The sequence below is a fragment of the Rummeliibacillus sp. TYF005 genome (genome assembly GCF_003844195.1).
Taxonomy (GTDB): Bacteria; Bacillota; Bacilli; order Bacillales_A; family Planococcaceae; genus Rummeliibacillus.
In genome coordinates this window covers 173,015-230,685 of the sequence record NZ_ML122542.1, presented here as the reverse complement: position 1 = coordinate 230,685, position 57,671 = coordinate 173,015, and the positions used below count along the sequence as shown (strand labels likewise).

59 protein-coding genes, 1 pseudogene and 1 riboswitch (2 of these 61 running past the window's edge) are annotated in these 57,671 nt (G+C 34.3%); of the genes and pseudogenes, 11 read left to right on the top strand and 49 right to left on the bottom strand.

Features of this window, described 5'->3' with window-relative positions:
• On the bottom strand, positions 1-617 hold the 5' portion of the coding sequence (locus CW357_RS03040) for a C40 family peptidase (protein ID WP_119416450.1). The gene continues 604 nt to the left of window position 1, outside the view; 617 of the gene's 1,221 nt are visible here — the first part of the coding sequence; it begins with the start codon at positions 615-617; its stop codon lies off the left edge, out of view.
• 261 nt (positions 618-878) lie between these two features.
• On the opposite strand from CW357_RS03040, the gene CW357_RS03035 reads away from it, so the two are divergent.
• Positions 879-1,454, top strand: coding sequence for a metallophosphoesterase family protein (locus CW357_RS03035; RefSeq protein WP_119416447.1), 576 nt, complete (start codon positions 879-881; stop codon positions 1,452-1,454).
• A gap of 111 nt (positions 1,455-1,565) precedes the next feature.
• The gene (locus CW357_RS03030) at positions 1,566-2,447 is read left to right on the top strand and encodes a LysR family transcriptional regulator (protein WP_119416446.1); all 882 of its coding nucleotides are present in this window, start codon (positions 1,566-1,568) and stop codon (positions 2,445-2,447) included.
• A 49-nt stretch (positions 2,448-2,496) separates the two neighbouring features.
• Here CW357_RS03030 and CW357_RS03025 read toward each other — a convergent pair whose 3' ends face one another.
• The 11 genes from CW357_RS03025 to CW357_RS02975 all read right to left on the bottom strand — a co-directional run bounded on the left by CW357_RS03025 (position 2,497) and on the right by CW357_RS02975 (position 13,603).
• The gene (locus CW357_RS03025; RefSeq protein WP_119416445.1) at positions 2,497-2,793 is read right to left on the bottom strand and encodes a hypothetical protein; all 297 of its coding nucleotides are present in this window, start codon (positions 2,791-2,793) and stop codon (positions 2,497-2,499) included.
• Between the two features lie 228 nt (positions 2,794-3,021).
• A complete protein-coding gene (locus CW357_RS03020; protein WP_119416444.1) occupies positions 3,022-3,606 on the bottom strand; it encodes an ECF transporter S component in 585 nt (194 codons plus the stop codon).
• Between the two features lie 162 nt (positions 3,607-3,768).
• Positions 3,769-3,906: riboswitch (FMN riboswitch) on the bottom strand.
• 189 nt (positions 3,907-4,095) lie between these two features.
• Complete coding sequence (locus tag CW357_RS03015) at positions 4,096-5,877, bottom strand: ATP-binding protein (RefSeq protein ID WP_119416443.1); 1,782 nt, start codon at positions 5,875-5,877, stop codon at positions 4,096-4,098.
• Positions 5,870-6,586, bottom strand: a complete 717-nt coding sequence (locus CW357_RS03010) for a response regulator transcription factor (RefSeq protein WP_124217292.1) — start codon at positions 6,584-6,586, stop codon at positions 5,870-5,872. The genes CW357_RS03015 and CW357_RS03010 overlap by 8 nt, the downstream gene beginning before the upstream one ends.
• 109 nt (positions 6,587-6,695) lie before the next feature.
• On the bottom strand, positions 6,696-7,883 hold the full coding sequence (gene ccsB / locus CW357_RS03005; protein ID WP_124217291.1) for a c-type cytochrome biogenesis protein CcsB: 1,188 nt from the start codon (positions 7,881-7,883) through the stop codon (positions 6,696-6,698).
• Positions 7,880-9,556, bottom strand: a complete 1,677-nt coding sequence (locus CW357_RS03000; RefSeq protein WP_119416440.1) for a cytochrome c biogenesis protein ResB — start codon at positions 9,554-9,556, stop codon at positions 7,880-7,882. Before CW357_RS03000 ends, ccsB begins: the two co-directional genes overlap by 4 nt.
• 17 nt (positions 9,557-9,573) lie before the next feature.
• Positions 9,574-10,104 (bottom strand): thiol-disulfide oxidoreductase ResA, encoded by a 531-nt coding sequence (gene resA, locus CW357_RS02995; protein ID WP_124217290.1) that lies wholly within the window; start codon positions 10,102-10,104, stop codon positions 9,574-9,576.
• Positions 10,105-10,274: 170 nt separating this feature from the next.
• Positions 10,275-11,006 (bottom strand): pseudouridine synthase, encoded by a 732-nt coding sequence (locus tag CW357_RS02990; RefSeq protein ID WP_119416438.1) that lies wholly within the window; start codon positions 11,004-11,006, stop codon positions 10,275-10,277.
• 228 nt (positions 11,007-11,234) lie between these two features.
• On the bottom strand, positions 11,235-12,233 hold the full coding sequence (locus CW357_RS02985; protein WP_233548103.1) for a D-alanyl-D-alanine carboxypeptidase family protein: 999 nt from the start codon (positions 12,231-12,233) through the stop codon (positions 11,235-11,237).
• 19 nt (positions 12,234-12,252) lie between these two features.
• Complete coding sequence (gene scpB / locus CW357_RS02980; protein ID WP_119416437.1) at positions 12,253-12,852, bottom strand: SMC-Scp complex subunit ScpB; 600 nt, start codon at positions 12,850-12,852, stop codon at positions 12,253-12,255.
• Complete coding sequence (locus CW357_RS02975; RefSeq protein ID WP_119416436.1) at positions 12,818-13,603, bottom strand: segregation/condensation protein A; 786 nt, start codon at positions 13,601-13,603, stop codon at positions 12,818-12,820. Before CW357_RS02975 ends, scpB begins: the two co-directional genes overlap by 35 nt.
• 56 nt (positions 13,604-13,659) lie before the next feature.
• Between CW357_RS02975 and CW357_RS02970 the strand changes: the two genes are divergently transcribed.
• Positions 13,660-14,160, top strand: coding sequence for a DUF309 domain-containing protein (locus tag CW357_RS02970; protein WP_119416435.1), 501 nt, complete (start codon positions 13,660-13,662; stop codon positions 14,158-14,160).
• On the opposite strand, the gene CW357_RS02965 is transcribed toward CW357_RS02970, so the two are convergent.
• The 6 genes from CW357_RS02965 to CW357_RS02940 form a co-directional block, all read right to left on the bottom strand.
• Entirely contained in the window at positions 14,157-14,528 is a 372-nt protein-coding gene (locus tag CW357_RS02965; RefSeq protein ID WP_119416434.1) for a GNAT family N-acetyltransferase, read from the bottom strand. The genes CW357_RS02970 and CW357_RS02965 overlap by 4 nt on opposite strands.
• Before the next feature lie 193 nt (positions 14,529-14,721).
• The gene (gene lysA, locus CW357_RS02960) at positions 14,722-16,038 is read right to left on the bottom strand and encodes a diaminopimelate decarboxylase (protein WP_119416433.1); all 1,317 of its coding nucleotides are present in this window, start codon (positions 16,036-16,038) and stop codon (positions 14,722-14,724) included.
• Between the two features lie 97 nt (positions 16,039-16,135).
• Positions 16,136-17,716, bottom strand: coding sequence for a spore germination protein (locus CW357_RS02955; RefSeq protein WP_241155033.1), 1,581 nt, complete (start codon positions 17,714-17,716; stop codon positions 16,136-16,138).
• Positions 17,709-18,500 carry a SigF/SigG family RNA polymerase sporulation sigma factor gene (locus tag CW357_RS02950; protein ID WP_119416432.1) on the bottom strand — a complete coding sequence of 264 codons (792 nt, stop codon included), beginning with the start codon at positions 18,498-18,500 and terminating at the stop codon, positions 17,709-17,711. The genes CW357_RS02955 and CW357_RS02950 overlap by 8 nt, the downstream gene beginning before the upstream one ends.
• Before the next feature lie 5 nt (positions 18,501-18,505).
• Positions 18,506-18,952, bottom strand: a complete 447-nt coding sequence (gene spoIIAB, locus CW357_RS02945) for an anti-sigma F factor (RefSeq protein ID WP_119416431.1) — start codon at positions 18,950-18,952, stop codon at positions 18,506-18,508.
• Positions 18,945-19,298 (bottom strand): STAS domain-containing protein, encoded by a 354-nt coding sequence (locus CW357_RS02940; protein WP_119416430.1) that lies wholly within the window; start codon positions 19,296-19,298, stop codon positions 18,945-18,947. The genes spoIIAB and CW357_RS02940 overlap by 8 nt, the downstream gene beginning before the upstream one ends.
• 307 nt (positions 19,299-19,605) lie before the next feature.
• On the opposite strand from CW357_RS02940, the gene CW357_RS02935 reads away from it, so the two are divergent.
• Positions 19,606-20,148 (top strand): ribonuclease FAU-1 family protein, encoded by a 543-nt coding sequence (locus tag CW357_RS02935; protein WP_119416429.1) that lies wholly within the window; start codon positions 19,606-19,608, stop codon positions 20,146-20,148.
• A 94-nt stretch (positions 20,149-20,242) separates the two neighbouring features.
• Here the strand turns inward: CW357_RS02935 and CW357_RS02930 are convergent, their stop codons facing one another.
• From CW357_RS02930 to CW357_RS02905, 6 genes are all read right to left on the bottom strand, one after another.
• Positions 20,243-21,547, bottom strand: coding sequence for a pyrimidine-nucleoside phosphorylase (locus CW357_RS02930; RefSeq protein ID WP_124217289.1), 1,305 nt, complete (start codon positions 21,545-21,547; stop codon positions 20,243-20,245).
• A 17-nt stretch (positions 21,548-21,564) separates the two neighbouring features.
• On the bottom strand, positions 21,565-22,767 hold the full coding sequence (gene deoB / locus CW357_RS02925; RefSeq protein ID WP_119416427.1) for a phosphopentomutase: 1,203 nt from the start codon (positions 22,765-22,767) through the stop codon (positions 21,565-21,567).
• 81 nt (positions 22,768-22,848) lie between these two features.
• Positions 22,849-23,742, bottom strand: a complete 894-nt coding sequence (gene xerD, locus CW357_RS02920; RefSeq protein ID WP_369973805.1) for a site-specific tyrosine recombinase XerD — start codon at positions 23,740-23,742, stop codon at positions 22,849-22,851.
• A 203-nt stretch (positions 23,743-23,945) separates the two neighbouring features.
• Positions 23,946-24,413: a ferric iron uptake transcriptional regulator gene (locus tag CW357_RS02915; RefSeq protein WP_119416425.1), complete on the bottom strand. Its 468-nt coding sequence runs from the start codon at positions 24,411-24,413 to the stop codon at positions 23,946-23,948.
• A 119-nt stretch (positions 24,414-24,532) separates the two neighbouring features.
• The gene (locus CW357_RS02910) at positions 24,533-25,042 is read right to left on the bottom strand and encodes a hypothetical protein (RefSeq protein ID WP_119416424.1); all 510 of its coding nucleotides are present in this window, start codon (positions 25,040-25,042) and stop codon (positions 24,533-24,535) included.
• A 54-nt stretch (positions 25,043-25,096) separates the two neighbouring features.
• Complete coding sequence (locus CW357_RS02905; protein WP_119416423.1) at positions 25,097-25,642, bottom strand: NUDIX domain-containing protein; 546 nt, start codon at positions 25,640-25,642, stop codon at positions 25,097-25,099.
• A gap of 69 nt (positions 25,643-25,711) precedes the next feature.
• Between CW357_RS02905 and CW357_RS02900 the strand changes: the two genes are divergently transcribed.
• Complete coding sequence (locus CW357_RS02900; protein WP_119416422.1) at positions 25,712-26,614, top strand: aldo/keto reductase; 903 nt, start codon at positions 25,712-25,714, stop codon at positions 26,612-26,614.
• A gap of 53 nt (positions 26,615-26,667) precedes the next feature.
• Here the strand turns inward: CW357_RS02900 and CW357_RS02895 are convergent, their stop codons facing one another.
• Positions 26,668-26,928: a YqkE family protein gene (locus CW357_RS02895; RefSeq protein ID WP_119416421.1), complete on the bottom strand. Its 261-nt coding sequence runs from the start codon at positions 26,926-26,928 to the stop codon at positions 26,668-26,670.
• A 193-nt stretch (positions 26,929-27,121) separates the two neighbouring features.
• Between CW357_RS02895 and CW357_RS02890 the strand changes: the two genes are divergently transcribed.
• Complete coding sequence (locus CW357_RS02890; protein WP_119416420.1) at positions 27,122-28,018, top strand: hydroxymethylglutaryl-CoA lyase; 897 nt, start codon at positions 27,122-27,124, stop codon at positions 28,016-28,018.
• A gap of 15 nt (positions 28,019-28,033) precedes the next feature.
• A complete protein-coding gene (locus CW357_RS02885; RefSeq protein ID WP_119416419.1) occupies positions 28,034-28,969 on the top strand; it encodes an alpha/beta hydrolase in 936 nt (311 codons plus the stop codon).
• A 22-nt stretch (positions 28,970-28,991) separates the two neighbouring features.
• Here the strand turns inward: CW357_RS02885 and CW357_RS02880 are convergent, their stop codons facing one another.
• From CW357_RS02880 to CW357_RS02860, 5 genes are all read right to left on the bottom strand, one after another.
• Entirely contained in the window at positions 28,992-29,213 is a 222-nt protein-coding gene (locus tag CW357_RS02880; RefSeq protein ID WP_119416418.1) for a YneF family protein, read from the bottom strand.
• A gap of 137 nt (positions 29,214-29,350) precedes the next feature.
• Complete coding sequence (gene sirA / locus CW357_RS02875) at positions 29,351-29,788, bottom strand: sporulation inhibitor of replication protein SirA (protein ID WP_119416417.1); 438 nt, start codon at positions 29,786-29,788, stop codon at positions 29,351-29,353.
• A gap of 245 nt (positions 29,789-30,033) precedes the next feature.
• Positions 30,034-32,037, bottom strand: a complete 2,004-nt coding sequence (gene tkt, locus CW357_RS02870) for a transketolase (protein WP_124217288.1) — start codon at positions 32,035-32,037, stop codon at positions 30,034-30,036.
• Positions 32,038-32,129: 92 nt separating this feature from the next.
• Positions 32,130-32,366, bottom strand: coding sequence for a DUF896 domain-containing protein (locus tag CW357_RS02865; RefSeq protein WP_119416415.1), 237 nt, complete (start codon positions 32,364-32,366; stop codon positions 32,130-32,132).
• Positions 32,367-32,494: 128 nt separating this feature from the next.
• Positions 32,495-33,100: a LysE/ArgO family amino acid transporter gene (locus tag CW357_RS02860; protein WP_119416414.1), complete on the bottom strand. Its 606-nt coding sequence runs from the start codon at positions 33,098-33,100 to the stop codon at positions 32,495-32,497.
• Between the two features lie 106 nt (positions 33,101-33,206).
• Between CW357_RS02860 and CW357_RS02855 the strand changes: the two genes are divergently transcribed.
• Positions 33,207-34,652 carry an aminotransferase-like domain-containing protein gene (locus CW357_RS02855; protein WP_119416413.1) on the top strand — a complete coding sequence of 482 codons (1,446 nt, stop codon included), beginning with the start codon at positions 33,207-33,209 and terminating at the stop codon, positions 34,650-34,652.
• A 24-nt stretch (positions 34,653-34,676) separates the two neighbouring features.
• On the opposite strand, the gene CW357_RS02850 is transcribed toward CW357_RS02855, so the two are convergent.
• Positions 34,677-35,339 (bottom strand): YneB family resolvase-like protein, encoded by a 663-nt coding sequence (locus CW357_RS02850; RefSeq protein WP_124217287.1) that lies wholly within the window; start codon positions 35,337-35,339, stop codon positions 34,677-34,679.
• On the bottom strand, positions 35,336-35,650 hold the full coding sequence (locus CW357_RS02845) for a cell division suppressor protein YneA (RefSeq protein ID WP_119416411.1): 315 nt from the start codon (positions 35,648-35,650) through the stop codon (positions 35,336-35,338). The genes CW357_RS02850 and CW357_RS02845 overlap by 4 nt, the downstream gene beginning before the upstream one ends.
• Before the next feature lie 166 nt (positions 35,651-35,816).
• Between CW357_RS02845 and lexA the strand changes: the two genes are divergently transcribed.
• Positions 35,817-36,431, top strand: a complete 615-nt coding sequence (gene lexA, locus CW357_RS02840; RefSeq protein WP_119416410.1) for a transcriptional repressor LexA — start codon at positions 35,817-35,819, stop codon at positions 36,429-36,431.
• Positions 36,432-36,668: 237 nt separating this feature from the next.
• On the opposite strand, the pseudogene CW357_RS18520 reads toward lexA, so the two are convergent.
• The 11 genes and pseudogenes from CW357_RS18520 to mutS all read right to left on the bottom strand — a co-directional run.
• Positions 36,669-36,765: pseudogene (locus tag CW357_RS18520) on the bottom strand (cold-shock protein); the annotation flags it as partial.
• A gap of 1 nt (position 36,766) precedes the next feature.
• Positions 36,767-36,923, bottom strand: a 157-nt coding sequence (locus CW357_RS18515; protein ID WP_241155039.1) for a cold-shock protein, incomplete at its 3' end; no start/stop codon positions are given.
• A 409-nt stretch (positions 36,924-37,332) separates the two neighbouring features.
• Positions 37,333-38,667, bottom strand: coding sequence for a type I glutamate--ammonia ligase (glnA, locus tag CW357_RS02830; RefSeq protein WP_124217285.1), 1,335 nt, complete (start codon positions 38,665-38,667; stop codon positions 37,333-37,335).
• A gap of 50 nt (positions 38,668-38,717) precedes the next feature.
• The gene (locus CW357_RS02825) at positions 38,718-39,098 is read right to left on the bottom strand and encodes a MerR family transcriptional regulator (protein ID WP_119417439.1); all 381 of its coding nucleotides are present in this window, start codon (positions 39,096-39,098) and stop codon (positions 38,718-38,720) included.
• A gap of 294 nt (positions 39,099-39,392) precedes the next feature.
• Positions 39,393-40,643, bottom strand: coding sequence for a methionine gamma-lyase family protein (locus tag CW357_RS02820; protein WP_119414370.1), 1,251 nt, complete (start codon positions 40,641-40,643; stop codon positions 39,393-39,395).
• Between the two features lie 219 nt (positions 40,644-40,862).
• Entirely contained in the window at positions 40,863-41,162 is a 300-nt protein-coding gene (locus CW357_RS02815; protein WP_119414369.1) for a rhodanese-like domain-containing protein, read from the bottom strand.
• Positions 41,163-41,438: 276 nt separating this feature from the next.
• Complete coding sequence (hfq, locus tag CW357_RS02810) at positions 41,439-41,669, bottom strand: RNA chaperone Hfq (protein ID WP_119414368.1); 231 nt, start codon at positions 41,667-41,669, stop codon at positions 41,439-41,441.
• A 59-nt stretch (positions 41,670-41,728) separates the two neighbouring features.
• Positions 41,729-42,646, bottom strand: a complete 918-nt coding sequence (miaA, locus tag CW357_RS02805) for a tRNA (adenosine(37)-N6)-dimethylallyltransferase MiaA (protein WP_369973725.1) — start codon at positions 42,644-42,646, stop codon at positions 41,729-41,731.
• Positions 42,647-42,689: 43 nt separating this feature from the next.
• Complete coding sequence (locus CW357_RS02800) at positions 42,690-44,336, bottom strand: glycerol-3-phosphate dehydrogenase/oxidase (protein WP_119414367.1); 1,647 nt, start codon at positions 44,334-44,336, stop codon at positions 42,690-42,692.
• Between the two features lie 27 nt (positions 44,337-44,363).
• Positions 44,364-46,271: a DNA mismatch repair endonuclease MutL gene (gene mutL, locus CW357_RS02795; RefSeq protein ID WP_124217284.1), complete on the bottom strand. Its 1,908-nt coding sequence runs from the start codon at positions 46,269-46,271 to the stop codon at positions 44,364-44,366.
• Between the two features lie 12 nt (positions 46,272-46,283).
• Positions 46,284-48,947: a DNA mismatch repair protein MutS gene (gene mutS, locus CW357_RS02790; protein WP_124217283.1), complete on the bottom strand. Its 2,664-nt coding sequence runs from the start codon at positions 48,945-48,947 to the stop codon at positions 46,284-46,286.
• Positions 48,948-49,259: 312 nt separating this feature from the next.
• Here mutS and gntK point away from each other — a divergent pair, with 312 nt between their 5' ends.
• Entirely contained in the window at positions 49,260-50,795 is a 1,536-nt protein-coding gene (gntK, locus tag CW357_RS02785; protein ID WP_124217364.1) for a gluconokinase, read from the top strand.
• A 222-nt stretch (positions 50,796-51,017) separates the two neighbouring features.
• On the opposite strand, the gene gnd is transcribed toward gntK, so the two are convergent.
• Positions 51,018-51,914, bottom strand: a complete 897-nt coding sequence (gnd, locus tag CW357_RS02780) for a phosphogluconate dehydrogenase (NAD(+)-dependent, decarboxylating) (RefSeq protein WP_119414364.1) — start codon at positions 51,912-51,914, stop codon at positions 51,018-51,020.
• Between the two features lie 144 nt (positions 51,915-52,058).
• On the opposite strand from gnd, the gene CW357_RS02775 reads away from it, so the two are divergent.
• Positions 52,059-52,904, top strand: a complete 846-nt coding sequence (locus CW357_RS02775) for a MurR/RpiR family transcriptional regulator (RefSeq protein WP_124217282.1) — start codon at positions 52,059-52,061, stop codon at positions 52,902-52,904.
• Positions 52,905-52,978: 74 nt separating this feature from the next.
• Here the strand turns inward: CW357_RS02775 and CW357_RS02770 are convergent, their stop codons facing one another.
• The 5 genes from CW357_RS02770 to CW357_RS02750 all read right to left on the bottom strand — a co-directional run.
• Positions 52,979-54,307, bottom strand: coding sequence for a GntP family permease (locus tag CW357_RS02770; RefSeq protein ID WP_124217281.1), 1,329 nt, complete (start codon positions 54,305-54,307; stop codon positions 52,979-52,981).
• A 295-nt stretch (positions 54,308-54,602) separates the two neighbouring features.
• Positions 54,603-55,205 carry an outer spore coat protein CotE gene (cotE, locus tag CW357_RS02765; RefSeq protein ID WP_124217363.1) on the bottom strand — a complete coding sequence of 201 codons (603 nt, stop codon included), beginning with the start codon at positions 55,203-55,205 and terminating at the stop codon, positions 54,603-54,605.
• A 197-nt stretch (positions 55,206-55,402) separates the two neighbouring features.
• Complete coding sequence (locus CW357_RS02760) at positions 55,403-55,840, bottom strand: YlbF/YmcA family competence regulator (RefSeq protein WP_119414361.1); 438 nt, start codon at positions 55,838-55,840, stop codon at positions 55,403-55,405.
• Positions 55,840-57,381: a tRNA (N6-isopentenyl adenosine(37)-C2)-methylthiotransferase MiaB gene (miaB, locus tag CW357_RS02755; RefSeq protein WP_124217280.1), complete on the bottom strand. Its 1,542-nt coding sequence runs from the start codon at positions 57,379-57,381 to the stop codon at positions 55,840-55,842. The genes CW357_RS02760 and miaB overlap by 1 nt, the downstream gene beginning before the upstream one ends.
• Before the next feature lie 251 nt (positions 57,382-57,632).
• On the bottom strand, positions 57,633-57,671 hold the 3' portion of the coding sequence (locus CW357_RS02750; protein WP_119414359.1) for a 2-oxoacid:ferredoxin oxidoreductase subunit beta. It continues 828 nt past the right edge of the window; the window shows 39 of its 867 coding nt (coding positions 829-867); its start codon lies off the right edge, out of view — the gene reads right to left on this strand; its stop codon occupies positions 57,633-57,635.

Here is a 57,671-nt window from a genome sequence, read left to right as displayed (position 1 = left end):
TGTTGTTTTTTTGTTGCAATTTGTTCTTTCAGTTTTAATGATTTCGCTTTATTCTCAGCTTTTTTCGTTTCTAATTTATTTTCTTGATCTTGCATTTCTTGGAATTGCTTTTGCAATTTCAATTGTTTTTCTTGTAATTCTTGTCTTTCTTTAGCTAATTTTGCTTTATCTTCTTTTTGATCGTCTAATAAGTTTTGATCTGCATCTAATATTGTCTTAACTGAAACAGTTCGACTAACTGCATCACCAATACTATCAGCACCAAGAATAGCTTCAATATATGGACTCATCGCACTATCTTGGTTTTGATATGCTTTTAAACGGTCGTCAATAATTGTCGAACGTTCTTTTATATTTTTTTCTGTTAGTTTAATATCTTTGTTTGTTTCGTCAATTTCTTTTACTGTTTTTTCATATTCTTCTTGTTTTTTATCAAGTTGTTTTTTTAAATGTTTTATTTCTCCATTTAATTTCTTAATCTTTTTATCTATTAAAGCTTTTTTCTGTATCATTTGCGCTGAAGTTTTTGCATTAACTTGCGCTGGTTCAGCGGTATACATAAAGCCGCAAGTTAGGGCAAGGGTAACAACTGCTGTGCGCCCCCATTTTGAACGCATATTCAATTAAATCAACTCTTTTCTTCCTTTTGTCAGTATGTATAATTTTTACTTTCTATTTAATAATAGCATGATTCATATTTTTGTATAGTCTTTTTCTCCTGTTTTAATCGAAGCGTAATCGCTGTTACATATTTGTCATATATTTTTATATTATTTCTCCTTTCGACATATTATCACTTTTTCTCAAACAAAATATTTTCAGAAAGTCAAATCTTATGATAAACTTTTTCATATATTTTTGGAAAGGACTGTTAATAGATGCAATATGCTATACTTGGTGATCTTCATAGTAGCGTTGAGGATACAAAAGCTGTACTTGATGACATTCGTTTAAATGCAAAAAATGCTGAAATCATTGGGTTAGGTGATTTATACGAATGTCGAATAGGAAAGAAAAAGGCAAAAGCTCTTAATAGCATTCCTTTTGAAGAGGCAGCTGAATATTCGGATGAGTTTAAACAACTTTTACAATTCCCATCTGTAAGAGGCAATCAAGAAGAACGGATTATGAAAGTAACTGGTTTAGATTTATTTTTGACATTACCAGAATATATCAAAATAGAAGGAGCTGAAATCATTCACGGGCATCAATTTAAATGGTCATCTGATTGGAAGCCCTTTTTGGAACAAATAGATGCATCAATTGTATTCTTCGGTCATAGTCATGATGCTGCACTATATAGAAAAGGAACAAAAAAAGCTTTTCAATATGGACAACCTATTTATTTAAAGAATAAAAAGTACGGAGTCAACGTTGGTGCAGTCATTGAAAATAGAGAATGGTGTTTATATGATTCAGATGATCGAACTGTTACATTTATGAAAGCACAATAAAAAGACACTGTTGACTATTTCACAGTGTCTTTTTATTGACTTCATTGATATTGTTTTTTATGATTATTAGCAATATGATGAAAAAATGCATGATTGAAGGAGCGAAAATAAATGGAATGGCAACAGCTAGAATACTTCGAAGTACTAGCGAAGATTCAACATATGACGAAAGCTGCAGAGCAACTATCCATTTCTCAACCAGCACTTAGTCGCTCAATAGCCAGATTAGAAGATGAACTAGGCGTTCCTTTATTTGAACGACAAGGACGTTCAATTTCTTTAAACCGCTACGGAGAAATATTCTTAAAACGTGTGCATAATATAATGAGAGAGTACCGGGATGGACTACATGAAATTCAAGAACTTGTCGATCCAAATCGCGGTGAAGTTTCACTTGGTTTTTTACATACATTAGGTACAAATATCGTACCAGATTTAATCATGCATTTTAGAAAACTACATCAAGATATACATTTTAATTTAAAACAAAACCACACGCATTTGCAGCTTAAACAATTACAATCAGGTGAGCTTGATCTTTGTTTAATAGCAGATATGGAAGTTGAAAAACCAATTCAATGGAAAGAGCTTTGGCGTGAAGAGTTGTTTGCAATTGTGCCTATTGGACATCCTTTTGCTAGTCGTAGTTCAATAACTTTAAAAGAATTAACAAACGAAACATTTGTATTATTAAAAAAAGGATATGCATTAAGAATTCAATTAGATAGTATTTTTAAAAAAGCCCACTTTACACCAACGATTACATTTGAAGGTGATGAAGTAGCAACAGTAGCTGGCTTTGTAGCTGCTGGACTAGGTGTTTCCATTCTCCCGGATGGTGAAGAGATTAATACAAAAAGAATAGCTAAAATACACATAAGCGATTTAAAACTTGAACGTGTTATTGGTATGGCTTGGTCAGAAGGCCGATACTTATCTCCTGCCACAAAACAATTCCAACAATTCATATTAGATTATTATAAAAAGGATTAAAGAAAAACTCTTTCAAATTTATGAAAGAGTTTTTCTTTAATTTTACTAATTATTCAATGGTGATTGTAATCTGTTCTCGATCAAAATTAGACAACCATTCAATACAATCAAATTCATCAACATCAAAATCATTGGTAAACTTATCGCCACCGTATCCATCTTTTCCTTCAAAGAAAAAAATCTCTGCTAAGCCAGAAACTTCTTTTTCTACTTTAGGTAATTTCATATGGACCTTCACTTGTTTACCATCAAATTGCAATAACTTCTTGGCTAGCGGCTCATCATCTATATAAAGTAAATTGGGTCCTTTCATAATTTGAAGCTGTAAAATACCTTGTAAAATCATTTTATTGTATCCTCTCTTGAAACTTACTTTACGATATCTATGTTGTAACACAAAATAGTATAAAAATTATATATTTAAGAATTAGTATTTGCAAACTAAATCTAATAGTTTCTAAAACTTATAATTTGATTAATAGATTAAGAGCAATATCTATTGTTTTCCCGGGAAATAAAAAGATTACCTAAATAATTATTTAATCATCTAGGTAATCTTTAAAATTTATATTAATTATGAGTTAATAAAATGTTTTCGTTGTTTGGCAATCCAATTCTTGGAGCTTGAAAATAACAATAACATAATTGCCGTAACTATAGCTCCCTTAATAATATTAAAAGGTAAAACAAACGTAACGATTGATTTTGTTAGAGCTGCTCCTGTTTCAGTAGGTACGTTTAAGAAATAATTGTACATTGGCATAAACAAGAAATAGTTAAGAACACTCATTCCAACTGCCATCGTAATAGTTCCTAAAACTAAACCAGTCGTTAAACCTTTTGCAGATGTTAAACGTTTAAAAATAAAATACACTGGCATGATAAATAATATACCTGTAGTAAAGTTCGCTATTTGTCCTACCGGAACACCTGTTGGACTTCCAACATAAAACCAATTCAATACATTTTTAATAAATTCAACAACAATTCCCGCAACTGGCCCCATTGTAATAGCTGCCATAAGAGCTGGAACATCACTAAAATCTACTTCTAAATAACTTGGAAAAGCTGGAAGTGGGAAATTAAAAATCATTAATACAAATGAGATTGCACTTAACATCCCGATTGAGACCATCTTTTGTAACTTTGTGTTTTTCATCTTATTCTCTCCTTTTGTCGATTCACTTCAAAAAGAGGAGAGGTCCGGCTCATGATATGCAATAAAAAACCCTTAAGCGTATAAGCTTAAGGGAGAACTAGGCATAGTCAAATAAACGTCACTACTATACTATAAAATAGTATAGTTAATAGACGACCGTACCTTCACCTTCTCCCATCCAGACTATACTGTCGGCCTTGGATTCTCACCATGTCCTGCCTTTACGGCTCGCGGGCTCAAGAGTCATTGTTAGTCTCTAATACCGCCGATCGGGAATTTCACCCTGCCCCGAAGATGAATCATATTATTTTGATTACAATGTAACTATATAAAAAAAAGAAGATTTTGTAAAGCTTTTATTCTCTAATTTTCAAAAATAAATAATTCCCACAGGAATAATATGATTTTTGTTTTTCATATTCGAAAAAGGCGAATAATTGCAACCCGAATTACTCGCCTTTTCATCTAAACACTATATTCTAATACGTATTAATTTATTTCAAGGGGTAAGAAGAAAATAAAGCTCGTTCCAACATCAACTTCACTTTCGACTGTAATACGTCCTTTATGGGCTTCAACTATATTTTTGGCAATTGCTAGCCCTAATCCCGTACCACCTTTGCCCCTAGTTCTTGCTTTATCCGCTTTATAAAAGCGTTCAAATACATAATCTAAATCTTCTTTAGGTATACCAGCACCATTATCCTTCACTTGGATACGAGCATAGGAAACTTGTTGGTCAACAATTACTTCTACGGTACCATTTTCTTGCGTATGACGTATTGCATTATCGATTAAGTTTGTTAAGACTTGTTCAATTCGATCTTCGTCTAAAGAAATTTGAATGTTGTCATCAAAAGTAGAAGAATATTTCAACTCTATTTTCTTTTCTTTAGCTGCCTGTACAAATTTTTGTGTTATTCTTTCAAATACAGGCGTAATAGGTACTATATCTTTGTATAAAGTTATATTACCCGATTCCATTCGAGCTAAATCTAATAAATCAGTAACCAATCTTCCCATTCGTTGTGATTCATCATAAATGATTTTAATCATTTCATTACGTTCTTCTTCACTTGAAACGACATCATCTATGATTGCTTCACTATATCCTTGTAACATAGCGATTGGTGTCCTCAATTCATGTGATACATTTGCGATAAAGTCTGAACGCAACTTATCTAAGCGATGTTCTTCCGTTTTATCACGTAATACCGCAACTGCTCCTCGGACCGAATCTCCACTATACAGTGGACTGATTGAAATCATAAAATACGTTCCATCTAATTCTAACTCTTCCTGAAGTTCTTCTTCCATATCTATAACATGGTCTAACATATGATATATCTCTTCTGGTATTGGACGTTCACTGTCAGATCCTTTATTGAAGAACCATTTTTGCAATAACAATTCTGCAGGGGGGTTGCTCAAAATCACAGAGCGATCACTATTAAAAGTTATAACTGCATCAGTCATTGATGTTAAAATACTAGATAATTGTTCTTTTTCTTGACTAATGACTTCCATATGATGTTTTAACTGACGTCCCATTTGGTTAAAGGCAGTTCCTAATTGGCCTATTTCATCGTTTTGTAATACAGGAACTTTTTTATCAAAATTACCTTTAGCTAGTTCAAAAGCAGCTTCACGCATTTTACGAAGAGGGGATGTTATACGTGTAGATAGGAAAAATGCAAAGAAAGTAGTTAAAACAAATGCAATCGTCGCAGATAGAAAGACGATTTTAGTTGTTTCCTTTGAAGTCCTATGAATTGCGTCAGGACTTTGATAGATATACACTACTCCATGATTCATCTTTTCCACGTTTAAAGGAAAAGCCATTACGATATAGGATTCAACATGATCCTTCTCAGTTGAAGATGGTAACATCATTTCTTTGACTACAGGATCATCTGAGACAAAAACTTTCTCAAAGGCCTTTTCACTTATGATATTGTTTTTAATCTTTTCTTGGTTTAACCCTTCTTGCAATGAATATGCAACTTTTCCAGGTGCATCCGCAATGACTGCGTTTGTTTCATCACTTAGAATATCATTAATAATAGACTTTGTTGCTGCGGTCGTTTCATGATCATCAACTACTCTAGCTATAGTTGTAGCTTCTTGACGAAGTAACGCTTCTGATTGTTGTGTATGGTATTTAGATAAGAACTCTAACATTAATACTGTAAAAACAAATAGCACAAATGAAACGAGAAGCAAAATGGTTACCCATAGCTTCCCGACAACACTGTTCGATATTCTAATCATTGACTACCTCAAATTTATAGCCAACGCCCCATACAGTTACAATCATTTTTGCTGCGTTTTCGGATACACGATTTAGTTTCTCACGTAAACGCTTAACATGAGTATCTACCGTACGTAAATCTCCAAAGAAATCATAATGCCATACTTCTTTCAAAAGTTGCTCACGATCAAATACTTTATCTGGTGCTTTCGCTAAGAAATACAATAATTCATATTCTTTAGGTGTTAAATTAACTTCTACCCCATCCGCAGAAACACGATGCGCATCATGATCAATTGTTAAATGAGGAAAAACCACTAAATCTTTTGAAGATGAAGCAACATTAATTGGGGAGAACGCAGCAGAACGGCGTAAAATTGCTTTAACGCGTAATACTACTTCTCTTGGGCTGAATGGTTTTACAATATAATCATCTGCCCCGATTTCAAAACCTTGCACTCTATTAGATTCTTCTCCTTTTGCAGTAAGTAAGATAATAGGTGTAGTCTTTTTATCACGTACTTCTTGGCAAACTTCTAAACCGTCCTTTTCAGGCATCATAATATCTAATAAGATACAATGATAATCATTTGTTAAAGCTTTTTCAACAGCTTCTTCGCCATTTTCCGCTTCATCAACTTCATAACCTTCACGTTCTAAATACATTTTCAATAAACGACGAATACGATCTTCATCGTCTACTACTAAAATTGAAATTTGTTCAGTCACAGTAATGCCTCCCAATTCTCTTTAATCCTATTGTACAATCATACTTATTAATTGAAAAGAAAAGCCTTTCCCTCATAGTTGGAAAAGGCTTTTAATAATTCAAAATAAGTTAACCTGCATATGAGTGTAAACCAGCAATGATTAAGTTAACAGCAACAAGGTTAAACATAATAATGACAAATCCTATTACTGCAAGCCAAGCAGATTTTTCACCTTGCCATCCTTTGGATAATCGTAAGTGAAGAAAAGCTGCATAGAACAACCAAGTAATTAATGCCCATACTTCTTTTGGATCCCAACCCCAGAATCTTGACCAAGCTTCTTGTGCCCAAATCATAGCAAAAATCAATGCTCCTAATGTAAATACTGGGAAACCAATTAAAACAGAACGGTAACCTATTTCATCTAATAATTGTAAATTTGCGCGATTAGCAAGCGGTTGTATAAATCTAGAAATAGATTTTCGTAATAATAGTCGAAGTAAAGCATATAAAATTGTACCTACTAGAACAGACCATACAACAGTAGTAAGTTTCTTCGCATTAACAATAGCTGGCATTTCAGCTAAAGGTTCCATCTTACCAGATGATTTTAGTTCATATTGGTGCATACCGAATAGTGCTGGTGTATTATAAGTGATTTCTTGTTGTGCACCATTTTTATCAACATAAGTGAAATCAGCCTCATATCCCATAATTCTAAATGTGGATGTTACAATTACGAAACCAATTACTAATACAGCTGCGTACATTACAACTTCTAACCAAATACTACTTTTAGTACGTTTTGATGTATCAATATTTTTTAGTAAATAGATTATTCCGGCAACAGCACTGATGGCTAAAATAGATTCACCAATTGCTGCTGTTATTACATGGATATATAACCAATAACTTTTTAATGCAGGGATTAATGGTGTTACTTCACGTGGGAACATACTTGCATAAGCAATGATTAATATTGCGATTGGCAATGCAAATAGCCCTAATGATGGTAATCTATAAATAAAGTAAATTAAAATAAATGCACCTACTACAAACATACCAAAAGCAGTAGTAAATTCAAACATATTACTAACTGGTGCATGTCCAGCATAAATCCAACGAGTTATAAAATATCCAAGATTAGCGATAAAACCTATAATAGTAATTGTAATCGCAATTTTGCCCCATTTTTTGTTGGATTTTGAAGCATCCTGTTTTGTACCTTTAATCGCGCCACCAAAGAATAATGTAGCGACTAAATATGCGATAAATGCGATAAATAATAAAGTACCACTTAAACCAATTAAACTCATAAGGTGTTGTCACCTTCCTTTTCCTTTTCTTGCTTTTTCTTAAGATCATCATCATCTTGCTGATCTACCCAGTTAGGTAGGTGTGCAAATTCAGTTACTGTATCTAAATCTTTTTTCATACTAAACCAGTTTTTGTTTGTATGCGCAGCCATCATTAAACGACCATCCACAGTTTTTTGTAACCATAAACGACGATGACTCCAATAAGAGCCCATAACGACACCTATCATAAAGATTATACCACCAAGTGCCAGAATAGGAAGAGTCTTGTCTTTTCTGATAGTTAGTCCTGATACATTTCTTGTTTCAATGTTAGCAAACTGCATCTTATACTTTGTTTCACCTAGAGGTTCTAATGTTTGTTTAATGGCAACAAAACTTGTTTCACCTTTTGGTGTTTCAGGTGTGTACATTTTAAATATAAATGCAGGATTATTTGGAACTGGAGATTCTGATTGAGGTTCTCCATCTTCAAATCCAGAGAATGTTGGATAGTATCCTTTTAATTCAACTTTTGTTTGTTTATCAAGATTATAAACTTTTTTAGGATCTGCTAAATTGATATTGACTTCACCTAATGATTTACCTGTTTTTTTATTTACCAAGTTAAAATTCATCGCTTTTAGTTCGTTCAAGCGGAAATCCATTTGATAAAGAGCAAACCCATCATACTTTAACGGTTCGTTTACTTTAATCGCATGGTGTAATACCTGTTTTAAATCAGTTGTGTCCCCTGCGACAGCATTATCTTTTGCTTTATACAAAACTACATCAGTTTGGTAGTTTTTAGCGACAGAGTTTACGGCAGCTTTGGATTGGTTAAACTCTTCTTTTTGTTCATCTTTTTTGTATGTTTCGAAAGTGAACTTATTACTATGTAGGTAATAACCTTCCATACCAGGAATAGACGCTGTTTCACCTTCTCGAATCCATAAATCTTCATCTACATAAAAACCTGGCATTAATCGTAACATAACACCAAATAAAAATATGATTAAGCCTAAATGATTGACATATGGACCTGAACGAGCAAAGCGACCTTTTTCAGCTAAAAGTACACCATCTTCTCTACGAACATTGTATTTTAGCTCTTTCATTTTCTTTTCAGTTAAATCTAATGTTTTATCAGCTTCAGCTGACGTCATTTCTCTTTCACCAAAAATACGTTGGCGTTTCATAAAGCTTTCATGTCGTCTTACACGTTGGTTTTTCAACGATTTATAAAGTGGAATCCCACGGTCTAAACTAGCCACGATAATTGATATCGCTAACATTCCTATTAAAGTTTGGAACCACCATGAGCTATAAATATCTGTTAGTCCTAAATTATAATAGATTTTCCCAAACGTACCATAGTTGTCGACATAAGCTTGTTTTATATCTTCACCCTCAGTTACATTAACGTAAATTACTTGGGGTAAAAACGTACCAATTGCTGCAGCAATCAATGTAATAACAATGATTGACACTCCAACTTTAACACTTGAAAAGAAGTTCCAAATCTTATCGATAATTGACTTATTATACGTTTTAGAACGAATGGCCCTTCCTTCGTATTTCATGTCGACTATTTTTTGCTTTTTATCTTCGTCAGTTAGAGGTCGTCCACATTTTTCACATAGATGCGTTCCTTCGGGATTAACATGGCCACATTCACAAGTTATACTTTTCATCCTTAAGAACTCCTTATCTAGGGTTTAATACTCTTTAGGTATTTTTCAATATCTGTTTCCGTCATTTCCCCTGTAATAATTTTCACAATCTTACCATCTTTATCGATCAATACAGTTGTTGGTAATATATCTACATTATATGCACGCATTACACTTTTGGTTTTATCAATTGCAATTGGAAACTCTACACCTAATTTATCAGCATAGCTTGAAACTTCTAAATTAGATTGTGCGATATTAATACCTAAGATTTGAACACCTTGATTTTTAAATTGCTTGTACTGATTGTTGATAGCAGGCATTTCTTTTTTACATGGCTTACACCAAGTTCCCCAAAAGTTTAATAGAACGCCTTGTCCTTTATAATCAGACAGTTTATGTGTTTCTCCATTTAAATCTACTAATGAGAAATCTGGGGCATTATCACCAATTTTCAACAATTGTACATCATCTTTATGGGCGGTATTATACACTGTATAAGCAATAGCAGCTACGAGAACAGCTAAAATGACAATACGTGTATATAATCTTTTTTGTTTTTTCTCCATTGTCGTAGTAAGCCTCCTTAAAAACGACAGAAACAATCCATTCTATTATAACAAAATATCACTTCAATGCTTTATAAGATATGGATGGTTTGTGAACCTTTTGTAACATATAGTAAAAGTTTTCACCTTCAACTTATTTGTTACTAAATGTAAAATCCACTAAAATTCTTTTAGCCAATCTTACCTGTTTCAGAGAGAACGCGAAGTTGTTTTACTTCATGAGCAGTTAGTTCACGAGATTCTCCAGCATTTAACCCATGTAAGCCTAAAAAGGCAAATTGTTCGCGTTTCAACTTTAAGACAGGACAGCCAATTGCCTCGAACATACGACGAACTTGTCTATTACGTCCTTCGTGAATAGTGATGGCAATAATAGATTTTCCTTGTTCTCGATCAGACGAAAGTACTTTTACTTTAGCCGGTGCTGTTTTACCATCTTCTAACATGATACCGCGCTCTAATTTTTTCAAATCTTCTCTTCTTGGTAATCCTTTTATTTTTGCAACATACGTTTTATCTATGTTGTAGCGTGGATGTGTTAATAAGTTTGAAAAATCTCCATCGTTTGTTAATAACAAAACACCTGAAGTTTCGTAATCTAATCGTCCAACAGGGAAAATTCTTTCTTCGACATGTGGAAATAGGTCAACAACTGTCTTCCGACCTCTATCATCTGAAACTGCTGAAATTACTCCTCTAGGTTTATATAGTAAAAAATAAACCTTCTTTTCTTTCTCAATTTTTATACCATTGACTTCAATTGAATCTGAAGCAGTAACTTTTGTACCAAGTTCTCGAATAACTTGACCATTAACTTTTACTTTACCTTCTATGATTAACTCTTCTGCTTTTCTTCTCGATGCAATACCAGCATGAGCAATTACTTTCTGTAGTCTTTCCATTTGGTCACCTCATTAAACTTAAGCTTATAGCCTTCAAAAATTATTGCATACTTTTTCTAATAATAAAAGTATAAGTAACTACAGCTTACTTTTTAAATTAAATTTTAAATTCTTCTTTAGATTGTATTTAATTCTATAGCGAGAATTGCTTTCGTTAATTTTTTAATCAAGCTCGCGAAATTCACCCTAACATTTTATGAGCAAAAAAAGACTGCATTTTGCAGTCTTTTATTTCCATATCATTTGTACCGGTTCCTCAATGATTGGCTTTCCGTCAAGATAAAATGTCCATATACCAATATCTCCATGTGCGATTCTTGGCATTTTAAGAATGGATTTCACTTTCTTTTGTTCATCTTTTGAAATCAGCGCATATACTGGGTGATTCAACTCGACTTGCAAATCGTCTCTCACTTGATATAACCCTTTTTTAGCTAATAACGTTTTATCATATTTTTGGAAAATATTTTCGGCAAAACCTGCATGTACTTGCCAATCATTTGACTCGTTTAGAGTAACAACAATAATACGCTTACCATCTTTTTCAAAGTAGGTAGCTAGTGTACGTCCAGCTACTTTTGTATAGCCCGTTTTACCAGCCTTTGCATATTCGTTATAATGAAGCAGTTTATGCTTGTTTTTCCAAACTGTCGGATTTTTCAAGTCGTTTTTATAATATTTTGTAGTAGCTATTTTTCGAAAATCTTTATTCTGCATCCCGATTCTTAGCATTTGAGCAGTATCATATGCAGAAGACAAATGATTGTCATTATGAAGGCCTGATGGATTTTCAAATCGAGTATTTGATAAACCATATATAACAGCGTAGTCATTCATTAATTTGACAAATCCCTCTTCAGACCCTCCTACTTCTTCCGCAATAGCGGTAGCTGCATCGTTACCTGAACGCAAAAGTAAACCATTTAATAAAGTCTTTAATGTTGTAGTTTCACCTTCAACTAGATAAATGGATGATCCTTCACTTAATGTAGCTTTTTTTGATATTGTCGTTTCTTTATCTAGCTTAGATTCTTTAACCGCTACAAATGCAGTCCACATTTTGGTAAGACTAGCAATCGGTAATTTTTCGTGTTCGTTCATACCAACCAATAATCTTCCGGTATCTGCATCGATTACTGCAAAAGAACTTGAAGCAGCTTCTGCTGTTTTTCCAAATGGCATTAAAGCAATTACACAACATAATATAACAACAATCCAACGACGCAAAATGTCACTCCTTTAGCGATCAGTCTGTTTGTGGTTCTTGAAAAGCTTCTTGGAATTTAGACATAAACAAATCTGGTTGCTCATCTATTTCGCTTGCACTTTCATCAGGAAGCTCTGGTAATTCGTTAATATTCTTCATCCCAAAATAATTCAAGAATTCTTTTGTTGTACCATATAATATGGCACGTCCAGTACCTTCAGCTCGCCCAACTTCATGTACTAAACCTCGTGCACTTAAAGTATGTAACGCTCTTTCACTTTTTACACCTCTTAAATCATCAATTTCAACTCTAGTAATTGGTTGTTTATAAGCAACAATCGCCAAAACTTCAAGTGCCGCCTGCGATAATGATTGACTCGGAGGATTTTCTACCAATTTTTGGATTGTGTCTGCATGTTCTGGTTTTGATATCAGCCGAAAAGTTCCTGCCAATTCTTTAATGGCAATACCTCGTTCTGATTGTTCTTCATAATTTTGTATCATTTGATGAATTGCTTCTGCAATTAGCTCTTCTTTTGCATCAGTCAACATTGAAAGCTGTTGAATGGTTAACCCATCTTCTCCTATTACGAAAAGAAGGCTCTCAATTTTGCTCATCAATCGATTCAAGTTGTTCATCTGTTATTTCTTCCTTCCGTAAAATCACCGTTAAGTTCGCGAAATTATTTTCTTGTTCAACAGCTACCACCTGTCGTTTCATCAATTCTAATAACGATATAAATGTAATAACAAGAGTTCCCTTATCTTCGTATGGAAATAAATCAAAGAAATCTGCACGTCCATGTGCAGCCTTGAGAACTCCAACTACAGCTCGCATTTGATTTTTGATTGAAATATCTTGCTTTGTTACCTTTGTCGTTAGCGGTGCTTTTAACCTTTTACGATTTAACATTTTTTGAAATGCCGCTACCATATCATAGACATTTACAGAAGTATCGAACAAAACTAATTGTTCATCCGGTAAATAAGCAGATAAATCTGCAGGAGGTCTTGTAAAATATTTAGTACGGGTTGCTTCCATCTCTTTTAAATTTACTGCTGCTTCTTTAAATTTTCTATATTCTATTAATCTTGCTACAAGTTCTTCACGAGGGTCAGGTTCGTCTATTTCAAATTCTTCATCTTCGAGTTCCCCTTCATGAATAGGCAGTAACATTTTACTTTTTATCGCTAGTAATGTAGCCGCCATTACTAAATATTCACTCGCTTCATTCAGCTCCAAAACTTGCATCGCTTGAATATGTTCCATATACTGAGCAGTAAGTTCTGCCATAGGAATATCATATATATCAATTTCCAAACGATGGATTAAATGTAATAATAAATCGAGAGGACCTTCAAAAGCCTCTAGTTTAACTTCATATGACATAATTTACCACCTGACAATTTATCTTCAAAATTTAGTATAGAGGAAAGGTGAGCAAAATGCATCCAATGCATCACCCTTTATTTGTCCAATTTCTTACGTATTTCAATGGCAATCAAGATTATTTTGAATGTCATGAAGTATTAGAGGAATATTGGAAAGTAGTCGCACCAAGAGACAAAAAGCATCCACTTACAGGATGGATTCAACTAGCTACAGGTCTTTATCACTGGCGAAGAGATAATTTTAAAGGAGCACATACCATTTTAAAAAAAGCTGAACGAACATTAAGTGCTTCTGTTTATAATCCGTTTTTAGAAGAGATTAATACACAAGATTTGTTACAAAAAATCCATCTCACTCAAGAACATGTATCGAATCATGAATTATTTAGTTGCTGGTACATTGAGATAACCTCTCAATCTTTAAAAGAAAAAGTTGAGCACTCTATATCTCTATTACCACCGAGTGATAACTATTTCATTCAAAATAAACATATGCTTAGAGATCGTTCTAATATTCTTTTAACTAGGGATGAAAAAAGAAGAAGCAGACATTAATACTTATTGTCTGCTCCTTCTAACATCGTTAGACATTTTTGGATAAATGGTTCTGTTAAAGAATCTGGTGCTATCGAACAGCATAAATCCATCTCTGAAAGTTGTCGAATCATTTCTACTCCAAGTCCTTCTCCTCGATGAGAAGGGTCCACTGATATATGTCTAACAATCCATTCACTATCTTTTATCTCCACACCAACAAGACCAATATAATCTTCTGCTTGTTTCCATAAAAACAGTTGCCAGTTCGGATCAGAATTATATATACAAATTGTCTCTTGTAACTTCTTTACATCTTTATGTTCTGGCATAAAAGACAAGAGTCCCATTGCAATTTTTTCGTATGCTTTCTTATAACGACATAACATATATTAGATCCCTCTTTTTTTGCCTTTAAGTATCCTTGAATATCCTACACGAAAAGCAAAAAATGCGCAAATATTTTTCCACTATTTAGAAACTGAATCTGGTGCTATAAAAATCCAATAAATAACACCCCATATAATAGCCATAATAAGCAAGGATATTAAAAGAATAATATTACTTTTTTTCACGTTTAGCTTACCTCCTTCCTATTGCTAACGGAAGGTCTAACTTCACAAGATCCTCATAACTTTCGCGTTCTACTACTAACTGATGTTCTCCATTTTCAACAAAAACAACAGCTGGTCTAGGTAATCTATTATAATTACTTGCCATGGAATAGCCATAAGCTCCTGTACAAAATGTTGCAAGAATATCGTTTGGTTCGGCCTTTGGTAGATTAATGTTCTCAATTAGTTTATCACCGGATTCGCACAGTTTACCAGCAATCGTATATGTAGCAGTTGCAGATTGTGACATTTTGTTGGCAATTACTGCATCATACTTCGCATCATATAGAGCAGGTCTGATATTATCAGACATTCCTCCATCAACAGCTAAGTAATTACGCGTATTTGGTACTACTTTTTGAGAGCCGATAGTATATAGGGTTGTGCCTGCATCACCGACTAGTGATCTTCCAGGTTCTATCCAAATCTCCGGCATTAAAATATTTAATCTATCTGCTTCTTGTTTCACTGTTTGAATCATATCATCAACATAAATAGCTGGTTCTAACGGAGCGTCTTCGTTTGTATATCGAATTCCAAAACCACCGCCTAAATTTAATACATTTGCATGGAATTGATATTCTTCCTGCCATTCGCCCATTTTATCTGTCAATTTTTTTGCAGCAAGACGAAATGCAGCTGTATCAAAGATTTGCGAACCAATATGACAATGCATTCCTTGTAATTCTAGGAAGGGATCATTATATAATGCTTTAAAAGCTTCATCAGCTTGACCATTATTTAAATCAAAGCCAAATTTTGAATCAGATTGACCTGTTGTAATAAAGTCATGGGTATGAGCTTCTACACCCGGTGTTACCCGAATTAAGACATGCATCTTCTGCTTTCTTTCACTAGATAATTGTTTTAATAATTCAATTTCATAAAAATTATCAATAACAATACATCCAATATTAGATTTAAATGCAAACTCTAATTCTTGAGGACTTTTATTATTCCCATGGAAATGAATCTTTTCGCTTGGGAATCCTGCTTTTAAAGCAGTATATAACTCACCGCCAGAGACAACATCAACCGATAATCCTTCTTGTGCTGCTACTTGATAGATTGCCATACTCGAGAATGCTTTACTTGCATAAGCAACTTGAGCTTTTACAGAAGCATTTTTGAAAGTATCTATAAAACCTCGTGCTCTTTTTCTAAATAGAGCAATATCATAAACATATAGAGGTGTTCCATATGCTTTTACTAATTCTATTGTATCGACTCCACCGATAGATAAATGGTCATTTTCTGTAATAGATTGAGTACCGTATAAATACATCTAATCGCTCCTATCGTGTTTCCTTACAATTTCAAGAATACACCGAATTTTCTATATCTTGAACTTTAACACGATAGAAGAATAGATGCAATGCCTCTTAGTTTCGTTTTCGATCCTTAGCTCCAAGGATAAATGGCCTTGGTGAATCATTAGTCATTGGATAACGAATCACCACATGGGCAAACGCAGCTGGGAAGAAAGGAATTAACGGCCATAGATATGGTACCTTCATCGGTTTTAAGGAAGCCATATAAAACACCGTTAACAAAATCCCAATAAAGAAGCCGTTTACTCCAAATGCTGCCGTTAATAGCAGTAATAATATCCTAAAAATCTTAATCGTTACACTTAATTCATACGAAGGAATTGCAAAAGTAAAAATTGCTGATACAGCTGTGTAAAGTACAACCTCTGCAGAAAACAAACCTACGTCAATCGCAATCTGACCTATAATGATACCTGCTATTAATCCCATAGCTGTTGATAATGGGGTTGGTGTATGAATAGCTGCAAGCCTTAAAAATTCTATACCAATATCTGCCGCCAATATTTGAACGAGGAGTGGTACTGAGGATTTCTTATTTATACCAATAAAATCCATAAAAGATGGTATATATTCAGGATGTTTAACAATCAAGAACCATAGTGGTAATAAAAAGAAGCTTAAGAATGCGCCAAAAAATCGCAAAAAACGAATGATTGTTCCAATAGCAGGTGCCTGTCTATACTCTTCTGCATGCTGTAAATGGTGGAACACTGTAACCGGGACTAATATGACTGATGGAGATGTATCAACTACTATTGCGATATGTCCTTCTAGTATATGCGCTGCTACAATATCTGGTCTTTCACTATACCGCACAAATGGTAATGGATGAAAACCTTGCTTAATCAACCATTCTTCTAGTGATTTATCTGCCATTGTTAATCCATCATGTTTTATATCCTTTAAACGCTCTCTGATAAATTCCAAATGTTCATTATTGACAAGATTTTTCAAATAAACAAGTGATACATCCATTTGACTTCTTGTTGATACTTGATGTAGCTCAAAGCGTAAAGATGTATCACGAATTCTTCTACGAATTAAGCCCGTATTTTGAACAATATTTTCAGTAAAACCATCTCTTGAACCACGAATTACTTTTTCATTATCAGGTTCTTCTGGATTTCTTCCAGGATAGCTTCTTAAATCTGCTGTAAAAGCAATACCAGATGGTGTAATAAAAGCAACTTGTCCACTCATAATAGCAGTTAGTAATTTATCTTTAGATGTTTGTACTTCCCATGCAAAGAATGGAAATGAAACAAAAAAATACTCAGCTTCTGCTTGGATTTGTTCTTCATTTGGCGAGCTATTCTCTTTTTCACTATCTTCCTCTTCTTTATGATCCTCATCTTGCTCTTTTTCACCAGAATTTGTTTTGGCTTTACCTGATTGAAATTTATTTCTTTTATATTCTTCAGTCGGCTGTATATTTGTCAATAATTGAGTGTAATTTTGACTATCGATTAAACCGTTTATATTAATCGTAAATACATCCATATTATGAATATGAATATGCTTCATATTGACATCGAAGCTTTCACTTTTCCCAAATTGGGAAATCATGAAAGCTTCTGCTTCTTGACTATTTTTGAAAATTGTTTGTATTTCTTTGTTGTTATTACTACTCATGTTCTGCCGCCTTTACCAATTGTTCGTACTGCTGATCGGTTAACCAAATTTTAAGTTGTGCTAATATTCTCTTTTCTAAACGTGAAACTTGAACTTGTGAGATACCAAGCCTTTCAGCAATGTCACTTTGAGTACAATCAAGATAATAGCGTAAATAAATGACAGATTGCTCACGCTTTCCTAGTCTTTCCAACATATCTTTTAACGGAATATGCTCAAATGGTTTTTCGGATCTTTCGTCTTTCATTTGATCCATTAAACTGATTGGATCGCCATCACTTTCAAAAATTTGCTCATGAAGTGATGCAGGATCACGCAGAGCATCACTAGCCATCGTAATATCATCAATTGACACTTCCAAGATTGTCGCCAATTCCTGTAAAGTAGGTGGTCTTTCATGTTCTTTTAGAAAATCATCTGAAGCATGACGAATTTTATAGTTTAGTTCACGAATAGAACGACTAACTTTGACCATACCATCATCACGAAGAAATCGTTGAATCTCTCCAATAATCATCGGTACAGCATAGGTTGAAAATTTTACAGGATAAGATAAATCGAATTTATCTACAGATTTCATCAGCCCAATACATCCAATTTGAAAAAGATCTTCTAAATCGGCACCCCTTGAAGTAAAACGTTGAACAATAGACCAAACAAGTCTGGTATTTCCCTCTACCATTTCTTTTCTGGCTGCTTCATCCCCTGCCTGCGCTAATTTTATAAGTTCTCTCATTCTTTCCTGTGTTAGAAGTTCTTTTGACGCTTGCGGGTTTGATGTCATTGTTCTCACCTTACATATAGCGGCTCTTCTACTGGTTGAAATTGCTTCTTAAAGGTGACAGCCGTTCCTTTCCCAAGTTCTGATTGCACAGTCAATTGATCTGTGAAGCTTTCCATTATTGTAAAGCCCATACCTGACCTTTCTAACATTGGTTTTGTCGTATATAGTGGTTCCATTGCTTTTGTTACATTTTCAATTCCGATGCCTTGATCTAAGATTGAAATTGTTATTTCTCTCCCATTGCGAGATGCCTGAACAGTTACAATTCCATTTGGATCTTCATCATATCCATGAATAATTGCATTCGTAACTGCCTCAGAAACAACAGTTTTAATCTCTGATAATTCTTCAATTGTAGGGTCTAATATAGATAGAAAACTTGTAATTGCAATTCTAGCAAGTGCCTCATTATCACTAATCGCTCTAAAAGATAACGTCATTTCATTATCCATGTAGAATACCTCCTAAACTTTGGATGGCTTCTTGTTCTGTATCATGCCAAATATATTTTCCTAATCCTGAAAATTGGAAAATTTTCTCCATTGTAGAAGAAGGTTTAATGATTAAAGTACGACCATTGTGTACTTGTAGGTCTCTCATTCTTCCCAAGATTAGTCCTACACCTGCACTATCCATAAACTGTAGCCCCTCTAAATTCCAAATAATATCTTGTACATAGCCACTGTAAATAGCTTGCGAAATATCTTCCCGGATATGACGAGCTGCATGATGATCTAGCTCTCCTCCTAATCTAATAATCGCAATTTTTTCTGAAGTAATTTCAATATGGTGCTGCATTTACATACCTCCTTTTCAAAACCTATTCTACGCAAGAATAGAAGAATCCTATGCCCTGACAATTTAACAATCAAAACGCTAAAGATAGAAAAAATACGACAGCTACCATCCGTTAGTATGGATTTAAATAATGACTTTTAATCATGGGAAACATTTGAAATAAAAATATTTCTTTCGTTTTCGACAAGATTATAAAGAAAGAATCTTTACTCGACTAACGGAAGAAAATATTTCTTCAGCCATTATTAATAGAAATGCCATTATTTAAAGGTATAATTAGTAAAATAAAGGATTATTAGGAGGTTTTATGTTAAAGAGAAAATACGGAGATCGTTTAGATTGGAAACGAATTTTACAAAGGAGATTTGCTCAATCATTTTTTGACACACAAGAATTTAAAGGTTACATAACATTGCTACATACAATTACTGTATCTAGTCCTCTATTCAAAGTTTATGGCAAAAAGGATATATGCATTGTTGATAATGGCTATATGTGGCTTCAACAATTTCCGTCAGACAAAAATCATTCTGTCACTACAATGTTTGATGCTAAAGGAAATGTGGTTCAATGGTATATAGACATATGCCTTTGTAATGGAATAGACAACGGGAGACCTTGGATGGATGACTTATTTTTAGATATTATTTTATTGCCATCGGGGGAAATAATTGAAAAAGATGCTAATGAACTTGAAGAGGCCTTATCAACTGGAGTGATAGATCAGCAACTTTATGACTTAGCCTGGAGCGAAATGAAAACTCTTAAAAGTTTAATCAGTGCGGGAGAATTTGAATTAGTAAAATTATCTAGTAAACATAAAGATGCATTAACTGAATTTCTTTTATAACTTTGAAATAAGTATCTATAAAACGAAAAAACCACATTGATTTAAAAAATAATCAATGTGGTTCTGCTTTTATATTGTCTATTAAAAAATTTTTCTACTCTGTAATAATATCTTCGATTAGTTTAGGTGCTGTGATTGCTTCAGAAGATAATTTAATGTTTGCGTAGATTTTTTCTTTAACTTCTTCAACATCTTCACGATTCGCATAAATGGTTACTAGAGATTCTCCAGCTTTTACTTGGTCTCCCACCTTTTTGCGTAATACTAATCCAACGGCTAAATCTATTTCAGATTCTTTCGTTGCGCGACCTGCGCCTAATAACATTGCAGCAGTACCGATTTCATCTGCAACAATATGACTGACAAAGCCTGATTCTTTAGCAGGTACTTCAATCATATATTGGGCTTGAGGTAGCAATGAAGGATCGTCTACTACCGCAGGGTTTCCACCTTGACCTTTGATGAACTTTTTGAAAACGTCAAGAGCTGCACCATTAGCAATTACTTCTTCAAGTTGTTTACGAGCTTCTTCGATTGTTTGTGCATGACCACCAAGAACGACCATTTGTGAACCTAATGTTAAGCAAAGCTCTGTTAAATCTTCAGGTCCTTTGCCGCATAAAGTATCAATTGCTTCTTTCATTTCTAAAGCATTCCCAATAGCGTATCCTAGTGGTTGGTTCATGTCAGAGATAATTGCCATTGTATTACGTCCAACGTTCTTACCGATTTGAACCATTGCATGAGCTAACTTTTTAGAATCTTCAACGGTTTTCATAAACGCTCCGTCACCAGTTTTAACATCTAGAACGATTGCATCAGCACCTGCTGCAATTTTTTTACTCATAATAGAACTTGCAATTAGTGGGATACTTGGGACAGTTCCTGTAACATCACGTAGAGCATATAATTTTTTATCCGCAGGTGTTAAGTTACCAGATTGTCCAATTACAGCTAACTTGATGTCATTCACTTGTTGCATGAATTGTTCTGTCGTAAGCTCTACATGGAAGCCTTCAATCGATTCCAATTTATCGATTGTACCACCTGTATGACCTAAACCACGTCCACTCATTTTTGCAACGGGTACACCTACTGCTGCAACTAAAGGTCCTAATACAAGTGTAGTCGTATCACCAACACCACCAGTAGAGTGTTTATCTACTTTTATACCATCTATACCAGATAGGTCAATTTGATCTCCTGATTCAACCATAGCCATTGTTAAATCCGCACGTTCTTTATCTGTCATGTCTTGGAAGTAGATGGCCATTGCTAAACTACTTGCTTGATAATCAGGAATTTCTCCTTTTGTATAACCTTCTATGAAGAAGCGGATTTCTTCGGTAGTCAGTTCAAAACCATCTCGTTTTTTTTCAATAATATCTACCATTCTCATGATAAATCCCCCCTAACTTATTTTAAAGTTTGCAAAAAACTTTCACCGTATTCTGGTAATTTTACATTGAAGTTATCTGCAACAGTCGCACCTAAAGATGCAAATGTACTCATTTTTGGTAATACATTGCCTTCTTTAAAGCGTGGAGAATATGCGATTAATGGAACAAATTCACGTGTGTGATCTGTACCAGGGAAAGTTGGGTCATTACCATGGTCAGCAGTGATCAAAAGTAAATCATCTTCTCCCATTAGCTCTAATGCTTCAGGAAGACGGCGATCAAATTCTTCAAGCGCTTCTCCGTATCCGATTGGATTTCGGCGGTGACCATATTTTGCATCAAAATCAACAAGATTCAAGAATGATAAACCATGGAAGTCTTTTTTCATCACATTCACTAATTGATCCATACCATCCGAATTGTCTTTCGTACGAATAGCCTCAGTTACTCCTTCACCGTTGTATATATCAGAGATTTTACCTAATGCGATTACATCTAGGCCTGCATCTTTCATTTCATTCATAACAGTACGTCCAAATGGTTTTAAAGCATAGTCATGACGATTTGAAGTACGAGTAAAGTTTCCAGGTGTTCCTACGAAAGGACGAGCAATTACACGACCCACTAAATATTCAGGTTTTAAAGTTATTTCACGAGCAATTTCACAAATTCTATACAATTCGTCTAATGGTACAACATCTTCATGAGCTGCGATTTGAAGAACAGGGTCAGCAGATGTATAAACAATAATAGCACCTGTTTCCATATGTTCTTTACCGAAATCTTCGATAACTTGCGTACCAGAAGCAGGTTTATTACATAAAACTTTACGTCCAGTGCGTTCTTCTAATTCATCGATCAATGATTGTGGGAAACCTTCTGGGTAGACTTTAAATGGTTTATTAATATTGAGACCCATTATTTCCCAGTGTCCAGTCATTGTATCTTTACCAACTGAAGCTTCTTGCATATAACCATAATAAGCTGCAGGTTTTTCTACAGATTTCATCCCTTCAAGATCTTTAAGGCCAAGTAAACCACGAATATTTGTATAACCTAAGCGTTCCATATTCGGCATTGTTAGCCCTTTCATTTCATGTGCGATATGTCCAAGTGTATCAGCACCTACATCATTAAATTTTGCAGCATCTGGTGCTTCACCTATTCCAACAGAATCCATAACGATTAAGTGAATACGTTTAAAAGGTTTTGTGTTCATCAATTTATCCTCCTCATTTATACATTCATTCTATCAAATTCTTCAAAAAAATAAAGGTCAGACATCTGACTAATGTAAAAACTATGCTCTAGGATGGAATTGTTTATAAACTTCAGATAATCTAGTTTTACTAATATGTGTATAAATTTGAGTTGTTGCAATATCAGCATGCCCTAACATTTCTTGAACAGCTCTTAAATCTGCACCATTTTCGATTAAATGCGTAGCAAAAGAGTGTCTTAAAATATGTGGTGTTAGTTCTTTTTCTATACCAGCCTTTTCCGCATAGCCCTTCAATAATTTCCAACATCCTTGTCTAGTTAGCCTTTTTCCTCTTTGGTTTATAAATAATGCTTCTGTTCGTAATTTAGGATTCTCCAATTGAAAACGTGCAGTATTTAGATATTTTGTACATGCGTCAATTGCAGTACCGCCTAGAGGAATAATTCTCTCCTTACCACCTTTTCCGAAGACACGTACAAAACCCATTGTTAAATGAATATCTTCTAAATTTAAAGCAATGCATTCACTTACACGCATACCTGTTGCGTAAAGTAATTCTAACATTGCACGATCACGAACACCTTGTGGTTTGGCTACATTTGTAGCTGCAATTAGTCTATCTATTTCTTCAATTGATAATACTCTTGGTAATTTTTGTTCAATTTTCGGCATATCAATATGAATCGTTGGATCGTTACTACATCTTTTTTCTCGAAGCAAAAATTGATGGAAAGAGCGAATTGCTGAAATATGCCTTGAAACTGTACGAGCAGATATTCCTTTATTGCGCAACGTTTGTAAATGCTGCAATATATGATAACGCTCAACATCATCAAATGTTTCAAGTTGTTGGATGTCGAATATATTCTGTGTATAGTCTCTAATATCTCTCTCATAAGATTGCAATGTATTTGTAGATAGTTGACGTTCAACCCGTAAAAAATGTATGTAATCTGCAATCATATCTTGTATTTCTTGTTTCACAGCTTTCATTCCTCCATTAAGCCAAAAACAACCAAGCTTTAGATTTTATTGATGACTTTTCTGTACATCAAATCAGTTTTCTATTCTCCCCACTTAAACTTTTCATAAATCATTGAAATAGTAAAGTGAAAATAAAAAAGGACAGCACCTCCGCCATCCTTTACTTACTTGCTATTAACTTTTCCGTATGTTTACTCTTTGTTTTTGTCTTCTGCAGCGTGCTTTTCATTGCAACGCCAACAAATACCATGAAATGTTAAACGGTGATCTTTGATTTGGAAATTCCATCGTTTTTCGACAACCGCTTCCACATCTTCAAGTAAATCTTCCTGAATTTCATCAACAGCGCCGCATTCGATACATACGAGGTGATGATGAAAGTGAGCTGCTCCCTCTTGTCGTAAATCATAACGAGATACTCCATCACCAAAATTTATTTTGTCGACAATTTTTAGTTCTGTTAGTAACTCTAATGTACGATATACAGTCGCTAGACCGATTTCTGGTGCTTTTTCTTTCACTAAAAGATAAACATCTTCAGCACTTAAATGATCTTCCTCATTTTCTAAAAGTACTCTAACCGTCGCTTCTCGTTGCGGCGTCAGTTTATAGCTAGCACCATGTAATTGTTTTTTTATTCGATCAATTCGGCTCTCCATACGACGCCCCCCTAAACTTCTACCATTATACCAAAGATGTATTTCTCATTACAAGATTAAGCGACCAAATTCTTATAATGACTATTTATTGATAATCATTATCATCTAATAATCAAATTTTAAAACATAAAATGTATTATGACTAATTCTATGAGTAAAATTATCATGGTCATAACACTTATTACGATAATTCTCTTCCAATGTATACCCTTTTTTCGACTATTATAAAATGGTTTTGGAACAAGTACAATTGAAAACAATAATAATAAACAAGTATACAAAAATTGTACTGGAAACCACCAAAGAGCATAATTCCAAAATGCATTTTGGGTAGCTATTAAATACGCTGAACAGAAGCCAAAGAAGGCACTTTTACATACCACAACTAATCTAGTAGCATGTCTAAACCATTGATGCGTAGCAAGTAGCACTAAAAATACATACGGAGTAAATGCCGGCCAAAGTGATTGCCAAATTGCTGGCTTACCTTCCAACAATAATCGTGGATCCATGATAGATATTAACCATTCATTTTGAGATGGAGTTGATAATTTAAATGCGATAATACCACCGATAAATCCAATTGAGATAATTAGGAAAAAATAAGTTATTTGCGAGGAACGATTCAATAGGTCACCTACTTTCTAATAGTACAACCTATGCTCATCATTCTTAAAAATACCTTATTTTAATAGATTATTTTTTGCCCACATAATTGCTAGGATTGTTTTAGCATCGAAAATTCTTTCTTCTTCCACTAATCTTTCAGCTTCTTCAATTGAAACTTCCATAATTTCTACAAATTCATCTTCATCTAAACTCGCAGGTTGTGCTATTTTAAATAAATCTCGTGCAACAAATAAATGAATAACTTCATCAGAAAATCCTGGTGATGTCGCAAATGAGTAAATCTTTTCTAAATGCGAAGCACCATAACCAGTCTCTTCTTCCAATTCTCTTGTTGCGGTGAATGCTGGCTTTTCGCCTGGTTCTAGTTTGCCTGCTGGAATTTCAATAATGCTACGTTCGAGTGGTTTACGAAATTGTTCTACCATTACAATTTTCCCTTCGCTCGTTATTGGAATAATTGCAACAGCTCCAGGATGTTTCACTAATTCTCTTGTAGATTTTTTTCCATTTGGCAAAGTTACTTCATCTACTTGTACTTTAATGACACGTCCTTCAAAAATTTTCTCTGTAGAAATCGTTGTTTCTTCAAATTTATTCATATTTTTATCCACCTTTATTGTTCTTTTTCTATAAATCATTGTACCATTATTAAAAAGGAGGAATATGATTTGAAAACTCGTCAATTAGGTTCTAGCGATTTACATATTTCCGAAATAAGTTTAGGGTGCATGTCCCTACCAACAAACTTACAAGATGCTTCCTATATTATCGATGAAGCACTTGATTTTGGTATCAATTATTTTGATACAGCTGATCTATATAATCACGGTTTGAATGAAGAAATTGTTGGACAACTTATTAAAGAAAAGAGAAAAGATATTGTTTTAGCAACAAAGGTTGGGAATGTGTGGGATAAGCAAGGCAATTCATGGCATTGGGATGCATCAAAGGCTCATATAAAGACTGGGATTAAAGATAGTTTACATCGCTTACAAACTGATTATATCGATGTATACCAACTGCATGGTGGGACTATTGATGATCATTGGGACGAAGTAATAGAAGCTTTTGAAGAACTAAAACAAGAAGGATTGATTCGAGAATATGGCATTTCTTCTATTAGGCCAAATGTCTTGAAACGTTTTTTACCTGCAAGTAATGCTATCTCAGTTATGATGCAATATAGTTTACTTGATAGAAGACCCGAAGAATGGCTTGATTTTATCCAAGAAAATGGTGCATCCATTGTTACTAGAGGCTCAATCGCAAAAGGATTGTTAACAAATGAGTGGCAAAAACGGCTAATAAATACGGATGGGTATCTATCTTATTCTAAAGATGAGCTTCAAAATACTTTAACTAAACTCTCTCAAGCTACACCTTTAATACTTGCAGCTTCACTTAAAACAATTTTAAACCACACTGCAATTGCTTCTGCAGTCGTTGGTGCAAGTACAAAGGAACAACTATCTTCTACAATTCATGCGTATGAAGCTATGGAATCTATTGATAATATTGAAGAAATAATCAGCTTAACAAAACCTGATTTCTACACTTCTCATCGAGACTAAAAAATGAAAATGCGTTAGCGAGAATTATTCTCCTAACGCATTCTTGTAATTCATCAAAATTTAGAGCCTTTATCTCCGTATTCTTCAAGTAACTCTGCAAATGATTTATTTTTTTCGATTTGTTTTTTCTCAAATGCAAGCTGTGCTGCTTTTTCTTCTTGTTGTTTTTGTTCTTTTGCAACTAATTCTTTTTTTGCAAGCTTCAACTTAGCTAATACATCACCATTGAGCTGATCTTGAAGAGTTACTTTTTCTTCTTTATCGACTAAATTTGACTGATTTTGGTTTATTTGTTTTCTCTTTTTCTTTGCCATACCATTCTTCTCCCCTACATAACATAAACGAAACATGCTCCATATGATATATTTTCCTCAATTTTAATACTGAATCATACACTTATCAATAGTTAACAAACTTTAATCATAGGATATAGTAAAAACATTTTTTCTTAAATCGGCTTTCACCTTTTCATCTAACCCACTATAAGTATAGAAAGGAATGCTGTTTATGTTAAACTTACCTAATCAAGTAACAATTATTGAAGTTGGTCCTAGAGATGGCCTTCAAAATACACAACATATCATCCCCACTATTCAAAAACTCAATTTTATCCATAGCCTACAAGATGCTGGTATTAAAGAAATGGAAATCACTTCTTTTGTTTCGCCTAAATGGGTACCTCAAATGGCAGATCATACAGATATCGTGATGAATGTAAATAAAATAGGAAAACAGTATGTATTGGCTCCAAATGAGATAGGAATTCAAAAAGCTCTTTCTTTAAATTCCAAGGCAATAGCAGTTTTCGTTGGAGTAAGTAATACATTCAACAAAAAGAATATAAATCAAACGACACTTGAATCGATGAATACTTTAACTCCTATTATCAAAGACTTAAAAAAAGAGGGCGTCTTTGTTCGTGCATGTATTTCTACAGCATTTTATTGTCCATACGAAGGCGGGATTTTTCCGGAAGATACTTTAGCACTTTGTAGACAATTTGTAGATTTAGGTGTCGATGAATTAAGTGTTGCAGATACAATCGGAATGGCGAACCCAGTAGAAAGCTATTCTCTTTTTTCCTTACTAAAACAAGAATTACCCAACGTATTATTAACGGCTCATTTTCATGATACTCGTCAAATGGCCTTAGCTAATATTTTCGCATCACTTCAAGCTGGTATCAATCGATTTGATAGCTCGGCAGGAGGGTTAGGTGGTTGTCCTTTTGCTAAAGGTGCAACAGGCAATGTAGCTACAGAAGATGTAGTCTTTATGCTTGAACAAATGGGTATTCAAACAGGAATAGATATACAAAAAGTATGTAAATCCTTAAAACATTTGCAACCCTTTTTAAAAGAGGAAATTTCAAGTGCGCAGTATAAATTATATCAACAAAGATAGAAAGTGGTGATGCGTATGAAGAAACGATTTGTTTGGATTTTTGGTCTATTTACAGGAATTGTAGGAGCGATTGTCACAATAATTGGATATATTATCACAAGTAGAATTATATATATTAAGAAAAAAGACGATAATTTTATATTAGAACGTGAAAAAAAGGCATTACGATACGATGAAAAGTGGTACGCTACGGTAGAAAAAGAATACTTGAATATCGATTCACCTAATGGATATACGATAAAAGGTATTTACTTTAAACCATTAAATACTTCAAATACAATGATTGTATGTCATGGCGTAACTGAAAACAAGGTAAATTCTATAAAGTATGTACGATTATTTGAACGTCTCGGTTTTAATACGGTAGTTTATGATCATAGGAGGCATGGAGAAACAGGGGGCGAAACAACAAGTTACGGTTATTATGAGAAATTTGACTTACAAGCAGTTTTACACCACATAAAAGAGCAACTTGATAACAACGCAGTAATTGGTGTTCATGGTGAATCTATGGGTGCTGCAACAACATTATTATACGCGGGCACTTTAGAAGATGAAGCTGATTTTTATATTGCTGATTGCCCTTACTCAGACTTTTCAGAACAGCTTTACTACCTTCTTACAAAACAAACACCATTTAGAAGTACATTGGCTGTAAGACTAGCTGACCTATTTTTACGTTTACGTGAAGGTTATTGGTTAAAAAATATTGCACCACGCACTGCAGTAACGAATATTAAAAAACCTGTTCTTTTTATTCACAGTCTACCAGATGACTTTATCTTACCAGGTATGACAATTGAATTATATCGATTGAAGAATGGTCCCAAGACTTTAAAGTTATTTGAAGAAGGTGAGCATGCCCAATCTTTTAATAAGAACCCTCAAGAATATGAGGAAACGGTAAGAAGTTTCCTTCAAGAATACATTTTAAACCTAGATAAAAAATAGCACTCATCTGAGTGCTATTTTTTTATTTATTGCTTAATTTATTCATTTGATTCATCATTTGTTTGATTTGTTTTTCAGATGGTTTACGTCCCATTTGAGTCATCATCATACGTAACATTTGTTCGTTAATAGGTGGATTTTCTTTTAAATACTTCATCATATATTGACGAGCGATAAAGAATCCTCCAACTAATCCTACGATTAATGCTACTACTATTAAAGTAATCGCTAATGCAGTATTCACTTGTGTTCCTCCTCTAAAATTCGCATACGAGAAAAATATCTCCAAAGAGGATTATACAATAAAAACTATCCCGATACTACTATTTATCGGATTTATCCTACATTTAACGGGTACATGGAATAACTAAATTTTTAAATTTAATTTGCCAGCACTGAAAATTTAGGCGGTTTTAACCATCCGCATTCCATTTCATTTTTGTTAAAACCGATAAAACCTGTACTAAATTTCGATAATGTTGCAAACAAATCTAATTCTAGCATTCGTGATCCTACACAAGTTACGACCATATAATATGGCTGAATTTCAATATGTAGATCTCCTTTAAACTCATTTGCCAAAAATATTTCATGATTTTTCATTTCAATAGTCGAAAAATTATTGGTCAAATATTGCCCTATAAATTCTTCAATCTCTTCTACTGGCAATAGCTCACATAAATAAGCTAATTCTTGTGAAGGATAAAAAGTGTTTTCTTCAGACTTTAAATCATTGATCAATTCGAATAATAATCGTTCTCTCCCGTACACAAATGACTGATGCTTTTTTTTGACATGAAAGATTGAGTAAACACGCATCTATTGCCACTCCTTTCCGTTCTTTCAAGTAATTATACCTTGAACATATCAAATATTTTGTCAATTTGAACTGTAAATAATCCACTTTCTTTGTCAAAAAACAAAAAGTAGAGGCTAATCACCTCTACTTTTTAAAATACTTTAAATTCTTTGTTGTAAATCTTTCGTCGAAATCGATTACCATTCCGAAAAAGTTCTCTCATTCAAATGAAATATGCTTTAAATAACAACATTTTTTAAAGTGGTTATTTCGTTAATAATGCTTTCGTTTTTGCGACAACATTTTCGACTGTAAAGCCGTATTCTTTCATGACTGTTTCACCAGGAGCACTTGCACCAAAACGATCAATAGCAAGGACGTCTCCTTCAAATCCAGTGTATTTATGCCAACCAAATGATGAAGCCATTTCAATTGCTAAACGTTTTTTGACTGTTTTTGGCAATACGCTTTCTTTGTATGCTTTGTCTTGTTCTTCAAAGCGTGCAAAGTCTGGCATAGATACAACTGTTACGTCGATTCCTTCTTTTGCAAGTTCTGCTTTAGCTTGAACTGCCAATTGTACTTCTGAACCTGTTGCAAGAAGAAGTGCATCTGCCACCTCTTTTTTAGCTTTTGCTACAACATAAGCACCTTTTGCTACACCTTCGTAAACAGTTTGTACATCAACATCAAGAACTGGTAAGTTTTGACGTGACAATACTAATGCTGTTGGGCGATTTTCAGATGAAACGGCAAGTTTCCATGCTGCTGCTGATTCATTTGCATCTGCTGGGCGAATAACAGATAGATTTGGCATTGCACGTAAAGCAGCTAGTTGTTCGATAGGTTCATGTGTTGGTCCATCTTCTCCAACTGCAATAGAGTCATGTGTAAAGACATAAGTTACTGGTAGACCCATAAGAGCTGCAAGTCGAACTGCTGGACGTACATAATCAGAGAATACGAAGAATGTACCCCCAAAGACATTCACTCCGCCATGTAATGCCATACCATTAAGGGCTGCACCCATTGCAAACTCACGCACACCAAACCAAATATTACGTCCTTCGCGATCAGTTGCTGAGAAATCTCCAGCACCTTTAATAGTTGTTTTATTAGAACCAGCTAGGTCAGCACTTCCCCCGAAGAATGCAGGGATTTTCTTAGCTAATGCATTGATCACTTCTCCAGAAGAAGAACGAGTCGCAATTGACTTACCTACTTCAAAAGTTGGGATTTCAGCATCAAAATCAGCTGGAAGTTTACCAGAGATAGCTTGTTCTAATTGAGAAGCTAGATCAGGATACTCTTCTTTATAAGATGAGAATTGTGCATTCCAAGCTGATTCTGCATCTTCTCCTTGTACTTTTGCTGCTTGCTTAAATGTTTCATACACTTCTTCAGGAACAAAGAAGTCATCATTTTCCCATTCGTAAGCTTGTTTAGTTAAGACTACTTCGTCCGTACCAAGTGGTGAACCATGTGAAGCTGATTTACCAGATTTGTTCGGTGAACCAAATCCAATTACAGTTTTTACTTCGATTAAAGTTGGTTGACCTTTATGTGCTTTTGCTTGTTCGATTGCAGCGTTAATCGCTTCAATGTCATTACCATCTTCTACTCTCAAATAATTCCAACCATATGCTTTAAAGCGTTCTGCTGTATTATCTGAGAATGATTTATTTAAATCTCCATCTAAAGAGATGTCATTACTATCATAAAGAACAATTAGTTTTTCTAATTGTAAATGACCTGCAAGTGAAGCTGCTTCTGCAGAGACACCTTCCATCAAGTCTCCATCGCCACAAAGTGCAAATGTATAGTGATTGATAATATCATTGTTTGGTTTATTGTAGACGCCAGCTAAATGTGCTTCTGCCATTGCCATTCCGACTGCCATTGAAATACCTTGTCCAAGTGGACCAGTAGTTGCTTCTACGCCAACAGTATGGCCATATTCTGGGTGTCCTGGTGTTAATGAACCCCATTGACGGAAGTTTTTAATCTCTTCCATTGGTAAATCATAACCACCTAAATGTAGTAAGCTATATAATAACATTGAACCATGTCCTGCTGATAACACAAATCGATCACGGTTAAACCATTTAGGGTTTTTAGGATTGTGGTGTAATTGTTTTGTCCAAAGTGTATAAGCCATTGGAGCTGCACCCATTGGAAGACCTGGATGACCAGAGTTTGCTTTTTCAATTGCATCGATAGATAAAGTACGGATTGTATTAATTGCAAGCTGATCTGCTTGTACAGTCATGAATAGACATCCTTTCTAAAAGCAAAATTTAATTCAATTTAAGTGTAGTCAACATTATAAGATAAAACAATGCTTTTTGAGCATTTGTTTTGTTAATTTAATGGTTTGTTTCTTTTTTGGATTGCTTTTACTTTTTCCGGTGTCACTTCATCGCCATTCGGATCGAATACGCGAACATTTTCAATTGTTTTTCGCATCGAAGAACGGAACGCATCTAAATATTCTTTACGAAGAGCAGTTTGTTCTTTTGCTTCTTCGACAGTTAAACCTGATTCTTTGGATTTTTTTGATAAATAATTTATACGTTGAATTTTCTCTTTTGGTAACAAGTAAAACACACCTTTCATAAATACATTAATTTAAAGGTATGAAAAAAAAGCTTCAAGCGCAAGCTTAAAGCTTCATATATTCACAAATTATATGAATTTATTATAATATCTTATTAATAACAAAAAAATCAATCTAAATTTATCAATAGATAAATAGCAGTTCCCCATATAAACAATGCAGATAGTTTGTTGAAAACAATAAATACTTTCCCTGAAATATGTAATTTTTTTAAATAGGCTCCTGTGATTGTTAAACTAAAAAACCATACCCAAGAAACTCCAACACTAGCGGTTGCAAACAGAATTTGATCTATCCCCTTGTATTTTAATGCGCTTGTCCCTATCACACCTACCGTATCAAGAAGCGCATGGGGATTTAGCAAAGAAACAGATAATGCAAAAAGGATTTGCTGTTTTATCGGAAGAGCTCGTCCCTCCTCTAGGTTAGTCACTCCCACCGAACTCCATATAACCTTTCCCATATAACATAAAAAAAGTATGCCACTGATCAATAGGATCAATCGAATCCATTCAAATTGCAAAACAATGATGGATAGGCCAAAAACTGCTAAAAAAATTAATAATGTATCACAAAGTGCTGCAGCTAGAGTTGCAGGTAAAGCCTTATATATATTTGGTTGTGTAACACCTTGTGAAAAAACAAAAATATTTTGAACGCCTAATGGTAAAATTAATCCGAATGCTAAAATGATTCCGTGTACAAATGCTTGCATCGTTCAACACCCTTTCTTTCTACTATCGTACTATGTTATATAAATTATAAAAGGTCCAATTGGTTGGGATTTTACCCACCCAATTTTCGAAAGGGGATTGACGTTTTTGTGGAAACCAAATCGCAACTCATCGAGTAGTTTACACCATCAAATTATAAATTGGATTACGAATCAAATTAATACCGGTAATTGGGTGGTAGGAACAAAACTCCCTACTCAACGACAGCTTGCTTTACAATTTGAAGTTAATAGAAGCACGATTCAACAGGCTTTAGATGAATTAAAAGCAGATGGTATTATAGAAGCTAAAAGGGGAGCAGGCGTATTTGTTGCGAATAATTCTTGGAATCTATTAGCGAAGAAGCAGCAACCTAATTGGCAAAGGTATATTGACGAAAGCATTCATAAACCTAATTATCGTACGATCCAATTAATAAATGAATATGAACAGGAAGATTCCATCATTCGATTAGGAACAGGGGAAATTTCTCCTAACTTATTACCAACAAAGGAACTGTTAGAATCACTTCAGAATCTTTCACTAACTGGAAAGGATATAGGTTATTCTTCGCCACAGGGGCACGAAGAATTACGCATTGCCGTCTGCCAACATGTAAAAAAGAGAGGTATTGCAACTACACCTGACAATATTCTTATTGTTTCAGGTGCACTACAAGCTCTCCAGCTAATGGCAGTGAGTCTCTTTGAACCAGGGTCGATTGTTTTCCAAGAACCCATTTCGTATCTAAATTCTATTCATCCATTTCAATCATATGGTATCCAAATGAAATCGATCAAACGCGATGCCGCTCTCTCAACAACACTATATTCATTGAAAAAGCATCGTCAAACTATTTACTATACTGTACCAACTCTGGATAATCCAACAGGAAAAGTTTGGTCTACTGAAGAAAAGAAACGATTTTATGAAATATGTACATCACTCCAAATACCAATTTTAGAAGATGATGTTTACGCTGACTTGTTATTTGAGACTGACAGTCATTCTATAAAATCTTTTGATTCTTCTGGACAAGTGATTTATATCAGTAGCGTTTCAAAAACGTTAAGCCCTGGATTAAGAATTGGATGGATTATTGGCCCTACTCCTGTTATAAAAAGATTAACAGATATAAAAATGCAAATGGATTATGGATCAAGCGCAATTTCGCAGAAAATTGTAACCTATTGGTTAACTTCAGGGTTATATCAAAAACATTTGGTTGAATTGAAGTCACAGTTAAAATCGCGTGCTAATTTTATGATATCTATACTGTCTGAGTACTTCCATTCAATTGCTACTTGGGAAAGTCCAAAGGGCGGGTTCTATATTTGGCTTAAATACAATAAACCAATTGTTACAAGAGAATTATTTTTGAAGGTTTTGAAAAGAAATGTATTGGTCAATCCGGGGTATATTTATGACACAGAAGATTCAACCCATATACGTTTATCCTATGCGTATGCATCTTTGGACGAATTGAAATATGGATTAATGATTTTATATGAAGAAAGTATTTTAGCCATAAAAGCAGCAGACTTCTATAAATAGAAATTCTGCTGCTTTTATAATTTATCATTTTATTTGTTCAAGGTTTTCTTCATATTCTTTAAAACGCCTATGAACTGTAGCTTTGCTTATTTGAAAACCTAATCCTTTTAAAGTAGCTGTTATTTCTTCAAAGGTCATTCCTGTTTGTCTTAAATTGACGATTTGCTCAATAGGTGCATCAATTCTTTCTCTTCCTTCAGGGTTGCCACGGTCTTTCAAATTATTTTCTGGTCTATAGCCATTTTCTACAGCTCTTCTCATGCCTCGACGTATTTTAGCATTATGTAGTTTCCGCTGATACTCTTCAACTAGTGCTAATATTTCAAGGAGCATCGTGTCCATTTCATTTAACTTCAGATTTCCAGAATCACTTAAAGTGAATATATCAACATTCATCTTTTTCAATAAATGCAAAACTGCCATTCGTCCATTACCACGTCCTAAACGTGTTTCATCCTGAACAAATAAGGTTGGAATGTTATATTCCTTCATATATTCCAATAAATCTAATAAGCCTTCTCTCTCAATATCATACCCACTATGTCTATCAGTAAACACTTCCACTACTTCATATCCTTTTTCTTTTGCGAAGGATTTTAATTCAATTTCTTGTCTCTCGATTGAAGTGTCTTGGGTTTCTTTTTCTGTGCTTACCCGACAGTATATTACTGCTTTTTCATTCATCATTTTTTGTCACTCGCCAATTCTATCCTTTTTTCTGTCATCTTAGTTTGTTTATTTTCAGGAATAACTAAAGTATGACCAGCAATAATTTTATCGTCAATTATATTGTTCTCACTTTTTACTAGACGAACCCATTCTTCGTTAGATAAATCGCCTTTGTGCTGGTTAGCCAAAGACCAAAGTGTATCTCCTTCATGTACTTTAATATTTGTATATGTTGTTGTATCTCTATAAGTTATAAGTAAAATGATCATAGCAATAAACGCAAAAACAAGAAGTAATGTTGTATTTTGATTTCTTTTAATCCAATTCATATAAATCTTCCTTTCATCGAATATTTGTTCGGAATGTATGTTCTCAATATAATACGAACGTTTGTTTTTGTCAAATATGTTTTCGAACTTATGTTTGCACTATTTGTTCGGTAATGCTATACTAATTTTAATAATTAGCAGAATACTAAGATAAGAGGTGATTGGATTGAAAAAAGTATCGAAAAGACAAGAAGATATTCTAGAATTTATCAAAGAAGAAGTTCGTACAAAAGGATACCCACCTTCCGTCCGAGAAATTGGTGAAGCTGTTGGTTTAGCATCAAGCTCTACAGTTCACGGACATTTAAATAGACTTGAAAGCAAAGGCCTTATTCGTCGGGATCCAACAAAACCTCGTGCTATTGAAATTTTGGACCAAGACAACATTTCAAAACAAGGTGTTATTCATGTTCCTCTAGTTGGTAAAGTAACAGCAGGTATGCCAATTACTGCTATCGAAAATATTGAAGAATACTTCCCTATTCCAGATTCTTACGGAACTTCCGATGACAATATTTTTATGCTTGAAATTATGGGTGAATCTATGATTGAAGCTGGCATTTTAGATGGCGACTATGTCATTGTGAAACAACAAGCTTCTGCGAATAATGGTGATATTATAGTTGCCATGACCGAAGAAAATGAAGCTACCGTAAAACGATTCTATAAAGAAGAAGGTTATTTCCGTCTTCAACCTGAAAACTCTTCGATGGATCCAATTATTGTAGAGAATGTTTCTGTACTCGGTAAAGTAGTAGGCTTATATAGAAACGTTAACTAGTAAACCATATGAAAAAGCATTCGAATCTATTCCTAATTTGATAGATTTGAATGCTTTTTTAGTTAGATCAAATCAGTGAAGCTAATAAAGCTAAATATTGCTCTTAATAAAAAAACCTTGCACAAATTGTGCAAAGCATAAAAAAACAAACGCTGGAGTCTAACTAATTAAAAAAGAGAAACCTAATTGAAGGTTTCTCTTTTTTAGATACTTCTAAAACTAACTAATTTTAAAAAATTAAAGTTTTACAATGTTTGCAGCTTGTGGTCCGCGTTGGCCTTGTTCAACTTCGAATTCAACTTTTTGGCCTTCTTCTAAAGATTTGAAACCTTCTNGTTCAACTTCGAATTCAACTTTTTGGCCTTCTTCTAAAGATTTGAAACCTTCTCCTTGGATTGCTGAGAAGTGAGCGAATACGTCTTCTCCGCCTTCAACTTCGATGAAACCGAAACCTTTGTCTGCGTTAAACCATTTTACTGTACCTTGTGTCATTTAAATGACCTCCATTATAAATTTATTAATATATAAGCTTTTTAAAAGAAAAAAATTCACATATTACAAAAAGTACCGAACAAACACGATTACTCTTTGTAATATGCGAATTCTACTTTTTTCCTATAAAGGACTTTATTAATTTAATTATATACTATAAATAATCATTTGTCTAATATTAGAAAAACATATTGTATACTAAACTATTTCTCTAAAGTTCTTTTCTTTAGCTTTAAGTATCATCTATGATATAACGCTAATGAATATATGCAAAAGCAACGAAATAATTAATTGTAAAAATTCCGTGGTAAAAAAATGCGGTAACATTCAATTTTGCTTATCACGAATCAAAATTCATGGTAAAAAGAAAAAGCGTTGAGGCTCAAAGCCCCAACGCTTTTAAATATTCTTAATACATTTTCATGTATTGATCGCGTTCCCATTGGTGTACTTGTGTACGGAACATATCAAATTCGATTTCTTTTGCTTCACGGAAGTTTGCGTAGATATGAGCACCAAGAGCTTCTTGGATTACTTTATCTTCTGCAAGTGCAGCAAGTGCGTCATTTAAGTTAGCTGGTAAGTTACCGATACCTGCTTCTACGCGTTCTTCAGCATTCATAACATAGATGTTACGGTCTACTGCTGGTGGTGGTGTAAGTTGTTGTTCGATACCATTTAAACCTGCTTCAAGGATAACAGCCATAGCTAAGTATGGGTTAGCAGCTGGGTCAACTGAGCGTACTTCGATACGAGTAGATAGACCACGAGAAGCTGGGATACGGATTAATGGTGAACGGTTTTGAGCTGACCATGCAACGTAGCAAGGAGCTTCATAACCTGGTACTAAACGTTTGTAAGAGTTTACTGTTGGGTTTGTTACAGCAGTGAAACCTTTTACATGTTTTAATACGCCAGCCATGAATTGGAAAGCAGTTTCACTTAGTTGTAAATCTGCAGATTCATCATAGAATGCATTTTCTTTACCTTTGAATAGTGAAACGTTACAGTGCATACCTGAACCATTTACACCAAATAAAGGTTTTGGCATGAATGTCGCATGTAAACCATGTTTACGAGCGATTGTTTTAACAACCAATTTGAATGTTTGGATATTATCACATGCTTCAACAGCATTTGCATATTTGAAGTCGATTTCGTGTTGACCAGGAGCAACTTCATGGTGAGAAGCTTCGATTTCAAAGCCCATTTCTTCAAGTTCTAATACGATATCACGTCGGCAGTTTTCACCAAGGTCTGTTGGAGCTAAATCGAAGTAACCACCGTGGTCATTTAGTTCAAGAGTTGGTTCGCCTGCTTCATCTAATTTGAATAGGAAGAATTCTGGTTCAGGTCCTAAGTTAAAGCTTGTGAAGCCCATATCTTGCATACGTTTAAGAACTCGACGTAAGTTGTTACGTGGGTCACCTTCAAAAGGAGTGCCATCTGGACGGTATACATCACAAATGAATCGACATACTGCACCTTTATCTACAGTCCATGGGAAAACGATAAAAGTATCTAAGTCAGGATATAAGTACATATCTGATTCTTCAATTCGTACGAAACCTTCGATAGAAGAACCATCGAACATCATTTTATTATCAAGTGTTTTTTCCAATTGGCTAACTGGAACTTCAACGTTTTTGATAGTACCTAAGATATCAGTGAATTGTAATCGAATAAATTTTACGTCTTTTTCTTCTACAAGTTTACGAATATCATCTTTTGTGTATTTACCCACACTAATCACTCTCCTATTTATATATGAAAATTTTATATGACTCGATTCATTTATAAGAAGAATCGAGATAAATCACCTTGTCTAATAGAACTTTTTTGCATTCTTTGTGCTTGTTGCATTTCTTCTCTTAGAATACGTCTTAAATCATCATCTGTTATATCTGTTTTTGGGTTTGCCACTACTGGCTCATTCTTCATTGCGAAGACTTTTTTAATACCTGCCATGTTAATGCCTTGATCAAGTAAATCTTTAATCTCTAATAAAACATCAACATCGTTTAATGAAAACATTCGGCGATTGCCTTCTGTTCTAGCAGGTGTGATAAGCTCATGTTCTTCGTAATAACGAATTTGTCGAGCAGTTAAATCAGTTAGTTGCATCACTATACTGATTGGTAGCAAAGGCATGGTCTTACGTATTTCTTTACTCATTTCCTTCACCTTACCTTTCACAAGATTTATGATACACGATGTTAGTATTCTTGTCAACACCATGTGAGAATTAGTTACATACATTTTAAACTATTAAAAAAAGCCCGTCAACAATGAGTTTCCAAGCTTTTTTAAATACAAGTGATGTGACTTTCTAAATTTTCGAATTTTTCTGAATAATAGTAATTCATTACACAATTATGGACAACTGAAATTGGAGGATTGCTTCTCCAATTTCAGTTGTCCTTTTAAATTCCAAATATCAAATAATGTCCTATAATATTTAGTTTTTTATTACTTTTGTAAATTTTGTACTGCATTTAGTATTGCATATTTTACATGTTCATATGTTAGTCCACCTTGTACATATGCTGTATATGGAGGACGAATTGGACCATCAGCTGACAATTCAATGCTTGCACCTTGTACGAATGTACCTGCTGCCATAATTACATCATCTTCGTAACCAGGCATTGGTGCTGGTTGGGGAGCAAATTGAGCATTGACTGGTGAATTTGCTTGAATAGATTGACAGAATTGAATCATTTGTTCTGGTGTATTAAATGAGACAGATTGTATTAAATCTGTACGTTTTGCATCATAACGTGGTGATGGTTTCATACCAATCTCTTCTAATGTAGCCGCAGTAAAGATGGCTCCTTTTAATGCTTGTGCCACTACATGAGGTGATAAGAAGAATCCTTGATACATGTCAAGTAGAGCATTTAAAGAAGGGCCGGCTTCTGCTCCAATCCCTGGTGATGTCATACGATATGAGCATTGTTCTACATATTTTGCTTTACCTGCGATGTAGCCACCAACTTTTGCAAGGCCACCGCCAGGATTTTTGATCAAGGAACCTGCCATTAAATCGGCACCAAGTTCTGTTGGTTCTACAGCATCGACAAACTCACCATAACAATTATCTACGAATATGATGACATCTTCTTTAATCGCACGAATATTTTTGATCATATCTGCAATTTGATCAATGGTAAATGAAGGGCGTGTTGCATAACCTTTTGAACGTTGAATGGCAATCACTTTTGTTTTAGCTGATACTACTTTTTTAACTTTTTCCCAATCAACATCTCGGTCGTCAATTAAATCAACATGTTGGTAACTTATATTAAAGTCTTTTAACGAACCTGTGTCTTTATCTCCACCATCAACTATGGATTGTAATGTATCATATGGTTTCCCCGTAATATAGATAAGTTCATCCCCTGGACGGAGAACACCGAAAAGACTAAGCGTAATCGCATGTGTACCTGAAATAATTTGTGGTCTTACAATAGCAGCCTCTGCCCCAAATGTTTCGGCATATACACGTTCTAATGTATCACGTCCTTCATCATCATAACCATAGCCAGTTGATGGATAGAAGTGACTTTCACTTACATTATTATTTCGAAAAGCAGAGAGTACTTTTTGTTGGTTGTAAAACGCCATTTCATCTGCCTTATCAAAGTAAGGTTTCACTTTCTCCTCTATTTTTTTGGCTAGGGCCATTGTTTCTTCTGTTAAGTTGGACATATATGCCATTTTTATCGACTCCATTTCTAAATTAAGTCCTCTTTAATCTTATCAATTCTTTCTTAAACGTCAACTATACGTACTCTTCGCTAACCCTACCCTTATGATTTACAAATATCTCAACAAATTTGGAAAGAAAAAATGCTCTTCCTCCATTTTATGGAGAAGAGCATTTTTCCCTATAATATGTGAAAAGGTAATTTAACAAAAAGTTGCAAAGTCATAAAATTAGAACTCTAATTCCCCTTGCCAAGCACTCATGCCGCCTTCCATATTAGTTACGTCATAGCCTTCACCTGATAAATACGAGCAAGCACTAAAACTACGGCCCCCTGCATGACATACAAAGATGTATGGGGTATTTTTGTCCAATTCTTCTTTTCTTTCGGGTATTTGTCCCAATGGAATATGAATCGCTCCTGGAATAACACCATTAGCTACTTCCTCATCTTCACGAACATCTACAATATGTAAATCTTCATTGGCATCTAATTTTTCTAATACTTCTTCAGGGGTAATAGTTTTCATAAGAATTCCTCCAATTTAAATATATATAAAGTATATATGGGATTTTCTAATCTTGCTAGTGACTTCTCTTTCAATGTTTGCCAAATAAACTCACAATAATTATTTCAACTAGAAAAGGGGAAGCCCCATAAGTAGAAAACTCATGGGACTTCCCCTCATTTCTATAACAAATATCTAATATGAAATATTGCTTTGCATGGTCGAATCAAGTCTACCAACCTCTACATATAGAATGGCGTGCTATTCTAGACGACGCCTTCGTACCCATAATTCAGATTATTCAGCTTCTTGTTGTTGCAAATCAACGGATTTAGATGGTGCGAACGTTGAGATTGCATGTTTGTAAATCAAATGTTGTTTCCCGTCTACCTCGAGTAATACAGTGAAATTGTCGTATGAACGAATTGTCCCTTTTAACTGAAATCCATTTAATAAGAAGACGGTAACAAATATACCGTTTTTACGCAATTGGTTTAAATACATATCTTGCAAATTCATTGACTTCATGAAGATCCCCCTTAAGCTAATAATAGTATTGTATATTCGCTTTTTTTAGTGAATTCCCTTTATTTTTGTAAAATATTATCAATTATTTTTATTGTACCCAATTGTGCGTCATACCATTCAATATTCATCTTATTACGGAAATATGTGAGTTGTCTTTTCGCATATCGACGTGAATTTTGTTTTAGTTGTTCAATAGCTTCTTGCAATGATACGTTGCCTTCTAAATAAGCATAAATCTCTTTATATCCAATTGCTTTTATAGATTGAACATCTCTTATTCCTCTATTATATAATCCTTTAACTTCTTCTAATAATCCCTTTTCCATCATTAGATCAACTCTTTTGTTAATACGCTCATATAAGCGTTCGCGGTCCATATTTAGACCAATGATTCGATGTTTATATAGCGGTCGATCTCCTAGATGTTGATTTTCATCTGATTTTTGAATTCCACTATGTTCTGCCATTTCTAACGCACGAATAACACGCCGAGTATTATTTGGGTGAATAGTAGCTGCTGTTTTAGGATCAATTGCAGCAAGTTTTTGGTGCATCGCCTCTGGTCCTATTTCTGCTAATTCTTTGTAATAATTATCTCGAATTGTTTGATCAACTTTTTCCTCTGTAAAACGATAATCAAATAAAACAGATTGAATATAAAGTCCCGTTCCACCAATAATGATTGGAAATTTACCCTTTGCCTTTATCTCGTCAATTTTTGCGCGGACTAACTTTTGATAGTCTGCAACTGAAAAAGATTCTGTTGGTTCCTTTATATCTAATAAATGGTGAGGAATTCCTTCCATTTCTTCATTTGTAATTTTCGCTGTACCAATATTCAAATCTTTATAAACCTGCATTGAATCACCATTGATAATTTCCCCGTTAATGACCTTAGCAAGTTCAATACTTAGTGCAGTTTTCCCAACAGCTGTCGGTCCTACTATTGCAATCACATCTAACTCTTGTTGTAACATTATTTTTTCTCCAACCATTTTAATATCGTTTGTATGCATAGGATTATTCATTTGCAAAATGTGTTGCATCGAATAATAATTCTTCTAATTCTTTGCGATATTGTTGTTCTTCCCCTGGTACATAGTGTAAATATTTGCTCATTAGTTGAATAACAGCGTCTTTATATTTTTTTACACTGTCTATATCAAAGAACATTCTTGAAGAACGTCGTACAAAGAAATCTGCTGGTGTATAAGCCATTTCGTATTGCATTGCATAAATTAGCTGTGCATGTAAATCTAATGGTAATTGAGTTGTTTTTTCATGAACGTTTAGTGTATGGATAATTCGATATAAATGGTCAATATTTGTGCCATATTTACGTACTAATTGATATCCTTCTTCCAAAGATAATCCATAGCGAGTACCTTCTTGAGCCTTATATTGTACATACGCATCAAAATTTTGAGAATTAATACCTTTAGCTCCTGAAAGGGCCAATTCTGCGGTTATACAGGGTCCCGCTTTTTTAAATAGCTTGCGTTTTACAATCTGATTAACAATTTTTTCAGCCATTTTACGATAACCAGTTAACTTACCTCCAGCAATTGTTAGTAGTCCTGATGGCGATTCCCATACCTCATCCTTTCTTGATATTTCGGATGGGTCTTTCCCTTCTTCATAAATAAGAGGGCGCACACCAGCCCAACATGATTCAATATCTTGTTTAGAAACTTGAACGTCAGGGAACATGTAGTGGATTGTATCAACTAAATATTCAATATCTTCATCTGTGGCAATAGGTTTAAGCGGGTTATCTTCATAAAAAGTATCCGTTGTTCCGACATACGCTTTTCCATCACGAGGAATCGCAAAAACCATTCGTTTATCAGGTGTATCAAAATAGACGGATTGTTGTAATGGGAATATTGATTGATCTATTACAATATGAACGCCTTTTGTTAAGCGTAATTTTTTGTTGTTATTAATCGTATCTTTTTGACGAATTGTATCAACCCACGGCCCAGTCGCATTGACGACTGCATTCGCTTGAATGGTCCAAGTTTTTTGAGAAATTTGATCACGTACAACTGCACCGACTACTTTTTGATCTTCATATTCAAATTCTTCGACTTTAGCATAGTTTAAGCATATTGCACCAAGTTCGACCGCTTTTTTCAATACTTCAATTGTTAATCGGGCATCATCTGTGCGGTATTCAACATAATAGCCGCCACCTTTAAGGTCTTGCTGTTTTAATAACGGCTCTTTTAGCAATGTTTCCTTAGAATTTAACATTTTACGTCTTTCAGTTTTTTTGACTCCAGCTAAATTATCATACATTTTCAATCCAATTGATGTTGACAAAGGTCCAAATGTGCCACCTTTATAAAAAGGTAATAACATCCATTGTGGTGTAGTAATATGCACACCATTCTCATAAACAATTTCTCTTTCTCTACCTGTTTCTTTTACAACATCAACTTGCAATTGTTTTAAATAACGTAAACCTCCATGCACTAGTTTTGTAGATCGACTAGATGTACCTGCAGCAAAATCTTGCATATCTACTAATGCTACTGATAACCCTCGAGATACTGCATCTAGCGCTATACCAGCACCGGTAATACCTCCACCAACAACTAAAACATCAAATGAATAATCATTTAAAGTTTGAATAACTTGATCTCTCTTTGCAGCTGAAAACATTTTGAATCCTCCTCTGACCTTTACTCATTACATTACACGTTTAAACATTTTTTCAATTTCATACGTTCTAAAATGAACAATTACTGGTCTACCATGTGGACAAGTAAATGGATTTACCCTTGTTTTTAAATCTTGTAATAATCTTTCCATTTGAGTCTTATCTAAATAGTGATTTGCTTTTATCGAACGTTTACAACTCATCATTATAGCAGCTGCTTCTCGAAGTTTTTTTATATCCGTTTTACGTTCTTTTAAGACCTGTTCGATTAATTCTTCAATAATTTCTGATTCAAAGTCTTTTGGAAACCATGTTGGATATTCACGTACTACAAATGAGTTTTGACCGAATTCTTCAAGATAAACGCCTACTTCTTCTAAAGCTTTTTTGTTTTCCTTTAATGTTAATGCTTCGTCAGCAGAATAGTGGAAAGTTAATGGCAATAAAAGTGTTTGACGCTCATCAGCATTTACCTCTCCGACCTTCTCTTTAAAATATTCATATTTTATACGTTCTTGTGCAGCATGCTGATCAATTAAATAAAAGCCATCTTCACTTTGTGCAACAATATAAGTCCCATGAATTTGCCCTACAATTTCAAGTTCTGGAAATGGATCTTTAGGTGTTTCAGTTGGGACGATTTCTTCAATTTCTTCATCCTTTGAATTTGTTGACCAAATATCTTGCGTTTCTTCGCTTATTTTATTGATCCCTTGCGACTCTTTAATTTCTTCCCAGCTTTCTTCTACTGTAAAACCTTTTTCTGATTCTGGGTGATTTATTATTTCATCTTGAAGATTAGAAGAAATGGGTTCACTTAAATTTTCGGCTTGTTTAGGTTTTTCGTTGAACTGTGGCATATTCGTCGTATTATAATTAATCGTTTTCCAGAAATTAATCTGCTCTGTAGATGGTGCAGCTTTTTTCTTTTTTTGGGCAATTTCAGGTGCTTGCATTGAATTACGAATAGCTTTATGCAAAGACTGCTCAATTAGCTGCATTAAATCCGCTTCCTTACTCAAGCGAATTTGCTGCTTTGCAGGATGTACATTGACGTCTGTCAAAAATGGATCCCCTTCAATATGAATAACTGAAATTGGGAATCTACCAATAGGTAAAAACGTATGGTAAGCATCGATAATTGCCTTTTGTATAGTGTAATGACGAACCCAACGTCCATTGACAAATATGGACATATAATTTTTGGATGCACGTGTGATTTCCGGTATAGTTGCATAGCCAGAAATCTTATAATCTTTAGACTCTCCTTCAAAATGAACCATTTTTTTGGCATTTGCAACCCCATAAATGGCTGCAAGAACATGACGTAAATCTCCACGCCCGTTTGTTTGTAAAAGTTCATGATCATGATGTGTCAGTTTAAATGCGATATTCGGATAACAAAGCGCTAAACGATTCATCAAGTCAATAGTATGCCCAAGTTCGGTCTGAATTGTTTTCATATATTTTAAACGTGCAGGTGTATTAAAGAAGAGTTGAGAAACTGTTATATCCGTACCCTTTCGAAGAGAACCTGGTTTCTTTTCAATTACATGACCGCCTTCAAGATGAACTTCTATGCCATCTTCTCCATTCGATGTGATTAAATCTACTTTCGATACAGAGGCAATACTCGCTAATGCTTCGCCGCGGAAGCCAAGAGTTCGAATACGAAATAAATCATGTTCATTATTTATCTTACTAGTGGCATGACGTTGGAAAGATACTAAAGCATCATCTTCGTCCATACCACAGCCGTTATCTATGACTTGAATAGAAGTCATTCCAGCTTCTTCTAATACTACTTCAATAGATGTACTTCCTGCATCAATTGCATTTTCGACTAATTCTTTCACAACAGAGGAAGGGCGCTCAACCACTTCACCTGCTGCAATTTTATTGGACAAAAATTCATCCATTATATGAATATGTCCCATATTAAGCATCTCCTATTTTTGTAATAACGATTGCTGTAACGCATAAACAAGTTGTAATGCATCCATAGGTGTTGTTCCTGATATATTTAATCGTTTTAACTGATCAAGAACTTCTTTTTCGACAGTTGATAGTTCAGTCGCCAATTTTTCTTTTTTAACCGGATCCGCCTCTTCAAAAAGAGAGAGTTGTGTGGCATTTTCTTCACGGACAGTTGACTCGTGAGATTTTGGAGTTTCTTCTTTCGGTATCTCTTTTTGGATAGAAACTGTAGCCGCAACCTCTTTATGACGAATAATTGGTTCTACATCTGAAGATTCAAATTCAGCCAATAAGACTCGCGCACGGTTAATAATAGGTTTTGGTAATTGTGCTAATTCTGCAACATGGATACCATAACTTTTATCTGCAGGACCTTTTTTAACTTTGTGCAAGAACACTACTTTACCGTCTTGTTCTGCTGCTGATACATGTACATTTTGAAGTCGCTCTAACTCATTTTCTAATGCTGTTAACTCATGGTAATGTGTTGAGAATAATGTGTTTGCCCCTATTTCGTTATGAATATATTCCATCATAGATTGTGCCAATGCCATACCATCATAAGTAGATGTACCACGACCGATTTCATCGAATAGTAATAGGCTATTAGCTGTCGCATTTGTAATGGCATGTTGTGATTCTAACATTTCTACCATAAAAGTACTTTGTCCACCTGCTAAGTCATCTGCAGCCCCTATTCGTGTGAAAATTTGATCGGTGATTGGAAGCTCTGCTTCGTCTGCTGGTACATAACAGCCCATTTGCGCCATTACTGTTATTAATGCCACTTGACGCATATACGTACTTTTACCAGACATATTCGGGCCTGTAATCAGCATCATGTTTTGAGCTGTATCTAGCACACAATCATTCGGTACATATAAGTTCTTATTAATCATTTTTTCCACAACAGGGTGACGACCATTGATAATTTTTAGCGCACGACCTTCATGGAATGTTGGTTTTGTAAAATGATACTTCTCAGTAACGACTGCAAAACTAGTAAATACATCTAGCTCACTAATATCAGATGCTAATGCTTGTAGACGAGGAATGAATTGTTTTAAGTACTCACGAATTTCTGTAAACAATTGATATTCTAGTTGTAGACTTTCTTCCTCTGCATTTAAAATAATAGCTTCTTTTTCTTTTAGCTCTCCTGTAATATAACGTTCAGCATTTGCTAAAGTTTGTTTGCGTTCATATCTCGTAAGGTCAACTAAGCCAATGTTAGACTTCGTTACTTCGATATAGTATCCAAATATTCGGTTATAACCTATTTTCAAGTTTTTGATGCCTGTTACTTCTCGTTCTTTTCGCTCTAGTTGTGCAATCCAGTCTTTTCCGTTTCGTGAAGCATAGCGTAATTCATCAAGTTTTTCATTGAAACCTTCACGAATCACATCCCCCTCTTTTATAGAAATAGGCGGATGATCCGTAATTGCGTTACTTAAATAGCTTTCTACATCATCACATAAATCTAAAGCTTGACCGAGTGGTACTAAATAGTCTTTTTTTGAATTTAATAGTAGCTCTTTTATAGCTGGAACTTGTCGTAATGATTCACGTAATTGAGCTAAATCACGACCACCAACACTACCAAAAGCTACCCGTCCTGCTAAGCGTTCTAAGTCGTAGACGTTTTTAAGTAATTCTTGTAGTTCAGTGCGTATAAAATATTCTTCTAACAAATCTGTTACAATATTTAAACGTTTTTCAATTGCATTGCGATTCGCTAATGGTTGATGTAGCCATTGTTTTAATTTTCTTCCGCCCATTGCTGTTGCAGTTTCATCAAGCAGCCATAGTAAAGTCCCTTTTTGTTCTCCACGTAATGATTGAATCAGTTCTAAATTACGTTTAGAGTTTGTATCAATATTCAAGTAATTTTTCACTTCATGATAGGAAAAAGGTTGAATATGTGAGAGTGAGCGCATTTGTGTACGTTCAATATAGTGAAGTAAAATTCGACAAGCTTCATGTAATTCTTGTGGAGCTTGTTTCAAATAGACAAAGCTATTTTCTTCTGTCATTCCTTCATTTTCAAGAGAAAGTACAATTGAATAAGTTTCAGCTAATTCTTGTATTTCTTCATATAGATCATTTTTAACTACTAATTCACGAATATTAAACGCCTGCAGTTGTTGGATTAAATCTTTTTTATCTCCTTCTACAAATGTAGTCGTCGATTCTCCTGTTGACAAATCCAGATAACAAAATGCAAACTCACTTTCTTTTAGTTTTGTAGCAGAGGCGATAAAGTGATTAGATTTTCCTTCAATCGCTTTACCTTCCATTATTGTCCCAGGTGTAATTAGTTGAATAACTTCTCGTTTTACAACACCTTTCGCCAATTTCGGGTCTTCTGTTTGTTCACAAATTGCTACTTTATAGCCCTTTTGAACAAGTGTTTCGATATAATTTTGTGCTGAATGGTAAGGTACCCCACACATTGGGATGCGTTCTTTCATTCCTGCATCTCTACTTGTCAATGTTATTTCTAAAAGTTGTGATGCCTTTAAAGCATCATCAAAGAACATTTCATAAAAATCTCCTAAACGGAAAAATAAAAAAGCATCTTGATAATCTGCTTTTACTTGTAAATATTGTTGCACCATTGGAGTGTAAGCCATTATATTCCCTCTCTTATGTTCCTATATCATATCTTTATTATAACAAATCAATGTCGAAAAATCGTTTTATAATGTATGATAGATTGTATTTTGAGAAGTCTCTTTTGTAGAAAAAAATAAATAAATACAAATTATTTATGAAACTTTGTCAAATAGATGACTATTATATTATTTCATCCGAATTCCTTTTATTAATTCTTTAAGTCCAGTAATATAGTATAGTAGGAAATATTTTTTCTGAAATATAATATCCAAAAGAAAATATTTTCGATATTCATGTTTTATATAAAGGAGATTAATCTAGCAATGGGAAAAATGGCTTATTATTTAGGCGTTGATATAGGTACTACTTGCACGAAGGCAGTACTTTTTGGTAACAAAGGGCAAGTTATCAGCATGCATCATGCTGGCTATCCATTGTACAGTCCTACCCCAAATGTTGCAGAACAAGACCCTGATGAAATTTTAGTTGCCGTCAAAGAAGCTATTCGCGTAGCTATTCAAAAAAGTAAGATTGATGTAAATACATTAAGACTTGTTTCGTTTAGTGCAGCCATGCATAGTGTTATTGCTATTGATAAAAACGGTAAACCTTTGACAAATTGCATCACTTGGGCAGATACTCGTGCGACAGATTGGTCAGAAAAAATCAAAAATGAAATGAATGGTCATGAAATTTATAGACGTACTGGAACCCCTATTCATCCAATGTCTCCACTTTGTAAAATTACTTGGTTACAACATGAAAAACCAGAGATTTTCCAAAAAACATTTAAATTTATTAGTATGAAGGAATATGTATTCCATGACTTTTTCGGTCGATATCTTGTAGATCACTCTATAGCTTCTGCTACTGGAATGTTCAACCTTAAGAATAACGATTGGGATGAAACCGCTTTAGAAGTAGCCGGGATTTCGTCCGACCAATTTTCTGAGCTTGTTCCAACTACGTATTTTTTAGATGGATTAAAGGAAGAAATCGTAGAGGAAATTGGAATTCCTTCAAACATTCCTTTTGTGATTGGTGCAAATGATGGAGTCCTATCAAACCTAGGGGTTAATGCGATAGATCCTGGTGTGGTCGCCGTAACAATTGGCACAAGTGGTGCTATACGTACAGTAACCGATCACCCTATAACAGATCCAAAAGGGCGTATTTTCTGCTATGTGCTTACCGACAAACATTGGGTAGTTGGTGGCCCGGTAAATAATGGTGGTATGACTTTTAGATGGGTACGAGATGAATTGGCCGCTTCCGAAGTGGAAACTGCTAAACGCTTAGGTATCGATGCTTATGATGTTTTAACTCGCATTGCATCAAATGTAAAACCGGGATCAGATGGCTTATTATTCCATCCTTATTTAGCAGGAGAACGCGCTCCATTATGGAATGCCAATGCTCGTGGATCGTTTTTTGGATTAGGTTTACATCATAAGAAAGAACATATGATTCGTGCAGTATTGGAAGGGGTTATTTTCAATCTCTATACTGTTTTTATCGCCTTACAAGAAGTTATTGGGATACCGAACAAAATTCAAGCTACAGGTGGATTTGCACGTTCTGAACTTTGGCGTCAAATGATGGCTGATATATTCAATCAAGAAGTTTCAGTTCCAGAAAGCTTTGAAAGTTCATGTCTTGGTGCAATTGTACTTGGTATGTATGCATTAGGTGAAATTGATGACTTCTCAATCATATCTGAATGGGTCGGTTCTACTCATATACACAATCCTATTGAAGAAAATGTTAATATATATATTGAACTAATCCCTATCTTTATTCGAATTTCACGTTTACTTGAGCAAGAGTATCAGGATATTACGAAATTCCAAGAAAAATGGGTAAAATAAGGATTAATTTAAAGATATCCAAATTGGAATTAGCGATATCCTTTTTAATTGAATCTTAATACCACACTTATGTGAATATATATTAAAAGTTCTAGTTCGGATTTTTCATGCTAAAACTCAGACTAAAAACAAAGCACCGAAAATTTCACTGATCGTAAAATTTTCGATGCTTTTCATTTTTCCAAGTTAGTTTTTTCCTAACCCTTATAAATCTTAATTTAATTATTTCTTTTCAACAGCATGACCACCAAATTCGTTACGGAGTGCTGCCACTACTTTCCCAGTAAATGTGTCTTCTTCTAAAGAGCGATAACGCATCATTAAAGCAAGTGTTGTCACAGGTACAGGTGCTTTTAACTCTAGAGCTGTTTCAACTGTCCACTTTCCTTCACCAGAAGAATGCATAACCCCTTTAATTTCATCAAGTTTTGGATCTTTAGAAAAAGCATTTTGTGTTAGTTCCATTAACCAAGAACGAATAACAGATCCATGGTTCCACATTTCAGCTACTTTTTCATAGTCATAGTCAAATGGACTTTTTTCAAGCACTTCGAATCCTTCTGCAATTGCTTGCATCATACCATATTCAATTCCATTATGAATCATTTTTAAGAAATGACCACTTCCTGTTTTGCCCGCATATAAGTATCCTTTATCTACACAAATGTCTTTGATAAATGGTTCGATTACCTTAAATGCTTGTTCTTCTCCACCAATCATCATACAAGCTCCATTTAAAGCTCCTGAAGTGCCTCCACTAGTACCGATATCCATGAAAAAGATGCCTTTTTGCTTTAAATCTTCTGCAAAACTAATAGCTTCTTTGTAATGCGAATTTCCTCCATCAATTAAAATATCTCCCGCTTCAAGCATTCCCTTTAATTGTTCAATTGTACTAATTGTAATCTCACCAGCTGGTACCATTAACCATATGACACGAGGTTTTGGAAGAGCATTAACTAATTCTTGTAACGATGAAAAAGTATTTCCACCTTCAGCTGTAAAGTTTTTTGCTGCCTCCTCATTAACATCAAAAGCTGATACTGTATGTTGATGTTTCATTAAATTTAATCCAAGATTATATCCCATTTTCCCTAATCCAACTAAACCAATATTCATCTTAAACGCTCCTCTTTTTTAACAAGTCTTAATCTAATTATACTAAAAATAATTTCATTTGTTAAAACAAATGAAGAAAATTTTTTTCTTATTTTTGAATATGCTATACTACAGGTACTATCATTATTTGAAAGGACTTCCTTTATGACTCAAAATACTATAAAAAAAATCAATTCTCTTTATCCTCGCTTAAGCGAAAAGGAAAAGAAAATTGCAGATTATATTCAAGAAGATCCCTCACGTATCATTAATAAGACTATTAATGAAGTATCTGCTGATTTAAATATTGCAGATGCAACGGTTTTCCGCTTTTGTAAGCGCTTAGGTTTTAAAGGCTACCAAGCAATGAAAATTGCATTAGCCTCTGAAGTAATTACCCCAATCCAACAAATTCATGAGGAAATATCAGATCAAGATAATGAAAAAACAATCTTCGAAAAAATTTTCAAATCAAATATACAAACACTTGAAAATACAATGCATATTTTAGATGAAACTTCTATTAATAAAACAGTAAAGTTAATGAATCAAGCAAAACATATTTATTTTTATGGTACAGGTGGTTCTTCCGTAATCGCTATGGATGCTTACCATAAATTTATTAGAACAGGTGTTAAATGTTTTGCTTTTATAGATTCACATTTCCAACTAATGTCCGCATCTCAATTATCAAAAGACGATTTAGCTATCGTAATCTCACATTCCGGCCGTAATCGAGATACACTTCAAATTGCTAAAACTGCAAAAGAAAATGGCGCTTCTGTAATCGCCATTACAGGATTTCCAAAATCACCGATTAGTCAATTAGCGCAAGTTGCACTTTATACAAGTTCAGAAGAGACTGAATATCGATCAGAAGCCTTATCTTCAAGAATTGGACAACTAAGTATCATTGATGCTCTATATGTTAACACGATGGTCCGACGAAAAGACATCGCCAACCCTGCACTAAAAAAAATGCGCCAGGCTATTTCACAAACCCGTATTTAAGAAAAAAAGGAGAAGATATTGTGTTATACACAATCTTCTCCTTTTTCATTCTTCCATTCTATTTTTCTAATAACTTAAATGACTGCATTAATAATTAACGCACAAGCAAATGCTACAAATGAAAGAATTGTTTCTAAAGCTGTCCAAGTTTTAAAAGTCTCTTTAATAGATAATCCTAAATACTCTTTCACCATCCAGAATCCAGCATCATTAACATGTGAGAACATTAATGAGCCAGCTCCTGTAACAATTACTAATAATTCTAAATTAACATTTGTCATATTCGCAATAATTGGTGAAACGATGCCAGCAGCAGTTGTTAATGCCACTGTTGCTGATCCTGTAGCAATTCTTATCATTCCTGCAATTACAAATGCTAATACTAGCGGAGAAACCGATAAATTTTCTGCTAAGTGTCCAATTGTTTCGCCAACACCACTGTCAATAAGAACTTGTTTAAATCCACTACCAGCACCAATGATTAATACAATGGAGCCTACCGGTACTAAACAATCCTCTGTAAACTTCTTAATAGCTTTTTTATCTTGTCCAAGTCTATAACCTAGGAAATAATAAGCTGAAAAGACTGAAATAAGTAGTGCTATAATCGGACTACCGATAAATGTAAATGCATCTTTAATAGTTTTGCCAACATGCATATATGGAGCCATTGTTCCCAAAACCATTAAAAGTACAGGAAGTAAAATGGAGAAGAATGAAATAAAAGTACCAGGCATTTGATCATCGTTTTTTTCTTCTACATGCACAAATTCTGGTTCTTCTTCGGGGGCTACTCGTTTACTAATATATTTTGCATAAAGAGGTCCTCCGATAATACCTGCAGGAATTGCAATAATTAATGAATAAAGCAACACTTTACCTAAATTAGCACCGTAGATACCAATTGCAGCCACAGCACCTGGATGTGGAGGTACTAAACCATGAACAATTGATAATCCAGCGATAGCTGGTAATCCAATTAATAATATATTTTTCTTTGAAGCTTTTTGAATAGAGATAACAAGTGGCAGTAAGATTAATATTCCGACTTCGAAAAATACAGGAATACCAATAACAAATCCTGAGAAGAACATTGCCCATGGTAGTTTCTTTTCACCGCATACTTTAATAAAGAAATTGGCAATTTTCAAACCAGCTCCAGATTCTGCTAGCATCTTACCTAAAATCGCACCTAAGGCAATGATTCCAATTAGGTGTCCAAGAGTTCCGCCCACACCTGTTTCATATGCTTGAACAATTTCATCAAGTTTCATGCCGCTAAAAATCGCTAGGAAAAGACTAGCAATAAGTAGACTAATAAATGCGTGCCATTTAAAAACTGATACACCGACTATAACAATAACTATCGCTAATAATGTGATAATTAATAAATATGCGTCCATTTTATCCTCCCCTGTACTCTACAATTTATGTAAGCATTTTCATAGATTCAATTATACGAAAAAAATTTTTCTAAATCAATATTTTTTAAGAAAAAAATTTTATTTATAGATACTGTTATAATACATTTGATTTACTCTTACTTTTTGGCGTTTACTTTTGAACGTAATTTTGAGTTGTTTTTTCATTATCTAATTCTTTCTTGAAAAATTTTTCTTTTTAAAAAATGTACTGAAATAAAACATTCTCCATAAAATATAGGGGCAATCCTATTTTACGGATAGCCCCTAAAGTTGTTTATCTATGAAATGATGATGATTCTAAATCAGATAAATCTGATGATGAACTGGATGAGCTCGAACTAGATGAGCCGGATGATTTGTGAGATTTTGGCGATTTTGAAGAACTGGATGATGAACTTTCATCTTCAAAGTTCCAATCTTCTTCATACTCCATTGGGTGAATACTGATACAAATTGTTGTTTCCCCAACCACTTCCGCTAATAACTCTCTTTCAATAGTAACCACAAAAGTTTCACCATCTGGTCCAATTACTGCTTCAATACAATTTGGTTGTTGTAATACGCGAATATGAACTTCTTCTTTTCCTGAAGACTCGTCATCGCGATAATGGAGCTTGATACGATCACGATAAGGAATCGTTTCAGAAAATACCGCTGTTTTACAATGGTTATTATATGCATACCATACATTGATCTCACACTTGCCTGATACTTCTACAAATTTTCCATTCTTCTTAGCGGAGTAAGTATGATTGATCACCCAGCAACCTAAAATACTTGATGGACTATTTGGTGGACGTAATGTTTCACAAGATTCTGTTCTCTTTTTTCCCTTTGCAATCACTGCTTTGGTCACAATATGACGTAACTGTCTCAGCATGATTCCTCCTTTATCTCCCGTTCACCACATCATATGCGCTATTAGCCTAGTGGGTGCCTAATTCGTTAAGAAAATGTCGAAAGCTATAAAAAATCAATTTATTTTGAGACATGAATATGGCCTTTGGCGAAAAAAAGGATGCCTATTGTATCGGCATCCTTTTCTTGTATTTATAAATCTATAAAAATTTATTTTTATGAACAACTTCCAGGCTCAGAATTGCGAACTTTAGAGCCTGTTTCACCACGTAAAACATCGCCACCAGTTGATTCGACAATTTCATCTGTCACATTGTTAGCAATAGAATTTGCTACTAGTTGCAATAAATCATTAACGTCACCTTGAGATTGTTTAAATTCAACCACTATTGGAAGAGCATCGATTTCTTTTTCGATTTTTTCAATTTTCTCTTCGATCAATTTTAGCGCTTTTTCTTTTCCGTAATGTTGGAAATTCACCGCTTGCTTTTGTAAACTTTTTAAACTTGCGATTTTTTCTCGAACAAATTGATTTTCGTTTATTTGTGCTTCTGCACGTTTAAAAAATTCAACTTCTTCAGTATTTGCAATCATATGTGCAATTTCATGAGCTTTTTCAATAATATCATCTTTTGTGTATAGTTTTCCTGTCATTATGCTTTCACCTCTTGACTCGATACTACTTCGATAAATTCACCTTGTAAAGACCATGTTTTTGCATCAGTTATTTTAACTTTTACAAGTTCTCCAATGACTTCTTTCGGTGCTACAAAGTTAACGAGTTTATTTTTTCTTGTATATCCAGCTAATACTTCTGGGTTCTTTTTACTTTCACCCTCAACTAATACTTCAACAATTTGACCATCATATTTCTTTAAAGCTTCGGCACAATATTCATTTACTACTTTGTTTAATCGTTGAAGCCTATCCTTTTTCACTTCAAGTGGTACATTATCTTTCATCTTGGCAGCCGGTGTACCTTCACGTGGAGAATATACATAGGTATAAGCCATTTCAAATCCCACTTCTTTATATAAAGAAAGTGTTTCCTCAAACTGTTCTTCTGTTTCATTTGGGAAGCCTACAATAATATCCGTTGTAAGTGCTACATCTGGCATAGCTTTTCGAATTTTTTTGACAAGTTCTAAATAACTTTCACGTGTATATTTACGTGCCATAATTTTCAACATATCACTAGATCCAGATTGTACTGGTAAGTGTATATGCTCTACTAGATTACCTTTTTTCGCTAGTACTTCGATTAAATGATCATCAAAGTCTCTCGGATGACTTGTTGTAAAACGAATACGTGGAATATCTATTAGACGTAATTCATCCATTAAATCACCAAGTCGATAATTACGATTTTCAAAGTCTTTACCATAAGCATTAACATTTTGACCTAGTAAAGTAATTTCTTTGTAACCTTGAGCTGCTAGACTACGAACTTCCTGGATAATATCTTCTGGTAATCGACTTCGTTCTTTTCCGCGTGTATATGGCACGATACAATACGTACAAAATTTGTCGCATCCATACATAATGTTAACCCATGCTTTTGTATGACCTTTTCGTACTTTAGGAAGGTTTTCAATGATGTCTCCTTCTTTAGACCATACTTCAACTACCATTTCTTTAGATAAGTATGCTTCATTTAAAATTTCTGGCAAACGGTGAATATTATGTGTTCCGAAAATCATATCTACTTGGTCATATGTTTTTAATATTTTCTTTACAACTGCTTCTTCTTGTGACATACAACCACAAACACCAATTAATAAATCGGGATTTTCACGTTTTAAAGGTTTTAAATGTCCTAGTTCACCGAAAACTCTATTTTCAGCATTTTCACGAATGGCACATGTATTCATTAAGATTACGTTGGCTTCCTTTACATCTTCTGTTGGCTCATATCCAAGCTGGATGAAAATACCTGCCATCACTTCCGTATCATGTTCATTCATTTGGCAACCATATGTGCGAATTAAAAATTTGCGTCCTGTTCCCATTCCACGGAACTTTTCATCGATTTTAAAATCCTTATGGTATTGCACTTCTTCTTTCCCACGTCTCTTTGCATCTTTTAAAGATGGCGCAGCATAAACAGATTGAAAGTACTTACTATAGTCTTTCTCTGCTGTTGACGTAGATTTTGTATTTACTTGCTGACTGGCAAGTCGTTGTTCTTCATTCATCGGTAAACCCCTTTCGTTCGAGTACCCATTACTATATTATACTGAAAGATATACTATTCTCACAAGAATTAGCATGAATTGTTAAGGAATGTACATATTAATGGTAAATTCATAAAAGAAGGCATATCTATTTACATATATAAATTAAATTTAGGAATTAACGTTTTCTTTCGTTCAAAATAATTCTTAAAAAGAAAAAATCACTCAATCATTTTCATGAATGAGTGATTTTTTTGCTAACGGAATTTAAACTAGATAAATTCTTTCATTAGTTCATTTAGTTCTTCTTC

What these genes read in the sequence shown, in the direction of transcription:
- CW357_RS03035 (WP_119416447.1), top strand. Translation starts at nt 879, where the DNA reads ATGCAATATGCTATACTTGGTGATCTTCATAGTAGCGTTGAGGATACA.
- CW357_RS03030 (WP_119416446.1), top strand. Translation starts at nt 1,566, where the DNA reads ATGGAATGGCAACAGCTAGAATACTTCGAAGTACTAGCGAAGATTCAA.
- CW357_RS03025 (WP_119416445.1), bottom strand. Translation starts at nt 2,793, where the DNA reads ATGATTTTACAAGGTATTTTACAGCTTCAAATTATGAAAGGACCCAAT.
- CW357_RS03020 (WP_119416444.1), bottom strand. Translation starts at nt 3,606, where the DNA reads ATGAAAAACACAAAGTTACAAAAGATGGTCTCAATCGGGATGTTAAGT.
- CW357_RS03015 (WP_119416443.1), bottom strand. Translation starts at nt 5,877, where the DNA reads ATGATTAGAATATCGAACAGTGTTGTCGGGAAGCTATGGGTAACCATT.
- ccsB (WP_124217291.1), bottom strand. Translation starts at nt 7,883, where the DNA reads ATGAGTTTAATTGGTTTAAGTGGTACTTTATTATTTATCGCATTTATC.
- CW357_RS03000 (WP_119416440.1), bottom strand. Translation starts at nt 9,556, where the DNA reads ATGAAAAGTATAACTTGTGAATGTGGCCATGTTAATCCCGAAGGAACG.
- resA (WP_124217290.1), bottom strand. Translation starts at nt 10,104, where the DNA reads ATGGAGAAAAAACAAAAAAGATTATATACACGTATTGTCATTTTAGCT.
- CW357_RS02990 (WP_119416438.1), bottom strand. Translation starts at nt 11,006, where the DNA reads ATGGAAAGACTACAGAAAGTAATTGCTCATGCTGGTATTGCATCGAGA.
- scpB (WP_119416437.1), bottom strand. Translation starts at nt 12,852, where the DNA reads ATGAACAACTTGAATCGATTGATGAGCAAAATTGAGAGCCTTCTTTTC.
- CW357_RS02975 (WP_119416436.1), bottom strand. Translation starts at nt 13,603, where the DNA reads ATGTCATATGAAGTTAAACTAGAGGCTTTTGAAGGTCCTCTCGATTTA.
- CW357_RS02970 (WP_119416435.1), top strand. Translation starts at nt 13,660, where the DNA reads ATGCATCCAATGCATCACCCTTTATTTGTCCAATTTCTTACGTATTTC.
- CW357_RS02965 (WP_119416434.1), bottom strand. Translation starts at nt 14,528, where the DNA reads ATGTTATGTCGTTATAAGAAAGCATACGAAAAAATTGCAATGGGACTC.
- lysA (WP_119416433.1), bottom strand. Translation starts at nt 16,038, where the DNA reads ATGTATTTATACGGTACTCAATCTATTACAGAAAATGACCATTTATCT.
- CW357_RS02955 (WP_241155033.1), bottom strand. Translation starts at nt 17,716, where the DNA reads ATGAGTAGTAATAACAACAAAGAAATACAAACAATTTTCAAAAATAGT.
- CW357_RS02950 (WP_119416432.1), bottom strand. Translation starts at nt 18,500, where the DNA reads ATGACATCAAACCCGCAAGCGTCAAAAGAACTTCTAACACAGGAAAGA.
- spoIIAB (WP_119416431.1), bottom strand. Translation starts at nt 18,952, where the DNA reads ATGGATAATGAAATGACGTTATCTTTTAGAGCGATTAGTGATAATGAG.
- CW357_RS02940 (WP_119416430.1), bottom strand. Translation starts at nt 19,298, where the DNA reads ATGCAGCACCATATTGAAATTACTTCAGAAAAAATTGCGATTATTAGA.
- CW357_RS02935 (WP_119416429.1), top strand. Translation starts at nt 19,606, where the DNA reads ATGTTAAAGAGAAAATACGGAGATCGTTTAGATTGGAAACGAATTTTA.
- CW357_RS02930 (WP_124217289.1), bottom strand. Translation starts at nt 21,547, where the DNA reads ATGAGAATGGTAGATATTATTGAAAAAAAACGAGATGGTTTTGAACTG.
- deoB (WP_119416427.1), bottom strand. Translation starts at nt 22,767, where the DNA reads ATGAACACAAAACCTTTTAAACGTATTCACTTAATCGTTATGGATTCT.
- CW357_RS02915 (WP_119416425.1), bottom strand. Translation starts at nt 24,413, where the DNA reads ATGGAGAGCCGAATTGATCGAATAAAAAAACAATTACATGGTGCTAGC.
- CW357_RS02905 (WP_119416423.1), bottom strand. Translation starts at nt 25,642, where the DNA reads ATGAATAAATTTGAAGAAACAACGATTTCTACAGAGAAAATTTTTGAA.
- CW357_RS02895 (WP_119416421.1), bottom strand. Translation starts at nt 26,928, where the DNA reads ATGGCAAAGAAAAAGAGAAAACAAATAAACCAAAATCAGTCAAATTTA.
- CW357_RS02890 (WP_119416420.1), top strand. Translation starts at nt 27,122, where the DNA reads ATGTTAAACTTACCTAATCAAGTAACAATTATTGAAGTTGGTCCTAGA.
- CW357_RS02885 (WP_119416419.1), top strand. Translation starts at nt 28,034, where the DNA reads ATGAAGAAACGATTTGTTTGGATTTTTGGTCTATTTACAGGAATTGTA.
- sirA (WP_119416417.1), bottom strand. Translation starts at nt 29,788, where the DNA reads ATGCGTGTTTACTCAATCTTTCATGTCAAAAAAAAGCATCAGTCATTT.
- tkt (WP_124217288.1), bottom strand. Translation starts at nt 32,037, where the DNA reads ATGACTGTACAAGCAGATCAGCTTGCAATTAATACAATCCGTACTTTA.
- CW357_RS02860 (WP_119416414.1), bottom strand. Translation starts at nt 33,100, where the DNA reads ATGCAAGCATTTGTACACGGAATCATTTTAGCATTCGGATTAATTTTA.
- CW357_RS02850 (WP_124217287.1), bottom strand. Translation starts at nt 35,339, where the DNA reads ATGATGAATGAAAAAGCAGTAATATACTGTCGGGTAAGCACAGAAAAA.
- CW357_RS02845 (WP_119416411.1), bottom strand. Translation starts at nt 35,650, where the DNA reads ATGAATTGGATTAAAAGAAATCAAAATACAACATTACTTCTTGTTTTT.
- CW357_RS02825 (WP_119417439.1), bottom strand. Translation starts at nt 39,098, where the DNA reads ATGAGTAAAGAAATACGTAAGACCATGCCTTTGCTACCAATCAGTATA.
- CW357_RS02820 (WP_119414370.1), bottom strand. Translation starts at nt 40,643, where the DNA reads ATGGCATATATGTCCAACTTAACAGAAGAAACAATGGCCCTAGCCAAA.
- CW357_RS02815 (WP_119414369.1), bottom strand. Translation starts at nt 41,162, where the DNA reads ATGAAAACTATTACCCCTGAAGAAGTATTAGAAAAATTAGATGCCAAT.
- hfq (WP_119414368.1), bottom strand. Translation starts at nt 41,669, where the DNA reads ATGAAGTCAATGAATTTGCAAGATATGTATTTAAACCAATTGCGTAAA.
- miaA (WP_369973725.1), bottom strand. Translation starts at nt 42,646, where the DNA reads ATGTTACAACAAGAGTTAGATGTGATTGCAATAGTAGGACCGACAGCT.
- CW357_RS02800 (WP_119414367.1), bottom strand. Translation starts at nt 44,336, where the DNA reads ATGTTTTCAGCTGCAAAGAGAGATCAAGTTATTCAAACTTTAAATGAT.
- mutL (WP_124217284.1), bottom strand. Translation starts at nt 46,271, where the DNA reads ATGGGACATATTCATATAATGGATGAATTTTTGTCCAATAAAATTGCA.
- gntK (WP_124217364.1), top strand. Translation starts at nt 49,260, where the DNA reads ATGGCTTATTATTTAGGCGTTGATATAGGTACTACTTGCACGAAGGCA.
- gnd (WP_119414364.1), bottom strand. Translation starts at nt 51,914, where the DNA reads ATGAATATTGGTTTAGTTGGATTAGGGAAAATGGGATATAATCTTGGA.
- CW357_RS02775 (WP_124217282.1), top strand. Translation starts at nt 52,059, where the DNA reads ATGACTCAAAATACTATAAAAAAAATCAATTCTCTTTATCCTCGCTTA.
- CW357_RS02770 (WP_124217281.1), bottom strand. Translation starts at nt 54,307, where the DNA reads ATGGACGCATATTTATTAATTATCACATTATTAGCGATAGTTATTGTT.
- CW357_RS02760 (WP_119414361.1), bottom strand. Translation starts at nt 55,840, where the DNA reads ATGACAGGAAAACTATACACAAAAGATGATATTATTGAAAAAGCTCAT.
- miaB (WP_124217280.1), bottom strand. Translation starts at nt 57,381, where the DNA reads ATGAATGAAGAACAACGACTTGCCAGTCAGCAAGTAAATACAAAATCT.